At 44.8% G+C, this 55,687-nt stretch carries 71 protein-coding genes (1 of these 71 cut by a window edge); 21 read left to right on the top strand and 50 right to left on the bottom strand.

Going from position 1 to position 55,687, the window contains the following annotated elements; translation table 11 throughout:
• The 3 genes from OCV36_RS01635 to cysD form a co-directional block, all read right to left on the bottom strand.
• A protein-coding gene (locus tag OCV36_RS01635) for an SLC13 family permease (protein WP_135458566.1) crosses the window boundary here: on the bottom strand, positions 1-1,283 show its 5' portion. It extends 442 nt beyond the left edge of the window; only the first 1,283 of its 1,725 coding nucleotides appear in the window; its start codon is at positions 1,281-1,283; its stop codon lies off the left edge, out of view.
• A 65-nt stretch (positions 1,284-1,348) separates the two neighbouring features.
• Positions 1,349-2,779 (bottom strand): sulfate adenylyltransferase subunit CysN, encoded by a 1,431-nt coding sequence (gene cysN / locus OCV36_RS01630; protein WP_054548268.1) that lies wholly within the window; start codon positions 2,777-2,779, stop codon positions 1,349-1,351.
• Between the two features lie 18 nt (positions 2,780-2,797).
• Positions 2,798-3,706, bottom strand: coding sequence for a sulfate adenylyltransferase subunit CysD (gene cysD, locus OCV36_RS01625; RefSeq protein ID WP_017076318.1), 909 nt, complete (start codon positions 3,704-3,706; stop codon positions 2,798-2,800).
• A gap of 450 nt (positions 3,707-4,156) precedes the next feature.
• On the opposite strand from cysD, the gene OCV36_RS01620 reads away from it, so the two are divergent.
• From OCV36_RS01620 to OCV36_RS01570, 11 genes are all read left to right on the top strand, one after another.
• Positions 4,157-6,133: a bifunctional 2',3'-cyclic-nucleotide 2'-phosphodiesterase/3'-nucleotidase gene (locus OCV36_RS01620; protein ID WP_135458565.1), complete on the top strand. Its 1,977-nt coding sequence runs from the start codon at positions 4,157-4,159 to the stop codon at positions 6,131-6,133.
• 319 nt (positions 6,134-6,452) lie between these two features.
• Positions 6,453-7,040 carry a DedA family protein gene (locus OCV36_RS01615; protein ID WP_135458563.1) on the top strand — a complete coding sequence of 196 codons (588 nt, stop codon included), beginning with the start codon at positions 6,453-6,455 and terminating at the stop codon, positions 7,038-7,040.
• Positions 7,037-8,170, top strand: coding sequence for an ATP-grasp domain-containing protein (locus tag OCV36_RS01610; RefSeq protein ID WP_135458561.1), 1,134 nt, complete (start codon positions 7,037-7,039; stop codon positions 8,168-8,170). Before OCV36_RS01615 ends, OCV36_RS01610 begins: the two co-directional genes overlap by 4 nt.
• Positions 8,171-8,189: 19 nt before the next feature.
• Positions 8,190-8,732, top strand: coding sequence for a DinB family protein (locus tag OCV36_RS01605; protein WP_135458559.1), 543 nt, complete (start codon positions 8,190-8,192; stop codon positions 8,730-8,732).
• 1 nt (position 8,733) lies between these two features.
• The gene (locus OCV36_RS01600; RefSeq protein ID WP_135458557.1) at positions 8,734-9,483 is read left to right on the top strand and encodes an NRDE family protein; all 750 of its coding nucleotides are present in this window, start codon (positions 8,734-8,736) and stop codon (positions 9,481-9,483) included.
• A gap of 12 nt (positions 9,484-9,495) precedes the next feature.
• Positions 9,496-9,933, top strand: a complete 438-nt coding sequence (locus tag OCV36_RS01595; RefSeq protein ID WP_135458555.1) for a YHS domain-containing (seleno)protein — start codon at positions 9,496-9,498, stop codon at positions 9,931-9,933.
• Between the two features lie 10 nt (positions 9,934-9,943).
• Positions 9,944-10,387, top strand: coding sequence for a hypothetical protein (locus OCV36_RS01590; protein ID WP_017076311.1), 444 nt, complete (start codon positions 9,944-9,946; stop codon positions 10,385-10,387).
• Positions 10,388-10,399: 12 nt separating this feature from the next.
• Positions 10,400-12,154, top strand: coding sequence for a lysophospholipid acyltransferase family protein (locus OCV36_RS01585; protein ID WP_135458553.1), 1,755 nt, complete (start codon positions 10,400-10,402; stop codon positions 12,152-12,154).
• A gap of 71 nt (positions 12,155-12,225) precedes the next feature.
• The gene (locus OCV36_RS01580) at positions 12,226-12,792 is read left to right on the top strand and encodes a Crp/Fnr family transcriptional regulator (RefSeq protein ID WP_135458551.1); all 567 of its coding nucleotides are present in this window, start codon (positions 12,226-12,228) and stop codon (positions 12,790-12,792) included.
• Positions 12,793-12,849: 57 nt separating this feature from the next.
• On the top strand, positions 12,850-13,302 hold the full coding sequence (locus OCV36_RS01575) for a GNAT family N-acetyltransferase (RefSeq protein ID WP_135458549.1): 453 nt from the start codon (positions 12,850-12,852) through the stop codon (positions 13,300-13,302).
• Positions 13,302-14,150, top strand: coding sequence for a DMT family transporter (locus OCV36_RS01570; protein WP_135458547.1), 849 nt, complete (start codon positions 13,302-13,304; stop codon positions 14,148-14,150). Before OCV36_RS01575 ends, OCV36_RS01570 begins: the two co-directional genes overlap by 1 nt.
• 55 nt (positions 14,151-14,205) lie before the next feature.
• Here the strand turns inward: OCV36_RS01570 and OCV36_RS01565 are convergent, their stop codons facing one another.
• The gene (locus tag OCV36_RS01565) at positions 14,206-14,790 is read right to left on the bottom strand and encodes a LysM-like peptidoglycan-binding domain-containing protein (protein ID WP_135458545.1); all 585 of its coding nucleotides are present in this window, start codon (positions 14,788-14,790) and stop codon (positions 14,206-14,208) included.
• Positions 14,791-15,003: 213 nt separating this feature from the next.
• Here OCV36_RS01565 and OCV36_RS01560 point away from each other — a divergent pair, with 213 nt between their 5' ends.
• Both OCV36_RS01560 and OCV36_RS01555 read left to right on the top strand, forming a co-directional pair.
• The gene (locus tag OCV36_RS01560; protein WP_135458543.1) at positions 15,004-15,624 is read left to right on the top strand and encodes an FKBP-type peptidyl-prolyl cis-trans isomerase; all 621 of its coding nucleotides are present in this window, start codon (positions 15,004-15,006) and stop codon (positions 15,622-15,624) included.
• Positions 15,625-15,758: 134 nt separating this feature from the next.
• Positions 15,759-16,253, top strand: a complete 495-nt coding sequence (locus OCV36_RS01555) for a DUF2780 domain-containing protein (protein WP_102438099.1) — start codon at positions 15,759-15,761, stop codon at positions 16,251-16,253.
• A 312-nt stretch (positions 16,254-16,565) separates the two neighbouring features.
• Here OCV36_RS01555 and rplQ read toward each other — a convergent pair whose 3' ends face one another.
• The 37 genes from rplQ to fkpA form a co-directional block, all read right to left on the bottom strand.
• The gene (rplQ, locus tag OCV36_RS01550; RefSeq protein WP_004729812.1) at positions 16,566-16,946 is read right to left on the bottom strand and encodes a 50S ribosomal protein L17; all 381 of its coding nucleotides are present in this window, start codon (positions 16,944-16,946) and stop codon (positions 16,566-16,568) included.
• 24 nt (positions 16,947-16,970) lie between these two features.
• Positions 16,971-17,963, bottom strand: coding sequence for a DNA-directed RNA polymerase subunit alpha (locus tag OCV36_RS01545; protein ID WP_004729813.1), 993 nt, complete (start codon positions 17,961-17,963; stop codon positions 16,971-16,973).
• 22 nt (positions 17,964-17,985) lie between these two features.
• Entirely contained in the window at positions 17,986-18,606 is a 621-nt protein-coding gene (gene rpsD, locus OCV36_RS01540; protein WP_017076303.1) for a 30S ribosomal protein S4, read from the bottom strand.
• Between the two features lie 31 nt (positions 18,607-18,637).
• Complete coding sequence (gene rpsK / locus OCV36_RS01535; protein ID WP_004738778.1) at positions 18,638-19,027, bottom strand: 30S ribosomal protein S11; 390 nt, start codon at positions 19,025-19,027, stop codon at positions 18,638-18,640.
• A 19-nt stretch (positions 19,028-19,046) separates the two neighbouring features.
• A complete protein-coding gene (gene rpsM, locus OCV36_RS01530; protein WP_004738779.1) occupies positions 19,047-19,403 on the bottom strand; it encodes a 30S ribosomal protein S13 in 357 nt (118 codons plus the stop codon).
• Between the two features lie 148 nt (positions 19,404-19,551).
• Positions 19,552-19,665, bottom strand: coding sequence for a 50S ribosomal protein L36 (rpmJ, locus tag OCV36_RS01525; protein ID WP_000868186.1), 114 nt, complete (start codon positions 19,663-19,665; stop codon positions 19,552-19,554).
• Positions 19,666-19,706: 41 nt separating this feature from the next.
• Positions 19,707-21,041: a preprotein translocase subunit SecY gene (gene secY / locus OCV36_RS01520; RefSeq protein WP_017076302.1), complete on the bottom strand. Its 1,335-nt coding sequence runs from the start codon at positions 21,039-21,041 to the stop codon at positions 19,707-19,709.
• A 20-nt stretch (positions 21,042-21,061) separates the two neighbouring features.
• Complete coding sequence (gene rplO / locus OCV36_RS01515; protein ID WP_004736758.1) at positions 21,062-21,496, bottom strand: 50S ribosomal protein L15; 435 nt, start codon at positions 21,494-21,496, stop codon at positions 21,062-21,064.
• Between the two features lie 5 nt (positions 21,497-21,501).
• Positions 21,502-21,678 (bottom strand): 50S ribosomal protein L30, encoded by a 177-nt coding sequence (gene rpmD, locus OCV36_RS01510; protein WP_017076301.1) that lies wholly within the window; start codon positions 21,676-21,678, stop codon positions 21,502-21,504.
• A gap of 7 nt (positions 21,679-21,685) precedes the next feature.
• Entirely contained in the window at positions 21,686-22,186 is a 501-nt protein-coding gene (gene rpsE, locus OCV36_RS01505; RefSeq protein ID WP_004736754.1) for a 30S ribosomal protein S5, read from the bottom strand.
• 14 nt (positions 22,187-22,200) lie between these two features.
• A complete protein-coding gene (gene rplR, locus OCV36_RS01500; RefSeq protein WP_017076300.1) occupies positions 22,201-22,554 on the bottom strand; it encodes a 50S ribosomal protein L18 in 354 nt (117 codons plus the stop codon).
• Between the two features lie 9 nt (positions 22,555-22,563).
• Positions 22,564-23,097: a 50S ribosomal protein L6 gene (gene rplF / locus OCV36_RS01495; RefSeq protein ID WP_004736750.1), complete on the bottom strand. Its 534-nt coding sequence runs from the start codon at positions 23,095-23,097 to the stop codon at positions 22,564-22,566.
• Between the two features lie 10 nt (positions 23,098-23,107).
• Positions 23,108-23,500, bottom strand: coding sequence for a 30S ribosomal protein S8 (gene rpsH / locus OCV36_RS01490; RefSeq protein ID WP_009847785.1), 393 nt, complete (start codon positions 23,498-23,500; stop codon positions 23,108-23,110).
• 29 nt (positions 23,501-23,529) lie between these two features.
• Entirely contained in the window at positions 23,530-23,835 is a 306-nt protein-coding gene (gene rpsN, locus OCV36_RS01485; protein ID WP_017076298.1) for a 30S ribosomal protein S14, read from the bottom strand.
• A gap of 16 nt (positions 23,836-23,851) precedes the next feature.
• Positions 23,852-24,391, bottom strand: a complete 540-nt coding sequence (gene rplE / locus OCV36_RS01480; protein ID WP_004738790.1) for a 50S ribosomal protein L5 — start codon at positions 24,389-24,391, stop codon at positions 23,852-23,854.
• Positions 24,392-24,415: 24 nt separating this feature from the next.
• On the bottom strand, positions 24,416-24,733 hold the full coding sequence (gene rplX / locus OCV36_RS01475; RefSeq protein ID WP_004736742.1) for a 50S ribosomal protein L24: 318 nt from the start codon (positions 24,731-24,733) through the stop codon (positions 24,416-24,418).
• A gap of 11 nt (positions 24,734-24,744) precedes the next feature.
• Entirely contained in the window at positions 24,745-25,116 is a 372-nt protein-coding gene (gene rplN / locus OCV36_RS01470) for a 50S ribosomal protein L14 (protein WP_004736740.1), read from the bottom strand.
• Between the two features lie 162 nt (positions 25,117-25,278).
• A complete protein-coding gene (gene rpsQ, locus OCV36_RS01465; protein ID WP_004736739.1) occupies positions 25,279-25,533 on the bottom strand; it encodes a 30S ribosomal protein S17 in 255 nt (84 codons plus the stop codon).
• Positions 25,533-25,724, bottom strand: coding sequence for a 50S ribosomal protein L29 (rpmC, locus tag OCV36_RS01460; protein WP_004736737.1), 192 nt, complete (start codon positions 25,722-25,724; stop codon positions 25,533-25,535). Before rpmC ends, rpsQ begins: the two co-directional genes overlap by 1 nt.
• Positions 25,724-26,134, bottom strand: a complete 411-nt coding sequence (rplP, locus tag OCV36_RS01455; protein ID WP_004736736.1) for a 50S ribosomal protein L16 — start codon at positions 26,132-26,134, stop codon at positions 25,724-25,726. The genes rpmC and rplP overlap by 1 nt, the downstream gene beginning before the upstream one ends.
• Before the next feature lie 11 nt (positions 26,135-26,145).
• Complete coding sequence (gene rpsC, locus OCV36_RS01450) at positions 26,146-26,844, bottom strand: 30S ribosomal protein S3 (protein WP_004736734.1); 699 nt, start codon at positions 26,842-26,844, stop codon at positions 26,146-26,148.
• 18 nt (positions 26,845-26,862) lie between these two features.
• Positions 26,863-27,195 carry a 50S ribosomal protein L22 gene (rplV, locus tag OCV36_RS01445; RefSeq protein WP_004736732.1) on the bottom strand — a complete coding sequence of 111 codons (333 nt, stop codon included), beginning with the start codon at positions 27,193-27,195 and terminating at the stop codon, positions 26,863-26,865.
• Between the two features lie 10 nt (positions 27,196-27,205).
• Positions 27,206-27,484, bottom strand: coding sequence for a 30S ribosomal protein S19 (gene rpsS, locus OCV36_RS01440; RefSeq protein WP_004736729.1), 279 nt, complete (start codon positions 27,482-27,484; stop codon positions 27,206-27,208).
• A gap of 19 nt (positions 27,485-27,503) precedes the next feature.
• On the bottom strand, positions 27,504-28,328 hold the full coding sequence (gene rplB / locus OCV36_RS01435; protein ID WP_017076297.1) for a 50S ribosomal protein L2: 825 nt from the start codon (positions 28,326-28,328) through the stop codon (positions 27,504-27,506).
• A gap of 14 nt (positions 28,329-28,342) precedes the next feature.
• Positions 28,343-28,645: a 50S ribosomal protein L23 gene (rplW, locus tag OCV36_RS01430; RefSeq protein ID WP_017076296.1), complete on the bottom strand. Its 303-nt coding sequence runs from the start codon at positions 28,643-28,645 to the stop codon at positions 28,343-28,345.
• Positions 28,642-29,244 (bottom strand): 50S ribosomal protein L4, encoded by a 603-nt coding sequence (gene rplD / locus OCV36_RS01425; RefSeq protein ID WP_017076295.1) that lies wholly within the window; start codon positions 29,242-29,244, stop codon positions 28,642-28,644. The genes rplW and rplD overlap by 4 nt, the downstream gene beginning before the upstream one ends.
• Before the next feature lie 16 nt (positions 29,245-29,260).
• Positions 29,261-29,890, bottom strand: coding sequence for a 50S ribosomal protein L3 (gene rplC / locus OCV36_RS01420; protein WP_004736763.1), 630 nt, complete (start codon positions 29,888-29,890; stop codon positions 29,261-29,263).
• 14 nt (positions 29,891-29,904) lie between these two features.
• Positions 29,905-30,216 carry a 30S ribosomal protein S10 gene (rpsJ, locus tag OCV36_RS01415; RefSeq protein ID WP_004736761.1) on the bottom strand — a complete coding sequence of 104 codons (312 nt, stop codon included), beginning with the start codon at positions 30,214-30,216 and terminating at the stop codon, positions 29,905-29,907.
• A gap of 445 nt (positions 30,217-30,661) precedes the next feature.
• Positions 30,662-31,846, bottom strand: a complete 1,185-nt coding sequence (gene tuf, locus OCV36_RS01410) for an elongation factor Tu (protein WP_135457668.1) — start codon at positions 31,844-31,846, stop codon at positions 30,662-30,664.
• A 147-nt stretch (positions 31,847-31,993) separates the two neighbouring features.
• Positions 31,994-34,090, bottom strand: a complete 2,097-nt coding sequence (gene fusA, locus OCV36_RS01405; RefSeq protein ID WP_017073677.1) for an elongation factor G — start codon at positions 34,088-34,090, stop codon at positions 31,994-31,996.
• 166 nt (positions 34,091-34,256) lie between these two features.
• A complete protein-coding gene (rpsG, locus tag OCV36_RS01400) occupies positions 34,257-34,727 on the bottom strand; it encodes a 30S ribosomal protein S7 (protein WP_017073678.1) in 471 nt (156 codons plus the stop codon).
• A gap of 103 nt (positions 34,728-34,830) precedes the next feature.
• Positions 34,831-35,205, bottom strand: coding sequence for a 30S ribosomal protein S12 (gene rpsL / locus OCV36_RS01395; protein WP_012604917.1), 375 nt, complete (start codon positions 35,203-35,205; stop codon positions 34,831-34,833).
• A gap of 180 nt (positions 35,206-35,385) precedes the next feature.
• Positions 35,386-35,661, bottom strand: coding sequence for a sulfurtransferase complex subunit TusB (tusB, locus tag OCV36_RS01390; protein WP_135457751.1), 276 nt, complete (start codon positions 35,659-35,661; stop codon positions 35,386-35,388).
• A gap of 8 nt (positions 35,662-35,669) precedes the next feature.
• A complete protein-coding gene (gene tusC, locus OCV36_RS01385; RefSeq protein WP_135457749.1) occupies positions 35,670-36,026 on the bottom strand; it encodes a sulfurtransferase complex subunit TusC in 357 nt (118 codons plus the stop codon).
• Positions 36,023-36,412 (bottom strand): sulfurtransferase complex subunit TusD, encoded by a 390-nt coding sequence (gene tusD, locus OCV36_RS01380; RefSeq protein WP_135457746.1) that lies wholly within the window; start codon positions 36,410-36,412, stop codon positions 36,023-36,025. The genes tusC and tusD overlap by 4 nt, the downstream gene beginning before the upstream one ends.
• Entirely contained in the window at positions 36,406-37,131 is a 726-nt protein-coding gene (locus OCV36_RS01375; protein WP_012604921.1) for a helix-turn-helix transcriptional regulator, read from the bottom strand. Before OCV36_RS01375 ends, tusD begins: the two co-directional genes overlap by 7 nt.
• Before the next feature lie 205 nt (positions 37,132-37,336).
• Positions 37,337-38,113 carry an FKBP-type peptidyl-prolyl cis-trans isomerase gene (fkpA, locus tag OCV36_RS01370; protein WP_029224868.1) on the bottom strand — a complete coding sequence of 259 codons (777 nt, stop codon included), beginning with the start codon at positions 38,111-38,113 and terminating at the stop codon, positions 37,337-37,339.
• 131 nt (positions 38,114-38,244) lie between these two features.
• Here fkpA and OCV36_RS01365 point away from each other — a divergent pair, with 131 nt between their 5' ends.
• Both OCV36_RS01365 and OCV36_RS01360 read left to right on the top strand, forming a co-directional pair.
• Positions 38,245-39,222, top strand: a complete 978-nt coding sequence (locus OCV36_RS01365; protein WP_135457757.1) for a WD40 repeat domain-containing protein — start codon at positions 38,245-38,247, stop codon at positions 39,220-39,222.
• Between the two features lie 5 nt (positions 39,223-39,227).
• Positions 39,228-39,455 (top strand): SlyX family protein, encoded by a 228-nt coding sequence (locus tag OCV36_RS01360; protein ID WP_017073684.1) that lies wholly within the window; start codon positions 39,228-39,230, stop codon positions 39,453-39,455.
• 129 nt (positions 39,456-39,584) lie between these two features.
• On the opposite strand, the gene OCV36_RS01355 is transcribed toward OCV36_RS01360, so the two are convergent.
• From OCV36_RS01355 to kefG, 5 genes are all read right to left on the bottom strand, one after another.
• Positions 39,585-40,550 carry an isoaspartyl peptidase/L-asparaginase family protein gene (locus tag OCV36_RS01355; RefSeq protein WP_135457745.1) on the bottom strand — a complete coding sequence of 322 codons (966 nt, stop codon included), beginning with the start codon at positions 40,548-40,550 and terminating at the stop codon, positions 39,585-39,587.
• 203 nt (positions 40,551-40,753) lie between these two features.
• The gene (gene slyD, locus OCV36_RS01350; protein WP_135457743.1) at positions 40,754-41,386 is read right to left on the bottom strand and encodes a peptidylprolyl isomerase; all 633 of its coding nucleotides are present in this window, start codon (positions 41,384-41,386) and stop codon (positions 40,754-40,756) included.
• Between the two features lie 96 nt (positions 41,387-41,482).
• Positions 41,483-41,683 (bottom strand): YheV family putative zinc ribbon protein, encoded by a 201-nt coding sequence (locus OCV36_RS01345; RefSeq protein WP_017632113.1) that lies wholly within the window; start codon positions 41,681-41,683, stop codon positions 41,483-41,485.
• 157 nt (positions 41,684-41,840) lie between these two features.
• The gene (kefB, locus tag OCV36_RS01340) at positions 41,841-43,637 is read right to left on the bottom strand and encodes a glutathione-regulated potassium-efflux system protein KefB (protein ID WP_135457755.1); all 1,797 of its coding nucleotides are present in this window, start codon (positions 43,635-43,637) and stop codon (positions 41,841-41,843) included.
• Positions 43,624-44,208, bottom strand: a complete 585-nt coding sequence (gene kefG / locus OCV36_RS01335; protein WP_135457741.1) for a glutathione-regulated potassium-efflux system ancillary protein KefG — start codon at positions 44,206-44,208, stop codon at positions 43,624-43,626. The genes kefB and kefG overlap by 14 nt, the downstream gene beginning before the upstream one ends.
• 171 nt (positions 44,209-44,379) lie before the next feature.
• Here kefG and OCV36_RS01330 point away from each other — a divergent pair, with 171 nt between their 5' ends.
• The 6 genes from OCV36_RS01330 to crp all read left to right on the top strand — a co-directional run bounded on the left by OCV36_RS01330 (position 44,380) and on the right by crp (position 50,204).
• On the top strand, positions 44,380-46,302 hold the full coding sequence (locus OCV36_RS01330; protein ID WP_135457739.1) for an ABC transporter ATP-binding protein: 1,923 nt from the start codon (positions 44,380-44,382) through the stop codon (positions 46,300-46,302).
• Positions 46,299-46,769 carry a TIGR02444 family protein gene (locus tag OCV36_RS01325; RefSeq protein WP_017073690.1) on the top strand — a complete coding sequence of 157 codons (471 nt, stop codon included), beginning with the start codon at positions 46,299-46,301 and terminating at the stop codon, positions 46,767-46,769. The genes OCV36_RS01330 and OCV36_RS01325 overlap by 4 nt, the downstream gene beginning before the upstream one ends.
• A gap of 280 nt (positions 46,770-47,049) precedes the next feature.
• The gene (locus tag OCV36_RS01320; RefSeq protein ID WP_135457737.1) at positions 47,050-48,057 is read left to right on the top strand and encodes a hydrolase; all 1,008 of its coding nucleotides are present in this window, start codon (positions 47,050-47,052) and stop codon (positions 48,055-48,057) included.
• A 115-nt stretch (positions 48,058-48,172) separates the two neighbouring features.
• On the top strand, positions 48,173-48,385 hold the full coding sequence (locus OCV36_RS01315) for a YheU family protein (RefSeq protein WP_004729649.1): 213 nt from the start codon (positions 48,173-48,175) through the stop codon (positions 48,383-48,385).
• A gap of 77 nt (positions 48,386-48,462) precedes the next feature.
• Positions 48,463-49,332 carry a phosphoribulokinase gene (locus tag OCV36_RS01310; RefSeq protein WP_004729650.1) on the top strand — a complete coding sequence of 290 codons (870 nt, stop codon included), beginning with the start codon at positions 48,463-48,465 and terminating at the stop codon, positions 49,330-49,332.
• A 239-nt stretch (positions 49,333-49,571) separates the two neighbouring features.
• Positions 49,572-50,204 carry a cAMP-activated global transcriptional regulator CRP gene (crp, locus tag OCV36_RS01305; protein WP_004729651.1) on the top strand — a complete coding sequence of 211 codons (633 nt, stop codon included), beginning with the start codon at positions 49,572-49,574 and terminating at the stop codon, positions 50,202-50,204.
• 176 nt (positions 50,205-50,380) lie between these two features.
• Here crp and OCV36_RS01300 read toward each other — a convergent pair whose 3' ends face one another.
• The 4 genes from OCV36_RS01300 to OCV36_RS01285 all read right to left on the bottom strand — a co-directional run bounded on the left by OCV36_RS01300 (position 50,381) and on the right by OCV36_RS01285 (position 55,266).
• Entirely contained in the window at positions 50,381-51,172 is a 792-nt protein-coding gene (locus OCV36_RS01300; RefSeq protein ID WP_135457735.1) for a DUF1338 domain-containing protein, read from the bottom strand.
• Positions 51,173-51,429: 257 nt separating this feature from the next.
• Complete coding sequence (astD, locus tag OCV36_RS01295) at positions 51,430-52,887, bottom strand: succinylglutamate-semialdehyde dehydrogenase (RefSeq protein ID WP_135457733.1); 1,458 nt, start codon at positions 52,885-52,887, stop codon at positions 51,430-51,432.
• Positions 52,888-52,926: 39 nt separating this feature from the next.
• On the bottom strand, positions 52,927-53,946 hold the full coding sequence (gene astA / locus OCV36_RS01290) for an arginine N-succinyltransferase (protein ID WP_029224872.1): 1,020 nt from the start codon (positions 53,944-53,946) through the stop codon (positions 52,927-52,929).
• Positions 53,947-54,054: 108 nt separating this feature from the next.
• Complete coding sequence (locus OCV36_RS01285) at positions 54,055-55,266, bottom strand: aspartate aminotransferase family protein (RefSeq protein ID WP_017073695.1); 1,212 nt, start codon at positions 55,264-55,266, stop codon at positions 54,055-54,057.
• Between the last annotated feature and the right edge of the window lie 421 nt (positions 55,267-55,687).

The following is a 55,687-nucleotide window of genomic DNA, read 5'->3' as shown; positions in this document are numbered from 1 at the left end:
CGGCGACGAAGCTCACCGAGTTGTACCACACCAAATGCTACCAGCAGTAATAAAAAACCCGCTAACCCTTTAATGATAGGTACTGCATCGACAAGCGATAAGCCAATGACACTAGCGAAGCCAAGCAAAACAAACGTCGATTTATCAGCATCAAGCTTGGCACTTGAGTCTAGGTCATTCATCAACACAAACTCTTTATTGTGTTGCTGACGTTGCTCTTCAAAGCGTTTACTAGGAACCAAAATTAGAGTATCACCAGCGGTCAATGTGATATTCCCTAGCCCACCTTCAAGGCGTTCGTGGCCACGGCGGATAGCAACGACAACCGCATCAAAGCGATCTCTAAATTGGCTAGTTTTTAAGGTCTTATTACAGAAGCTTGCCGATGAGCTCACCACGACCTCAACAAAACTTTGTCCGTTTAGGTGATGTTGACCAAACAGGGTTAACCCTTGGATTTCCTGCAGTGTCGCAACACTCTCAACGTCACCACAAAACAACAGTCGGTCACGAGCTTGAAGAATGAAATCAGGATCAATAGACGCCGTTGTTTTACCGTCTCGAATCACTTCAGCTAAAAACAGTTTTCTCAGCGCTCGGAGGTTATTTTCGCTTACGCTTCTGCCTACTAAAGGCGAGCCTGGTTCAACTCTTGCTTCTAAAAAGTAAGGCAGATCGTCCTGCGATCCATCATCGTAGCTTGGTAAGAAATAACTCAAGGGAATAAGGATCAACACACCACCAACCAGCACAGCCAAGCCGATCAAGGTTGGCGCAAAGAAGCTTAGGCTCGGCAGCCCAGCATCCTCAACAAAGCTATTGATGATCAAATTGGTTGAGGTGCCGATCAATGTCAGGGTTCCACCTAGGATGGCAGCGTATGACAAAGGAATTAACAGTTTAGAAGGTGCATGTTGTTGGTTGCGTTTGATCGCCCCGATCAAAGAAACAACCACTGCGGTATTATTAGTAAAAGATGAAAGTAACGCTGTGGAAATACCCAACTTCGCAACCACGGTACCTAGCCTACCTTCAGAGATATTACGGCTAACCCAACTGATTAAGCGAGTTTTCTCCAACGCACTTGATGCGAGGATAAGAAGAATTAAAGTCAGTAACGAGGAGTTAGTGAAGTTATTGGCTAAGCTCGACAAATCGATCATGCCAGCCATAAAAGCAATAAACGCCGCGCCAGCAAAGATAAAGCTTGGCTTAATACGGGTAACGAGCAGGCAAGTAATGATGCCGAGCAAAATCGCTAATACAAATCCTTGTTGCCACATATACCCGTCCTTTATGGCGGAAACGATGGGTTTCCGCCTGATTCAATAAGCTGTTACTTAGTCGTTTATGACTTCAGTAATTGGCTTAGATCTTTGGCATCCCAATGTGGGAAGTGCTTGCGTACCAATGCGTTGAACTCAAGTTCAAATGCAGAGAAGTTACCTACTTGCTGTTCAACAGAGTCCAAACGGTCTCGAATCAAGCCAGCGCCAACCGTTACATTGGTAAGACGATCAATAACGATAAAGCCACCGGTATCGGCACTTTCACGATATTTATCCAGCGCGACAGTCTCGTTCAATGACCATTCACACAAACCAATACCATTGAGTGGTAATTCATCCACGTCGTAAGTCGACAAGTTATTGATGTCATACTGGTGACGAACCGTTTCAACCTGGCCGACGGTTTTCTTGCCTGCGATTTTGATATCGTAAGCTTTACCCGGTTGCAGTGGTTGCTCAGTCATCCACACGATATCTGCCAATACATGGTTCGTTGATTCAATCTGAGCGTTTTCCAACACAATCAAATCACCACGGCTGATATCGATCTCATCTTCAAGAGTCAGCGTTACCGCCAAACCCGCTTGCGCCGATTCAAGTTCGCCATCAAAGGTCACAATGCTTGCCACCTTAGAGGTTTTGCCTGATGGCAACGCCTTGATTTCATCACCTACGCTAACGCGACCAGAGGCAACGGTGCCTGCAAAACCACGGAAGTCTAAATTAGGACGATTCACGTATTGAACCGGGAAACGGAATTCACCCGCAGAGCGCTTTTGATCAATATCTACGTTTTCTAGAACTTCTAGTAGAGATGGACCTTCAAACCATGCTAACTCTTTGCTTGGCGCTGCAACGTTGATGCCCTCAAGCGCCGAAACCGGTAAGATCTGAATATTAGTTTCACCCTCGAGGTTTTCAGCAAATTCTAAATACTGATCACGAATCTCTTCAAAACGATCTTGTGAGTATTCCACCAGATCCATCTTGTTTACTGCCACAATAAAATGCTTCAAACCAAGCAGGTTCGAAATAAACGAGTGACGACGAGTTTGATCCAGAACGCCCTTACGAGCATCAATCAAGATCACAGCCAGATCACACGTTGAAGCGCCTGTTGCCATGTTGCGCGTGTACTGCTCATGTCCTGGGGTATCAGCAATAATGAACTTACGTTTTTGAGTCGAGAAGTAGCGATAGGCCACATCAATCGTAATACCTTGCTCACGCTCAGCCTGCAAACCATCAACAAGCAATGCCAAATCAGGCTTCTCACCTGTAGTACCCACTCGTTGGCTATCAGAGTGAACCGCCGCTAGCTGATCTTCATAAATCTGTTTTGTATCATGGAGTAAACGACCGATTAACGTACTTTTGCCATCATCGACTGAGCCACAAGTTAAAAATCTAAGCATAGATTTATGCTGATGCTGACTTAGATAACCTTCAATCCCTAGTTCAGCCAATTCGGCTTCTACTGCACTATTCATTTTTCTTTCCTTAGATTCTTAGAAATAACCTTGGCGCTTTTTCAGCTCCATAGAGCCCGACTGATCATGGTCAATCGCTCGACCTTGACGCTCACTAGAAGTGGCTACCAGCATCTCTTCAATAATGCCTGTTAGCGTATTCGCCTCAGATTCAACCGCTCCGGTTAATGGGTAGCAACCTAAAGTACGGAAACGAACACTTTTCTCTTCAATCACTTCACCTTCTTGCAGCTCCATACGGTCATCATCCACCATGATCAGCATGCCATCACGCTCAACCACAGGGCGTTTATCTGAAAGGTAAAGTGGAACAATATCGATGCTCTCTAGGTAGATATATTGCCAAATATCGAGCTCAGTCCAGTTAGATAACGGGAATACACGAATGCTTTCACCCTTATTAACCTGACCGTTGTAGGTGTGCCAAAGCTCTGGACGCTGGTTTTTTGGATCCCACGTATGGTTCTTATCGCGGAAAGAATAAACACGTTCTTTCGCACGAGATTTTTCTTCATCACGACGCGCACCACCAAAAGCCGCATCGAACCCATACTTGTTTAACGCCTGCTTAAGGCCCTGTGTTTTCATGATGTCAGTGTGCTTCGAAGAACCATGCACAAATGGGCTACACCCCATTTCGATACCTTCAGGGTTCTTGTGCACTAATAACTCAAAACCATACTTTTTGGCTGTGCGGTCACGAAACTCAATCATCTCGCGAAATTTCCAATCCGTATCAACGTGCAATAGTGGGAATGGAATCTTGCCTGGATAAAACGCTTTGCGAGCTAAATGAAGCATCACAGAAGAATCTTTACCGATTGAGTACATCATCACTGGGTTATCAAACTCAGCCGCCACTTCGCGAATAATATGGATACTTTCCGCTTCGAGCTGTTTTAGGTGGGTTAAACGTTCTTGGTCCATTTCAGTGCTTCCTTTAAGGCTCGCGTTACGAGCAATTCATTACTTGGTCTTGCCAAGCATGGGATTTAACTCATTCACTTGGGTGAATGGGAGTATTGGCACTAGAAGAAAACAGAAGCTACGTTTGAGCTATCCTTGCTATTCATCTGCCTGATACGTCCTTGATATAGACATTATGACGAGCCTCTCATATTACTGGAAATTCTAAAATTTCATTTTTTATTCGAAAAGCTGATAAGGGATGGGATTTATCGATAAACAGGTGAAATGAATGGACTATTATTATCGATATCATTTGTACATTGATTGAGCAGCTTTGGGAGGCGTCTTGCAGAACACCATAAAGTAATCGATCTAAGTCACGAATTAACATTCGTTGTAATCATTGTTTCATTCGGTTTTGTTACATTACGCAACGAATTTTCTACTAATCCACTTTGGAGCTCCAAAATGAAAGTTGCAATGAAACCTTTATCATTGGCTGTACTTGCAGGTCTTGGTTTGACTTTAGCAGGCTGCACAACAACACCAGATACCGATGAAGTGATTAAACTACGTGTCGTAGAAACGACGGACATCCATACCAACCTAATGGATTACGACTACTACAAAGACAAGCCATCGAAAAAAATCGGCTTAGCACGTACTGCAACTCTAGTAAAAGAAGCTCAAAACGAAGTAACCAATAGCGTATTAGTTGATAACGGTGATTTGCTGCAAGGTAGCCCAATGGGTGACTACATGGCAGACAAAGGCATCGAAGCTGGTGAAGTTCACCCTGCGTACAAAGCAATGAATCAACTAAGCTACGACGCTGCAAACCTAGGTAACCACGAATTCAACTACGGTCTTGAGTTCCTAGAAGAGTCTATCAACGATGCTGATTTCCCATACATCAGTGCCAACGTTTACGACGCAGAAACCAAAGAACACTACTTCACGCCTTACATCATCAAGACGCATACGTTCGAAGATACTGCTGGCGTAGAGCATGAAGTAAAAGTCGGCTACATCGGTTTCGTTCCACCACAAATCATGACGTGGGATAAGAAGAACCTTGAAGGCAAAGTGATCGCTCGTGACATCATTGAGACAGCTAACGAGCTAGTGCCTCAAATGAAAGCAGAAGGCGCTGAAGTTATCGTTGCTATCCCTCACTCAGGCGTATCAACTGACCCTTACAAAAATGGCGAAGAGAACTCAACGTTCTACCTCTCTGAAGTAGATGGTATCGATGCAATCGCATTCGGCCACTCTCATGCAGTATTCCCAGGTAAAGGTTTTGATGACATTCAAGGCATCGACAACGAAACGGGCACAATGAATGGCGTTGCGGCAGTAATGCCTGGTCGTTGGGGTAGCCACGTTGGTGTTATGGACCTAACACTTGCACAAAAAGACGGTAAGTGGGAAGTCGTTAAAGGCCAATCAGAAGCACGCCCTATCTACGACAAGATCGAGAAGAAATCGCTTGCTGCTGCAGATGAAGGTATCGTAACGGCACTAGAAAAAGACCATGCAGGTACTCGTGAGTTTGTTAACCAACCTATTGGTAAAGCAGACGACGTGATGTACAGCTTCCTATCTCTAGTACAAGACGATCCAACAGTACAAATTGTTAACCTTGCACAGAAAGATTACGTAGAACAGTTCATCCAAGGTGACCCAGACCTAGACGGTATTCCAGTATTGTCAGCGGCAGCGCCTTTTAAAGCCGGCGGTCGTAAAAATGACCCAGCTAACTTCACTGAAGTGGAATCAGGTCAACTAACGTTCCGTAACGCAGCCGATTTATACCTTTACCCGAACACGTTAGTCGCAATGAAGGTAACGGGTCACGAAGTACAAGAGTGGCTTGAGTGTTCAGCTGGTCAGTTCAACCAAGTTGATGTTAACTCGACAGCACCACAACAGTTGATCGAGTGGGATAACTTCCGTACTTACAACTTTGATGTTATCGACGGTGTTGATTACCAAATCGACGTAACACAACCTGCGAAATACGATGCAAACTGTAAAGTGGTTAACCCTGAGTCTCAACGTATTGTTGGCCTAACTTACCAAGGTAAGCCAATCGACATGAAGCAAGACTTCTTGATCGCAACCAACAACTACCGTGCATACAGTGCTAAGTTCCCAGGTACAGGCGAAGATTTCATCGCATTTGATGCACCAGATGAAAACCGCACTGTTCTTGCTAACTACATCTCTCGCGTAAGCAAAGAGCAAGGTCAAGTTAGCCCAAGCGCAGATAACAATTGGTCATTTGCTCCAATCAAAACGGATAACAAGCTAGATATTCGCTTTGAAACATCTCCAAGTGACAAAGCGGCTGAATTCATCAAAGAAAAAGGTCAATACCCGATGAAACGTGTTGCGACTGACGATGTTGGTTTTGCTGTTTACCAAATTGACTTAACTAAATAGATAGCTTTATTAATCAATAGTTAATGTTATTAAAGGCTGAGTTTAACGACTCAGCCTTTTTCTTTTCTTATGTAAGATCCCCCACTCCAAGCCCGGGTTTTTTAACTACAAACTCTCGTTAAATCCACTTTTAAAATATCAAACATTTCGCTTCAATCTTGACTTAAACAACGCATTCCACAGTACTGGTCGAACAAAGCAAGTACAAAAAATCCTCCATCACCTGTAAGTTTTTCCCCGCTCCTCCTGTCTATTTAATTTACTACACTCAATGAATGATCATTAAGCCATTCATTTATAGGATAGATAAGGATATTTAATGAGCAGCGTCGAGAGCATTCAAGCATGGTTACATTCAGGGGAGGAGTCGTTGCTATGGCTGATGTTTGGCATCATCGCGCTTTCTTACCTGCTTGAAGATCTTGCGATTGTTACGGCAGCTGGTTTAGCAACTCAAGGGCTCATTCTTCCTCAATATGCGTTGCTTGCCATTTTCATCGGTATTGCCACTGGTGACTTGGGACTCTATTACCTAGGAAAATCAGGACGTTACTTCAGAGGCGTTCGTTACAAAGCCCTCACTAATAAGTACTTTCGTTCGCTTCGTACTAAATTACGTCAGAACGCGTTCAGCAGCCTTTTTGTCATCCGCTTTATCCCGGGGCTTCGCACTGTTGGCTTTACCTTAAGTGGCTTTTTCGCAATTCCACTTCCTACTTTTTTGTTTGCTGTCATTAGTGCTACTGCGATCTGGACTGGCATTGTCTTCTCTACCATCTACTATTTAGGGACATCAGCGTGGCTGCAAGCCTCTGAATATCAATGGATCGTCATCCCGTGTGCCATCGCTTTACTGTTTATCGGTAATCGATTAATGAATAAAACCTACTCTAGAGGATTATCATGAGTTCACCGAAAGATATTCGCATCATCCCTGCGCATCAAATCAATGCAGGTATGCCTCTGCTTGAAAAAGATACCGTGCGTAGTGTCTCTCCTTATGAATTCCTTCCGACTTGGTTTTTTTACACTCCAGTAGTGGTTCAAAGCTTGATGCAAGGGTTACGGCACTTTGACTGGGCACTGCCGCTCATCGCCAACCCAAGCATTAAGTTGAGTGGCATGGTAGGTGAATCAAAACACGAAATATTAAGCCTTGCCGGATCATCAAGTCAGCGTTGGATCTCTCCGTTTATTACCCTAACCAAAACGGATCTTAATAGTAAAAAACAAACCGAAGATGCACTCAGTGCGCTAACACAATCGGATCTTGACTTCCCCATAGTGGCGAAACCGGATCTTGGCTGTCGAGGCGTTGGCGTTAAGCTGATCAACACACAAGATCAACTTGAGCAATATGTTGAATCTTTTCCAAATAATGCTCGCTTTCTACTGCAAGAAAAGGCGCCTTATCAAGCCGAAGCTGGCGTTTTCTATGTGCGCTACCCAAATAAAAAGCAAGGCGAGATCATCTCGATCACACTCAAATACTCGCCAATGGTAACGGGTGATGGTTCCTCGACACTCAAACAGTTAATTGAAAATAGCCCGCGTGCTGGGCAACTTAGTCACCTATATCTGCCAAGGCATGAAGATAAATTAGATCAAGTGCTCGCAGAGGGTGAAGAATTCCAACTCGCGTTTGCAGGTAGTCATAGCCGTGGCTGTATCTTCCGAGACGGCAATCAATACATCACCCAAGCTTTGACCGAACGCTTAGATGAGATATTCGACGACTTCGATGGCTTCCACTTTGGCCGACTCGACGTCAAGTTTAAGGACATGCACAGCCTAATGAACGGCGAGGATTTCACGATCCTTGAGGTCAATGGCGCAAGCAGTGAGGCTGGGCATATCTGGGATCGCAACACACCACTGCGAGAGATATTTTCTACGCTACTTTTGCAATACCGCATTCTTTTTGATATTGGCGCTCAGCAAAAACAACGAGGCCATAAGACTCCTTCTTTCAAGAGCTTATTCGCTGCGTGGCAAGAAGAGCGACGTCTTGTTCAACAATATCCGACCACTGACTAACTTTGTACGAGGACCATGAATGAACCCCATAGCCCAACCGAGCGCCCTCACTTCTTTCTCTCCTAGTATCACAGGAGCGGTAGAAATATTAAATCAGGGTCTAGAATTTTTGTTAGCGATATCTGACAGCGACTATCTGACACGAGCAAAGCCGCACGTCACAAGCTCTATTGGTGAGCATACTCGTCATACGCTCGATCTTTTTCACGCTTTAATTTTAAAAGAGAATGCGACCGTTGATTACAACACTCGTCGTCGTGGTCATCCCGTCGAATACGACAGATCGATTGCGTTGAAAGAGATCCACTATGTGATCAACTGGCTTGAACGATTAGACCGCAGAGATCTCGAAACGCCTATCATGATCCAAACCGAAGTTTCAATGGATACCCAGGTATTCGCCAGCCTGCCTTCAACGTTAGAAAGAGAGGTCACCTTTGCAGCCCTGCATGCCAATCATCACTATGCGATGATCAAGGTGATCACCACCTTTTTAGATATCGAAACCTGCAACACCTTTGGTTATGCCCCTACCACTAGCAGCTACCTGAGGGAGCAATAAAATGTGTTCAGTATCTTGGCTGCTTGAAGAAAATGGCTATCAAGTTTTCTTTAATCGTGATGAACAAAAGACGCGAGCACTGGCGATGCCACCTAAACAATATCGAGTCAACGGCGTCGATATCATCATGCCACTCGACCCAACCGGTGGTGGTAGCTGGATCAGTATTAATGAGTTCGGACTTTCGCTATGTCTGCTCAACAACTATCAAGGCACCGTTCCTGCTGGCCCTTTGATCAGCCGCGGTTTGTTGCTCAAGAACTTATCATCGAGTCACAGCATTACTCAGATTTCTGAGGCATTTCATAAGCTCGACTTACACTCTTTTGCTCCATTTACCTTGTTGGCTTTCGCGCCGAATTTAACTCAGAACAATGGTTTAGTTATCGCCTTCATGTGGGATGGTATTCAACAAAAAATAGTCGACACCGATTCACCGTTATTCTCATCCGGTGTTGAACTATTGCGAGTGCAAGCCTACCGACAAGCTAAGTATGACCAGCTTATGGAGACAGGTAAGAATCAGCAGAACTTGCTTAGGTTTCACTCTCACCATCACAGCGAAGAGCCTCATTTAGCGACCTGTATGCATCGTGAAGACGCGCACACCGTGAGCTTTACACACTTACGCAATCTACACGGCCAAGCCTCTATGTTTTACGCACCCGGCTCGCCTTGTGAACCCATTAAACCATGCCAGATAAATCAACAGCGTTTTACCTTCGATTTATCACCAGCAATCAATCTATAGATGGAGTCCATCATGAGAAAACTATTAACCATGGTCATGCTACTTGTTAGCCCTTACGTATTTGCTGCAGACGAAATCTACACCGGATTCTTTAGCAGCAAGGCGCTCGATGGCTACGATACCGTCGCTTATTTCACTTCAGGTAAGCCTATTGAAGGCAGTAAAGACTTCAGCACAGAGTACAAAGGTGCGAACTGGTATTTCTCTTCTGAAAAGAATCTGACTTTATTTGTTAATAATCCTGAAAAATATGCCCCTCAATATGGTGGCTATTGCGCTTGGGCTGTTTCAGCAAAAAGTGACTTTGCACCCGGTGACCCTAATCAATGGACAATTGTTGATAACAAGCTGTACCTCAACTACGACCAAGAGATTAAGCAACGTTGGGAACAAGACCGAGCACAGCATATTCAAAAAGCCGACACCGTTTGGCCGCAACTGATCAAGTAAAGGAATAATCATGACATTGACTCCAGCTAAGCATATCCCTGCGGCATTTATCGCTTTCGTATTTATTCAGTCGCTATTTTTTAAGTTCACCGGCTCATACGAAACTGAGCATATCTTTGGCACCCTAGCTACATGGTCAGGCCTAAGCTGGTTTGGCTCATTTGGCGGCTACTTAATTGGTGGCGCTGAGCTGATTGCAGCCATTCTGTTGTTCACACGGTGGCATGGCCTTGGTGCCATCATGAGTGTAGGGATTATGAGTGGCGCGATTTTCTTCCACTTATTTACGCCATTAGGTATCCAAATGCCTGAGTTTAATGCGGCAGGTGAAATTGTCGGTTATGACGGCGGATTATTGTTTGGCATGGCATGCCTAGTCTGGCTATGCGGTGCATTTTTAAGTGTTAAAGATTTCAAGAATCAAGACGGTTTCCTACACAACTTTAGTCAATAAGGTAGCTATATTATGATTGATAGTCCTTTTCGTTTACCACGTTACACACCTTTTGGCTTAGGTGAGTCTGTTGTCGAGTGGGCAACTGGGCTATCTAAGCTAGACAAACTCTATCAAGATAGACCGAATGAGTTATCTAGCTTTGAATTCATGCACCACACCCTGTCGGCATTGAACATCGACTATTCTGTTTCAGCAGGCTCCACTGATAATATCCTTGAAGAAGGACCTGTAGTCATTGTGGCTAACCACCCGCTTGGCGCGATTGAAGGTGTGATCCTTGCTGATCTCGTAGGATCGGTAAGGAAAGATGTGAAGGTGTTGGCGAATGAGTTGCTCAAGCGATTGCCTGAACTGGATGATCTTTTCATCGGTGTCGATGTATTTAACAGTAAAGAATCGAAACGCACCAATGCAAAAGCCATTCGAGATGCCAATCGTCACTTGTCCGATGGCGGACTTTTGATTGTGTTCCCTGCGGGCGAAGTATCGAGTTACCGTAAAGGGGCAAAAACACTGACAGACATCGAATGGAGCAAATCCGTTGCCAAGTTCGTCAAGCGTCATCAAGCCACTACGGTTCCTATCTTCATCAATGGTAAAAACAGTGAGCTTTTCTATCAAGCTGGCCGTGTTCATCCTTTGTTGAGAACCGCTCTACTCGGGCGCGAACTTCTTAATAAGCAAGCGACTACTATCTCTATCTCTATTGGCTCATCGATTCCGTATTCAGAGATAAAATCGTTTGAAAAAGAGATGGATATCGTCAACTATCTGCGACTCAATACCTATCTGATGAGTCAACAAGATAGCCTTAGCACAGCAGTCCATACCCCATCTTTTGACACTCAAGTGATAACGCCAATCTCACCAGAAGTATTGTCAATCGAGATTAATTCGCTCCCTGAAGAGATGAAACTGCTCGAGCAAGGTGACTTCGAAGTCTACTGCACACCAAGCCAATCAATCCCCAACTTGATGCGAGAAATTGGTCGAGTGAGAGAAGAGAGTTTCCGAGAAGTCGGAGAAGGCAGCGGACTTGCCTGTGACTTAGATGAGTATGACCTTTACTACCATCAACTGTTTGTGTGGAACAAAACCAAGGCTGAGTTAGTGGGCGCTTACCGACTTGGTATGGTCGACAAGCTAATCGCAGAACACGGGCTTGATAAGCTCTACTCTCGTAGCCTGTTTAACTACAATCAAGAGTTCATTGACACCTTAGATAACAGTATTGAACTTGGACGCTCAGTAGTGAGTAAGCCTTATCAGAAGAGTCTTAATTCACTGTTGCTCTTATGGAAAGGCATCGCGGCCTTTGTATATCGCCACCCTCAATATACCCATTTGTTTGGTCCGGTCAGTATCAGTAATGATTACAGCCACAATGCGCGTTTATTAATAGCGACCACCTTATCCATACATCATTACGATGAACAAAAAGCGAATCTGGTATCTCCTTCATCACCACTCAATACCAGTAATAATGTGTTCTGGCAAAACCACCTGCTCTCTTCACTAGCAAGTGTACCTCTGCTGTCAAAAGTATTGGCCCGTATGGAGCAAGGAAAAGGCCTACCTGTCTTATTGCGCCAATACCTTGGAATGAACGGTAAGCTGGTGTGTTTTAACGTCGACCCTTCATTTAATGATGCTCTGGATGGCTTGATTGTGGTTAATCTCAAGAAAGTACCATTGAAAACCCTAGGTAAATACATGGGAAGAGACCTCGCTCAAGATTATCTAGAACAGCACGCTCGACGTTGATTTCGCCTGCTCTGTACCTACACTCAAATAAGTGCGATGATTTCGGCACTTATTTGGGTTAGGTTATTTTCATGCACACCTCTTTTATCGAACAACTACAAAGCTTCGACTTCTCTCAAAGTCAGATTGAATCTCTATTAGCCGTCGCGAAACCGCTTGAACTGCCAACAAGACATATCCTCATCAATCAAGGAGAAATGGCGAGCTCAATCTACTTTGTACTTGAAGGCTTGTGCCATGCTTGCTACCTCACAGACGACGGTAAGCAATACAGCAAAGAGTTCTATTGGGAGCAAGACTGGATCATCGGCTTTGAGAGTTTGATAAAGAACCAAGCGTCCCCTTACCTACTAGAAACACTCACACCAATAACACTGTTAGAGCTACCAATGAACGCCGTTATCGAATGGCGCGCATCAAACAACCTTTTGTATTTAAAGTTGTTAGAAACTCAGCTAATGCATAAAGAAAACAAAGAACGCTTTATGCTGCTCTATACCCCAGAGCAACGTTACCAACTGTTCTGTGAACACTACCCCGATCTTGAGCAGCGCTTGAACGACAACCAAATTGCGGCTTACCTAGGTATAACCGCGATCAGTCTGAGCAGAATTAAAGGTCGAATTAACAATAGTTAATGCCAATAATCATCGCACATAGTACATTCAGAGCATCGATAATCTCTGGATGTAAACATGATCACTTGGCACTCAATTCCTTTCTCTGAACTTTCAACACAACAGCTTTATCAACTACTTAGATTACGAGTTGATGTATTTGTGGTTGAGCAAACTTGCCCCTATCCAGAGCTCGACGGTAAAGATACACTCGCAGGTGTCCATCACTTACTTGGCTACGCCAATGAAGAGTTAGTGGCATGTGCACGTTTATTACCACCAGGCGCCAGTTACGACAATACAAGCATTGGCCGAGTTGCGACTAAACAATCTGCAAGAGGTAATGGTTTAGGGCATCAGCTAATAACAGAAGCATTGATGCGCTGTGAGACTCTTTGGCCTAAGACGACCATCGATATAGGAGCACAACAGCATCTTGAACACTTCTATGCGAACCACGGGTTCAAAACTATCTCAGAGATGTATCTGGAAGATGATATTCCCCATGTAGATATGAGATTAGAAAAGTAATGTCAAACATCACTGTCGGTATTTTATTGCTGATCGCGGGGAATCTGTTTGCCTCTTTTTCGGACGTAGCGGTAAAGCTACTGAATGGCGAAGTGCCACCTCTTCAGTATATTTTTTTTCGACAGTTGATATCTCTGCTCATCATCACCCCTTTGTGGCTACAGCAGAAAAAAGAACAACGGCGCTTACAACAAGCTAAAGTGACCTTTATTCGAGGACAACTGATCCTAATCGGCAGCGGATGTATGGTCGTTGCGATCACTCACTTGTCTTTGGCGACCGCCAATGCGGTGTTTTATATCGCCCCTCTACTGATGCTACCGCTCTCAATGTTTCTACTGAAGGAGCAACCGGCACTCGGTAAGGTTGTCGCGACAACCATAGGCTTCATTGGTGCGCTGATTGTATTAAGGCCTTCGCAATTTCACTGGGCAGCACTGTTTGCATTAGGCACAGCACTTACCCTAGCGCTATTTAATGTCTTAGTAAGAAAGCTTCCCAGTGAACAAACTGTCGTCACTACGCTGTGGTGGACAACGTTTTGTTCAATACCTGCTTCATTGGTACTTTGCCTCGTATACTGGCAACCCGTGTCTATGGACAATTTGGGATACATCGCACTGAGTGCAACACTCATATTAAGCTATAACGGCCTTGCGGTTGCGGCCTATCAGAAAGCACACTCAAGCCAAATAGCATTGGCAGAATATTCGGGGCTAGTTTTTGTCGCGATTATTGGTGCGGTATGGTTCGATGAGATTCCAGATACGTTAACCTTTATCGGAATTATGTTGATTATTTTGCCGCTCGCCCCTTTCAAGCGACCAAAAAAAAGAGCTAATCATTAGCTCTTTTCTGTCTGATATTTATTCTAACTACACGCTTATAACGAGTAGTTCGATTTTATTTACTGCGACCAAAGCCACCATCAGATAAACGGAAAAACATCACCGAAGTATCGCCTTTTTCTAGCTGAAGAATATCCAATTGACCGGTTTCGGCAAGTTTAAAGCGAACTAGCTGACCTTTTCGGATCTGACTTAACGGCTTATCAGAACCTTCAATACGCACTAAGGCATTCAGGTCAGACAACGGTAAATCGTTGTTTCGAAAAACCTGCGCCAACGTATCACCCTGTTTAACCAGGTACTCCTGCCAATTGTTTTTGCTCGGTTCTGATGAACTGCTCTTGGCATTTTGCTGTTCGCTTAAGCCAACGGTGTTTATCTCAAGCTCGACGCGCGATGTTGTTGGAGCTGCGTCTACTTTAGGTTCTGGTAGCGGCACAAAAAGTAAGATTAATACGATCGGCGAAATCACCATCAATAGTCGTTGGTGTAATTTCGGTAATGATCCCCAAGTTTGTGTTGTTGAGGTTTTCATTTTCTTTATATCGATCGAACCTAATTTCTCTTTGACCTGATTCAGTCGATCCTTGAACTCTGCTAAGTGGTCTACTTTCTGTTTTTTCTTTTGACGACGATTCATGCCACTGCGTCCTATACATTGAATAACTACAGTATAAAAACCAAAGTACCAACAGTATAGATCTTTCCGCTACAACAGAGACCAAAGCAAGAAAATTGACATAGCTGTGATTTGGACACGGTAAAGCGTAAGTGATCAGGGGCTAGCCGTTTATTCAGGCTGCTAATACTGGTATTCTTACCCTTTTCGTACTGACAAAAAGAGTGACTTTTCATGTCTGAAGTAAAATTTGAAACTGTAGGGCAAAAAGCTAGCTACGGTATCGGTCTACAAATGGGCCAACAACTTGCTGGTTCTGGTCTTGAAGGCCTAAACGTTGACGCAATCGCTGCTGGTATCGCAACAGCTCTAGTTGGTGACATGCCAGCTATCGAAGTTGACGAAATCAACAACGCACTACAAGAGCTACACACTCGTGGTGAAGCTGCACGTCAAGAACTAGCTAAAGCTGCAGCTGCTGACGGCGAAGCTTTCCTATCTGACAACGCTCTTCGTTCAGAAGTAACAGTTCTTGAGTCTGGTCTTCAGTACGAAGTACTAACTGAAGGTACTGGCGAAATCCCTACTGCAGACAAGCAAGTACGTGTTCACTACCACGGCGAACTAACTGACGGTACTGTTTTCGACAGCTCTGTATCTCGCGGTCAACCTGCTGAATTCCCAGTAACTGGCGTAATTCAAGGTTGGGTACAAGCTCTACAAATGATGCCTGTTGGCTCTAAGTGGAAGCTATACATCCCTCAAGATCTAGCATACGGTGAGCGTGGCGCAGGTGCTGCAATCCCACCATTTGCTGCTCTAGTATTTGAAGTAGAACTTCTAGCTATTCTTTAATTTTTATAAAAACCTTTAGTAAAACAAAATACTATAGGCAAATAAAATTGAAATAATCCAACGGCGATGTGACTACATCGCCGTTTTTCGTTTATAGTGAATAGGTCGATTACTTTATTACTTAAGGAAGAATAATGAAGAAAATACTCATCACTATGCTCAGCAGCCTTGCTGTAGTCTCTTGCGCTAGCACGAGCGATTCTGAACAAACCAGTTCATCATCAGATACCAACTATTCCCAATTATCACAAACTGCACTAATGGCAGCGGTGAATATGTGGTCTCAACAAAATGAAACAACACCTCTTGCTGATACCGTTGCTGACCAAGCGTCTGTAACAAGCGATCAAGCTATCGGCGGAATTGGTTCCATGTTGGCGCTTGCACAAAACTCACTTGGCTCTGCTGACAATAAAGAACTTGCGTCGCTTATCCCTGGAATGTCTTCACTTGAATCTACTGGCTTATCATCAGTTCTAAGCTCACAAGGTGCTGTAGAAAGCGCTTTTTCAGGTTTAGGAATGGATTCGTCAATGATTACAACATTCGCACCAATCATTCTTCAAACACTTCAATCTCAAGGTGCAACCAGCGGATTGATGGATTCACTTGCAGCTATTTGGCAGTAGGCCTTCGCGATTAGCGATTAGTAGAATATTGTAAGGGCACTTCGGTGCTCTTTTTTGTGCGTGGAAGAAAAGGGATTTGAGATACGAGATACGAGATACGAGATACGAGATACGAGATACGAGATACGAGATACGAGATACGAGATACGAGATACGAGATACGAGATACGAGATATTTTTGAATAGTGAGGCAGGGAAGACAAGAACAAATGCCAAACATCGTGGTGCAAGTTTCATTCTTTAAAAACGCAAAGTCCAGATACAAAAAAGCCGAGCTAATGCTCGGCTTTTGTATTAAGAATCTAGTATAGATTACTCAGCAGCTTCTTCAGCAGCTGGGCGGTCTACAAGCTCAATGTAAGCCATTGGAGCTTTATCACCAGTACGGAAACCACATTTAAGAATGCGAGTGTAACCACCTTGGCGAGCCGCGAAACGCGGGCCTAGTTCATTAAATAGTTTTGCTACCACTTCGTTATCACGAGTGCGAGCAAATGCAAGACGACGGTTAGCAACACTGTCTGTCTTAGCTAGGGTAATCAACGGCTCAATTACGCGACGTAGTTCTTTTGCTTTAGGCACGGTAGTTTTAATAACTTCGTGACGAACAAGAGAGCTAGCCATGTTGCTGAACATCGCTTTGCGATGACTGCTGTTGCGGTTGAGTTGACGACCACTTTTACGATGGCGCATGACCTAATCCTTCTAACTTTTCGATTAATCTTCAGCGATTGACGCTGGTGGCCAGTTTTCTAGGCGCATGCCTAGAGAAAGACCACGTGAAGCAAGCACATCTTTAATCTCTGTAAGAGATTTCTTACCAAGGTTTGGCGTTTTAAGTAGCTCAACCTCAGTGCGCTGTACAAGATCACCGATGTAGTGAATCGCTTCTGCTTTCAAACAGTTAGCAGAGCGAACTGTTAGTTCAAGATCGTCTACAGGACGCAGTAGGATAGGATCGAATTCTGGCTTCTCTTCCTTCTCCTCAGGTACACGTACATCACGAAGATCTACGAACGCATCCAGTTGTTCAGCTAAAATAGTAGCTGCACGACGGATTGCTTCCTCAGGTTCAAGAGTACCGTTCGTTTCCATATCGATAACAAGCTTGTCTAAGTCAGTACGTTGTTCTACACGTGCCGCTTCTACAGCGTAGGCGATTTTATCGACCGGGCTGTAAGTAGCGTCAACAAGTAGACGACCGATTGGACGCTCATCTTCTTCAGTATGGATACGAGCTGAAGCTGGAACGTAACCACGACCACGTTCAACTTTGATACGCATAGCGATCTCAGCGTTGTCATCCGTTAGGTGACAAATAACGTGCTCAGGGTTAGCGATCTCTACATCACCATCGTGGGTGATGTCACCTGCAACAACAGGGCCTGAGCCTGATTTGTTCAGTGTTATAAACACTTCATCTTTGCCTTCAGCAACGCGTACAGCCAAACCTTTAAGGTTTAGAAGGATTTCTAGGATATCTTCCTGAACGCCTTCTTTAGTACTGTATTCGTGTAGCACACCTTCGATTTCAACTTCTGTTACGGCACAACCCGGCATAGAAGATAGAAGAATGCGGCGAAGAGCATTACCTAGAGTGTGGCCGAAACCGCGCTCTAATGGCTCAAGAGTTACTTTCGCGTGTGTCGTATTGATCTGTTCAATGTCAACAAGACGCGGCTTAAGAAATTCTGTTACAGAACCCTGCATTGTGTCCTCTCTTTTTTTAACCTTACTTAGAGTAAAGTTCGACGATCAAGTGTTCATTGATGTCAGCTGATAGGTCAGAACGCTCAGGCATACGCTTGAATGTACCTTCCATCTTGCTAGCATCTACTTCAATCCAAGTTGGCTTTTCACGTTGTTCAGCAACTTCTAGAGCCGCTTTAATACGAGATTGCTGTTTAGCTTTCTCGCGGATAGAAACAACGTCGTTTGCCGCTACTTTGAAAGAAGGAACGTTTACAACTTTACCGTTAACTAGAATAGACTTGTGGCTAACTAGTTGACGAGATTCAGCACGAGTAGCGCCAAAGCCCATACGGTAAACTACGTTATCAAGACGACCTTCAAGAAGCTGAAGCAGGTTTGCACCTGTGTTGCCTTTAAGACGTGCAGCTTCTTTGTAGTAGTTGCGGAATTGTTTTTCTAGAACGCCGTAGATACGACGAACTTTTTGCTTCTCGCGAAGCTGAACGCCATACTCAGATAGACGACCGCGACGAGCGCCGTGTACACCTGGTGCGTTATCAATTTTACACTTGGTATCGATCGCACGGACACCAGACTTAAGAAATAAGTCAGTACCTTCGCGACGGCTAAGCTTCAGCTTAGGACCCAAATATCTTGCCATGATCTTTCTCCAATATTCCTAGAAACGAAACTTAAACGCGACGTTTCTTAGGTGGACGACAACCGTTATGAGGGATTGGTGTCGCATCAACAATGTTAGTGATACGGAAACCAGCAGCGTTCAGTGCACGAACTGTAGATTCGCGACCTGGACCTGGACCCTTAACCATAACTTCCAAGTTCTTTAGGCCATATTCTTTAGCCATTTCACCACAACGCTCAGCTGCAACTTGTGCTGCGAACGGAGTAGATTTACGAGAACCACGGAAACCTGAACCACCTGCTGTAGCCCATGCAAGAGCGTTGCCTTGACGGTCAGTGATAGTTACGATTGTGTTGTTGAAAGAAGCATGAATGTGCGCTACGCCATCAGCTACTTGCTTGCGTACGCGCTTACGCGCGCGAGTTGGTTGTTTTGCCATTGTACTCTACCTTATCCGACTATTTCTTGATCGGCTTGCGCGGACCCTTACGGGTGCGAGCGTTGGTTTTAGTACGCTGTCCACGTAGTGGTAGACTGCGACGATGACGAAGACCGCGGTAACAGCCAAGGTCCATAAGACGCTTGATGTTCATCGATACTTCACGACGTAGATCACCTTCTACAGTGTATTTAGCTACACCATCACGCAGTTGATCGATCTGCTCTTCAGTTAGTTCACTGATCTTAGCATCTTCAGCAATACCCACTTCAGCTAGAATAGCTTGAGAGCGAGTTTTACCAATACCGTAGATTGCAGTAAGTGCAATTACAGAATGCTTATGATCAGGAATGTTAATGCCGGCTATACGGGCCATTATTCACTCCTAAGGGGTTCATAAAAGAATTATCCGCAGCAAAGCCCGTGATGGATACGCTGCGGCATACTACTTCTTTTGCACGCAAAAGGTAGGCCGAGGAATATACTCGACTCTACCTAGTATTTCAAGTAAAAATTTCTGCTGATTAGCCTTGGCGTTGCTTATGCTTTGGCTCACTGCAAATCACGCGAACGACACCGTTACGCTTGATAACTTTACAGTTACGGCAGATTTTTTTAACGGAAGCACGAACTTTCATTGCTAAACTCCGTAAATGGAATCGAAATAATCACAACCGAATTAACGGCCGTAACCTTTCAGATTCGCTTTCTTTAACACAGAATCATACTGTTGTGACATCAGATGAGTCTGTACCTGTGCCATAAAATCCATGATAACAACCACTACGATTAGTAGTGATGTGCCGCCAAAGTAGAAACGAACGTTCCACGCGACCATCATGAATTCAGGAATCAGACATATAAAAGTAATGTATAGAGCGCCCGCAAGGGTTAGTCTAGTCATCACTTTATCGATATATTTCGCTGTCTGCTCACCTGGGCGGATACCGGGTACGAATGCACCAGACTTCTTCAAGTTATCAGCTGTTTCACGTGGGTTAAACACCAACGCTGTATAGAAGAAACAGAAGAAGATTATAGCTGCTGCATAAAGCATTACATACAGAGGCTGACCTGGGCTAAGAGCTAATGACACGTCAGTTAACCAACCGAACGCGCTGCTTTCACCATTTTGACCAAACCACTGCGCTAATGTTCCTGGGAACAAAATAATACTTGATGCAAAAATCGCTGGAATAACACCTGCCATATTAATCTTAAGTGGCAAATGAGAGCTTTGTGCTGCAAAAACTTTACGACCTTGTTGACGCTTCGCATAGTTAACGACGATACGACGTTGACCACGCTCCATGAAAACTACGAAGTAAATTACAGCAAAAGACAATACCGCGATAAACAACAGAAGAAGCACATGCAATTCACCTTGACGCGCTTGCTCGATTGTTTGACCGATTGCAGAAGGCAATCCAGCAACAATACCTGCAAATATCAGAATGGAAATACCATTACCGATTCCTCGCTCAGTGATCTGTTCACCTAACCACATCAAAAACATGGTACCAGTTACTAAACTCACGGTAGCAATAAGCGTAAACATGGTTTGGTTGATAACAACCAGATTGTCGACCATGTTTGGTAAGCCTGTTGCGATACCAATAGCTTGGAATGTTGCAAGTACAAGCGTGCCGTAGCGTGTATATTGGCTTATCTTACGACGGCCTGCTTCACCCTCTTTCTTGAGTTCTGCTAACGCTGGATGAACTACAGTTAACAATTGGACTACGATCGATGCCGAAATGTACGGCATGATACCCAATGCTAATATAGATGCACGCTCAAGAGCACCACCGGAGAACATGTTAAACATTTCTACGATGGTACCTTTTTGCTGATCGAACAAATCGGCAAGTACAGCTGCGTCAATACCAGGGATCGGCACAAAAGAGCCGGCTCGGAATACTAAAAGTGCACCAATTACGAATAATAAGCGCGACTTTAGTTCACTTAAGCCGCTCTGAGCACTACGAAAATCTTGTCCTGGTTTCTTAGCCATCTGTACCTCGTTCCTCGAGATTATTCCTCGATTTTACCGCCTGCAGCTTCGATTGCAGCTTTAGCGCCTTTAGTCACGCGTAGACCTTTAACAGTCACAGCTTTGCTTAGGTCACCAGAAAGAACGATCTTAACAAACTCGATGTTCTTAGTGATAACGTTAGCAGCTTTAAGGCTGTTAAGATCAACTACGTCACCTGTTACTTTCGCTAGCTCAGCTAGACGAACTTCAGCAGACACTAGGCTCTTACGAGAAGTGAAACCGAATTTAGGTAGACGTTGTTTTAGAGGCATTTGACCGCCTTCAAAACCTGGACGAACAGAGCCGCCAGAACGTGACTTTTGACCTTTGTGACCGCGGCCACCTGTTTTACCAAGGCCAGAACCGATACCACGACCTACACGCTTCTTAGAAGGTTTAGAGCCAGCAGCCGGTGATAGAGTATTCAAACGCATTCTGATTACTCCTCAATCTTAACCATGTAGTAAACCTTGTTGATCATACCGCGTATACACGGTGTATCTTCAAGTTCTACTGTATGGTTGATGCGACGAAGACCTAGACCTTTAAGGCACGCTTTGTGCTTAGGTAGGCGACCAATTGAGCTTTTAGTTTGAGTTACTTTAATAGTTGCCATCGTGTTCTTACTCCGAAATAGATTCAACAGTTAGACCACGTTTAGCAGCAACCATTTCTGGTGACTTAACGTCCACTAGAGCACCAATCGTTGCGCGAACAACGTTGATAGGGTTCGTAGAACCGTATGCTTTAGAAAGAACGTTATGTACGCCTGCAACTTCAAGTACGGCACGCATTGCACCACCGGCAATAACACCTGTACCTTCAGCAGCTGGCTGCATGTAAACTTTAGAGCCCGAATGACGACCTTTCACCGGGTGGTGAAGAGTGCCTTCGTTAAGCGCAACAGTAACCATGTTACGACGCGCTTTTTCCATTGCTTTTTGAATCGCTGCAGGTACTTCACGAGCTTTGCCGTAACCGAAACCTACGCGACCATTACCGTCACCAACTACTGTTAGTGCAGTGAAGCTCATGATTCGACCACCTTTAACCGTCTTAGATACACGGTTAACAGCGATCAGCTTTTCTTGCAAATCATTAGCTTGTTGTTGTTCTTTAGCCATCTTCCAACCCTACCTTAGAATTTCAGACCAGCTTCGCGAGCAGAATCTGCTAGCGCCGCTACTCGACCGTGGTATTGGAAACCAGAACGATCAAATGCAACTGAAGCTACGCCTTTTTCAAGAGCGCGCTCAGCAACAGCTTTACCAACTGCTTTAGCTGCATCAACGTTACTAGTGTTCTTAACTTGCTCACGGATCGCTTTTTCTACAGTAGAAGCAGCTGCGATAACCTCAGAGCCGTTTGCCGAGATAACTTGAGCGTAAACGTGGCGAGGAGTACGGTGTACTACCAAGCGAGTTACGCCAAGTTCTGCAATCTTACGACGTGCACGTGTAGCACGACGGATGCGAGATGCTTTCTTATCCATAGTGATACCTTACTTCTTCTTAGCTTCTTTAGTACGCACATTTTCATCTGCGTAACGAACACCTTTACCTTTATAAGGTTCAGGAGCACGGTAAGAACGAATGTCAGCCGCAACTTGACCTACTACTTGCTTATCGCAACCAGTAATAATGATCTCAGTTTGGCTAGGGCACTCAGCTTTAATACCTTCAGGTAGAGCGTGCTCTACTGGGTGAGAAAAGCCTAGTGTTAGACCTACAGAGTTGCCTTTGATAGCAGCACGGTAACCAACACCTTTAAGAGTTAACTTCTTAACGAAGCCCTGAGTAACACCCACAACCATGTTATTAACTAGAGCGCGAGCTGTACCAGCCTGTGCCCATGCGTTAGTAACACCTTCTTTCGGACCGAAAGTTAGGTTGTTTTCTTCCTGTGCAATAACTACGGCGCTGTTAAGAACGCGAGTAAGCTCACCTTTGCTACCTTTTACAGTAACTTCTTGGCCGTTTAGTTTCACCTCTACGCCAGCTGGAATAGCGACAGGTGCTTTAGCAACACGAGACATAATCTACTCCTTAAGCTACGTAACAGATGATTTCACCGCCAAGACCTGCTTTGCGAGCAGCACGGTCAGACATCAGACCCTTGGAAGTAGAAACAACTGCAATACCAAGACCACCCATCACTGTAGGTAAAGAGTCTTTATTTTTATAAACTCTTAGACCAGGACGTGATACGCGCTTGATTTGCTCGATTACAGGTTTAGCTTGGAAGTACTTAAGTGTAACTTCTAGCTCAGGTTTTGCTTCGCTGTCAACAGCGAAGTCAACGATGTAACCTTCAGCTTTAAGTAATGCAGCAATTGCAACTTTAAGCTTTGAAGAAGGCATTTTTACAGCAACTTTATTTGCTGCCTGACCGTTGCGAACGCGGGTCAGCATATCCGAAATCGGATCTTGCATGCTCATAAGATTTACTCCAAATGATTAAGTGGCAATTACCAGCTAGCCTTACGAAGACCCGGAATCTCGCCTTTCATGCAAGCCTCACGAACCTTAATACGGCTTAGACCGAATTTACGTAGGAAACCGTGTGGACGACCAGTTTGGTTGCAACGGTTGCGCTGACGTGATGCACTTGAATCACGTGGAAGAGATTGCAGTTTAAGAACCGCATTCCAACGATCTTCTTCAGATGCGTTTACATCGCTAATGATAACTTTTAGCGCAGAACGCTTTTCAGCGAACTTAACTACTAGTTTTGCACGTTTAGCTTCACGTGCTTTCATTGATTGTTTAGCCATAACAGTAACCCTACCCTTACTTACGGAATGGGAAGTTAAAGGCAGCCAGCAGAGCTCGGCCTTCCTCATCGGATCCCGCAGAAGTCGTGATAGTAATATCAAGACCGCGGACACGATCGACTTTATCGTAGTCGATTTCCGGAAAGATGATTTGCTCGCGAACGCCCATGCTGTAGTTACCGCGTCCGTCAAAAGACTTAGCGCTAACACCACGGAAATCACGTACACGTGGAAGTGCGATAGAGATTAAACGCTCTAAAAATTCCCACATGCGCTCACCACGCAAGGTTACTTTACAACCGATTGGGTAGCCTTCACGAATTTTGAAACCAGCTACAGATTTACGCGCTTTAGTGATAAGTGGCTTTTGACCAGAGATCGTTGCCATATCAGCTGCTGCGTTTTCTAGCAGTTTCTTATCGTTGATTGCTTCACCAACGCCCATATTTAGGGTGATTTTCTCAATCCTAGGGACTTGCATGACGCTTGTGTAGCTGAACTCTTTGGTAAGCTCAGCGACTACAGACGACTTGTAGTAATCATGCAGTTTCGCCATAGTAGAACTCCAAATTACTTCTAATTAGTTAGAAACAGTTTCGCCGTTAGATTTGAAGAAACGAACTTTCTTGCCATCTTCGATACGGAAACCGATACGGTCTGCTTTACCAGTAGCCGCGTTAAAGACTGCAACGTTAGAAGCATCAATAGCTGCTTCTTGTTCAACGATGCCACCTTGTTGACCTAGAGCCGGAACCGGCTTTTGGTGCTTTTTAACAAGATTGATGCCTTCAACAACAACTTTACCAGTTGTCAGAACCTTAGTTACTTTACCTTTCTTGCCTTTATCTTTACCAGCAAGAATGATTACTTCGTCATTACGACGGATTTTAGCTGCCATGTTGCCGCTCCTTACAGAACTTCAGGTGCAAGTGATACAATCTTCATGAATTTCGCGTTACGAAGTTCACGAGTCACAGGACCAAAGATACGTGTGCCGACTGGTTGCTCAGTAGTGTCATTTAACAATACACAAGCATTACTGTCGAAGCGAATGACAGAACCGTCTGGGCGACGAACGCCTTTACGGGTGCGAACTACTACCGCCTTCAGAACATCACCTTTCTTTACTTTACCGCGAGGAATCGCTTCCTTCACTGTAACCTTGATGACGTCACCGATATGTGCATAACGGCGGTGAGAGCCACCCAGAACCTTAATACACATTACCTTGCGCGCGCCAGAGTTATCTGCTGCGTCAAGTGTACTTTGCATCTGGATCATTGTTAGTGCTCCGCTAAATATTAAAACTAGACCCTCTCGGGTCGGGCTGCCTCTTTAAAAGGGACGCGAATTGTACCACCCTTTTTTTAAATTGGGTAGACAAAAAACAAGCGGCTCCAAAAAATTATTTGGAGCCGCTTATAAGTTATAGAATTACAAAGATTAAATCTTCGCTTTTTCTAGAACTTTAACCAATGTCCAAGACTTAGTCTTAGACAGAGGACGACACTCAGCGATTTCAACTTTGTCGCCTAGGCCACAAGTGTTGTCTTCGTCGTGTGCGTGTACTTTAGTCGTGCGTTTGATGAACTTACCGTAAATCGGGTGTTTTACAGTACGCTCAATAGCAACAACGATAGACTTGTCCATCTTGTCACTTACTACACGGCCTTGCTGGATGCGGTTAGTTTCGCTCATTATGCGCCTGCCTTTTCAGTCAAAACAGTTTTCACACGTGCGATGTCACGGCGTACAGCTTTTAGAGTATGAGTTTGCTGAAGTTGACCAGTTGCAGCTTGCATGCGCAAGTTAAACTGTTCACGTAGCAAATTCAATAGCTCAGCGTTAAGCTCTTCAACGTTCTTTTCGCGTAGATCTTGTGCTTTCATCACATCACCTGCTTAGTTACAAAAGTAGTTTTAACAGGCAGTTTGCGCGCCGCTAGGCGGAACGCTTCACGTGCCAACTCTTCAGGTACGCCATTCATCTCGTACATAACTTTGCCTGGTTGGATTTGAGCAACCCAATACGCAACTGAACCTTTACCTTTACCTTGACGAACTTCAAGAGGCTTTTCAGTAATAGGTTTGTCTGGGAAAACACGGATCCAGATTTGACCTTGACGCTTAATGTGACGTGTCATAGCACGACGTGCCGCTTCGATTTGACGTGCAGTCAGACGACCACGGCCAACAGCTTTAAGACCGAATTCGCCGAAGCTTACTTCAGTACCTTTAGCTAGACCACGGTTACGACCAGTCATAACCTTGCGGAACTTAGTACGTTTTGGTTGTAGCATCGTTCGACTCCTTACTTACGGCCTTTACGCTGCTTCTTAGGCTTATCGCCTTTTGGCTCTACTGCGTTAGCAGCTGGCATTCCGCCTAGAATCTCACCTTTGAAGATCCAAACTTTAATGCCGATCACACCGTATTGAGTGTGAGCCGAAGAAGTTGCGTAATCAATGTCTGCACGTAGAGTGTGTAGAGGCACACGGCCTTCACGGTACCACTCTGAACGTGCGATTTCAGCACCGCCAAGACGGCCGCCTACTTGTACTTTGATGCCTTTAGCGCCTAGACGCATAGCATTTTGTACCGCACGCTTCATTGCACGACGGAACATAACACGACGCTCTAGTTGAGACGCGATGCTATCAGCTACAAGCTGACCATCTAGCTCAGGTTTACGTACTTCAGCGATGTTAATTTGCGCTGGTACACCTGCGATTTTAGCTACAGCTGCGCGTAGCTTCTCTACGTCTTCACCTTTCTTACCGATAACAACGCCAGGGCGAGCAGTGTGAATAGTCACACGGATGCTCTTAGCTGGACGCTCGATAACGATACGAGATAATGATGCTTTTTGTAGTTCCTTGGTAAGGAACTGACGTACCTTGAAGTCGCCGTCTAGGTTGTCAGCGAATTCGTTGGTATTAGCAAACCATGTAGCATTCCAAGGCTTGACGATGCCAAGACGAATACCATTAGGATGTACTTTCTGACCCATTGCTTACTCTCCTAGTCTTTAGCGATCTGCTACAACAATAGTGATGTGGCTTGAACGCTTCAAGATACGATCCGCACGGCCTTTAGCACGAGGCATAATACGCTTCATGATAGGGCCCTCATCTACGAAGATTTTAGCGACATTTAGATCGTCGATATCTGCACCTTCGTTATGTTCCGCGTTAGCGATAGCTGACTCAAGAACTTTCTTAACTAAAACAGCAGCTTTTTTGTTGCTGAAAGTTAGAATTTCTAGAGCCTGGTCTACCGACTTACCGCGAATTTGGTCTGCAACTAAGCGAGCTTTCTGTGGAGAAATACGAGCAAAGTTATGTTTAGCTAAAGCTTCCATCATCTACTCCTTATTTCTTCTTAGCTTTCTTATCTGCAGCATGACCGCGATAAGTACGAGTTGGTGCAAATTCGCCTAGTTTGTGACCGATCATTTCTTCGGTAACGAAAACAGGGACGTGCTGACGACCATTATGGACAGCGATGGTCAAACCAATCATTGTTGGGATGATCATTGAGCGACGGGACCAAGTCTTAATAGGCTTTTTGTCTCCGCTTTCCACCGCTTTCTCTACCTTCTTCAGCAAGTGTAGGTCAATAAAAGGACCTTTCTTGAGAGAACGTGGCATGGCGATTCCTCTTTATAAATTATTTAGTGCGACGACGTACGATGTACTTGTCAGTGCGCTTATTCTTACGAGTCTTGAAGCCCTTAGTAGGAACGCCCCAAGGAGATACTGGGTGACGACCACCAGATGTGCGGCCTTCACCACCACCATGTGGGTGATCCACCGGGTTCATTACTACACCACGTACGGTTGGACGTACGCCGCGCCAGCGTGAAGCACCAGCTTTACCAAGTTCACGTAGCATATGCTCAGAGTTACCAACTTCACCGATCGTTGCACGACCTTCAGAAAGTACTTTGCGCATTTCACCAGAACGTAGACGGATAGTTACGTATGCACCATCGCGAGCGATGATTTGAGCATAAGCACCAGCCGAACGAGCTAGTTGTGCACCTTTACCAGGCTTAAGTTCAACACAGTGTACAGTAGAACCTACTGGGATGTTGCGCATCGGCAGAGTGTTACCTGCTTTGATTGCAGCATCTACGCCAGATTGAATCTGGTCGCCTGCGTTAACACCTTTAGGTGCAATGATGTAACGACGCTCACCGTCTGCGTACAGAACTAGAGCGATGTTAGCACTACGGTTTGGATCGTATTCTAGACGCTCAACTTTCGCTGGGATGCCATCTTTAGTACGTTTGAAGTCAATCAGACGGTAATGGTGCTTATGACCACCACCGATGTGACGTACTGTAATACGACCGTTGTTGTTACGACCACCGTTCTTAGAGTTTTTCTCTAAAAGTGGTGCGTATGGCTTACCCTTGTGCAGGTCAGCGTTAACAACTTTAACGACGTGACGACGACCAGGGGAAGTCGGCTTACATTTAACAATAGCCATTTTTACTACTCCTGTTATTCCGCGCCGCCAACGAAGTCAAGATCTTGACCTTCTTTCAAAGTAACGTAGGCTTTCTTAATGTCTGAACGACGGCCTTCACGCATACCTTGACGTTTGGTCTTACCCTTTAATACAAGAGTATTTACAGACTTAACTTCAACTTCAAATAGCTTTTCTACAGCTGCTTTGATCTCTTTCTTAGTTGCATCTTTAGCTACTTTGAAAACGATAGTGTTCGCTTTCTCAGCTGCCATAGTTGCTTTTTCAGAGATGTGCGGAGCACGTAGAACTTTTAAGATACGCTCTTCAGTGATCATGCTAGCATCTCCTCAACTTGCTTAACTGCATCAGCAGTCATCAGAACCTTGTCGAAAGCGATTAGTGATACTGGATCAACACCAGCAACATCACGTGCATCTACTTTGTAAAGGTTACGAGCAGCTAAGAATAGATTTTCATCTACTTCGCCAGTCACAATCAGAACGTCGCTTAGCTCAAGCTCTTTAAGCTTAGCTGCAAGTTCTTTTGTTTTTGGTGCTTCTACAGAGAAGTTATCAACAACGATTAAACGCTCTTGACGAACTAGCTCAGAAAGAATGCTTTTCATAGCACCGCGATACATTTTTTTGTTTACTTTTTGGCTGTGATCTTGTGGTTTCGCAGCAAAAGTAACACCACCTGTACGCCAGATTGGGCTACGAATTGTACCAGCACGTGCACGGCCAGTACCTTTTTGGCGCCATGGCTTAGCACCGCCGCCTGATACTTCAGAACGAGTCTTTTGAGCACGAGTACCTTGACGAGCACCTGCTGCATATGCAACAACTACTTGGTGTACTAGAGCTTCGTTAAAGTCACGTCCGAAAGTAGTCTCGGAAACAGTTAGTGCATCAGCACCTTTAACCATCAATTCCATTACTTACTCCTAGACGTTATGCTTTAACAGCAGGTTTTACGATCACGTTACCGCCTGTTGAGCCTGGTACTGCACCTTTAATAAGGAGTAGATTGCGCTCAGCGTCAACACGTACGATCTCTAGGTTTTGAGTCGTTACACGCTCAGCTCCCATGTGACCTGCCATTTTCTTGCCTTTAAACACGCGGCCTGGAGTTTGACATTGGCCAATTGAACCCGGTGCGCGGTGAGACAAAGAGTTACCGTGAGTCATATCTTGAGTAGAGAAATTCCAACGCTTGATAGCGCCTTGGAAGCCTTTACCTTTAGATGTACCAGTAACGTCTACTTTTTTAATTTCGTTGAAAAGTTCTACGTTTAGCTCAGCGCCAACTTCAAACTCTTCGCCGTTTTCTAAACGGAATTCCCAAAGACCGCGACCTGCTTCTACACCCGCTTTCGCGAAGTGACCAGCTTCAGGTTTAGTTACACGGTTAGCTTTCTTAGCACCAGTAGTTACTTGGATTGCTGCGTAGCCGTCTGTCTCAAGAGTTTTAACTTGAGAAATACGGTTCGCTTCAACCTCAACAACAGTTACTGGGATAGAAACGCCTTCTTCAGTAAATACGCGGGTCATACCCACTTTACGTCCGACTAGACCAATCATTATTCTTATCTCCCTTAACCTAGGCTGATTTGAACATCAACGCCAGCTGCAAGATCAAGACGCATTAGAGCATCAACAGTTTTATCTGTTGGCTCAACGATGTCGATCAAACGCTTGTGAGTACGAATTTCGTACTGGTCACGTGCATCTTTGTTGACGTGTGGAGAGGTAAGAACAGTGAAACGCTCTTTACGAGTAGGAAGTGGAATAGGACCACGAACCTGTGCGCCAGTACGTTTTGCTGTTTCAACGATTTCCGCAGTTGAAGCATCGATTAACTTGTAATCAAACGCTTTAAGGCGGATACGAATACGTTGGTTCTGCATGAGACAGAGCTCCAATTATTAAAAATTACACAAACAATATCGCCACTCAAGCTCGAAAGAACGAGAGAATGCCGATTGATTTATGTGAAACCGTAGCATCCAAAATCAGGACGCATTGTCAGTTAACTTTTGAAGCAAACACGAAGTTTACTATTTTTATTAACCGCGAACATAAGCTGAGTATACATTACTAGGTAAGACCTACTCCTCAGTGCTCATTGGTTCACAAACCGGCGTTAGCCAGTGCGATGTATTATACAGATCACGTTTTAGGATGCAAGTAGCGTTGGGGAAATAATCGAAATATATTGAAGGAGGGCGTTTTTTTTCTTGGGGTCGCGTGTAGTAAAGAGGTATTTCTTTATAAATAACAAAAGGGAAGCCGAAGCTTCCCTTTTCAGATGCGTGCTCTTCTAATGAAGAGTGTGCAAAAATCTAAATGCTATTAAGCGAAGATTTTAGCTACAACACCAGCACCAACTGTACGGCCACCTTCGCGGATTGCGAAACGTAGACCTTCGTCCATTGCGATTGGAGCGATTAGCTCAACAGTCATTTGAACGTTGTCACCTGGCATTACCATTTCTACGCCTTCAGGTAGAGTGATATCGCCTGTTACGTCAGTTGTACGGAAGTAGAACTGTGGACGGTAACCCTTGAAGAAAGGAGTGTGACGGCCGCCTTCGTCTTTAGAAAGTACGTATACTTCAGACTCGAACTTAGTATGTGGGTTGATTGAACCTTTAGCAGAAAGTACTTGGCCACGTTCAACGTCATCACGCTTAGTACCACGTAGAAGTGCGCCAACGTTCTCACCTGCACGACCTTCGTCAAGCAGTTTACGGAACATTTCAACACCAGTACAAGTAGTAAGAGTAGTTTCTTTGATACCAACGATTTCTACTTCGTCACCTACACGTAGGATACCGCGTTCGATACGACCAGTAACTACTGTACCACGACCTTGGATTGAGAATACATCTTCAATAGGAAGTAGGAACGGTAGATCAACAGCACGCTCTGGAAGTGGAATGTAAGAATCTAGTGCTTCTGCAAGCTCAACGATCTTGTCTTCCCACTGCTTTTCGCCGTTTAGAGCGCCAAGTGCAGAACCTTGAATTACTGGAAGGTCGTCTCCTGGGTATTCGTACTCAGAAAGAAGCTCACGAACTTCCATTTCTACTAGCTCAAGTAGCTCTTCGTCATCAACCATGTCACATTTGTTCATGAATACGATGATGTAAGGGATACCAACTTGACGACCAAGTAGGATGTGCTCACGAGTTTGTGGCATAGGGCCATCTGTAGCAGCAACAACTAGGATACCGCCGTCCATTTGAGCAGCACCAGTGATCATGTTTTTAACATAATCGGCGTGTCCAGGACAGTCTACGTGTGCGTAGTGACGTGCAGGAGTATCGTACTCAACGTGAGAAGTTGCGATTGTGATACCGCGCTCGCGCTCTTCTGGAGCGTTATCGATAGATGCGAAATCTTTAGCAACACCGCCGTACACTTTTGCAAGTGTAGTACAGATAGCAGCAGTTAGAGTTGTTTTACCGTGGTCAACGTGGCCGATAGTACCAACGTTTACGTGCGGTTTCGTACGTTCAAATTTTTCTTTAGACACAATCGTGTTCCTTCCTAGTTATGATTCGCCACGTTCATTATTGAGCGAGACGCGCCAGAAATTGCTATTTTATGCGCCAACTCTCGTTAGCGCAATATTTGGACGCATTGTTCTTTCAAAAAATGAAAAAAAATGCCTCCCTCTTGTTTAACCACGCTCTGCAATGATTGCATTTGCAACATTTTTTGGCACTTCAGCGTACTCACTAAACTCCATAGAGTAAGAAGCACGACCTTGTGTCGCAGAACGTAAATCAGTTGCGTAACCGAACATGACAGACAACGGAACTTGTGCACGAATTATCTTCAGGCCAGCTGTCCCCTCGTCCATACCTTCGATGAGGCCACGGCGACGATTAATATCACCAACAACATCACCCATCCAGTCTTCTGGAGTAGTTACTTCAACTTTCATCATAGGCTCAAGCAGAACCGGTTGCGCTTCAAGTGCACCCGATCTGAAAGCCATAGAGGCAGCGATTGTAAACGCCATCTCACTTGAATCTACTTCATGGTAAGAACCATCATATAGTGTAGCTTTGATATCCAAAACTGGATAGCCGGCAAGTACACCATTGTTCATCTGCTCTTCAACGCCTTTAGCAACTGAAGCGATAAACTCTTTTGGTACAATACCGTTGGCAATTTCGTTTACGAAAACAAAACCTTCGCCAACTTCTGATGGTTCTAATTTAAGCCATACGTGACCGTATTGACCTTTACCACCATGTTCGCGGATGAATTTACCTTCCGCTTTCGCGGTACCACGAATGGTCTCACGGTAAGCAACTTGAGGATTACCAACGTTGCAGTTAACGTTAAATTCACGTTTCATGCGGTCAACGATGATATCTAAGTGCAGTTCACCCATGCCAGAGATTAGTGTCTGGCCTGTTTCGTCATCCGTTTCAACACGGAACGATGGATCTTCTGCAGCTAGTTTACCTAACGCGATGGTCATTTTATCTTGATCAGCTTGAGAGCGAGGCTCTACAACGATCTGAATTACTGGGTCTGGGAATTCCATGCGCTCAAGAACGATTTTATGGTTCTGGTCACAAAGCGTCTCACCAGTGGTAACATCTTTAAGGCCAATAATGGCTGCGATGTCACCTGCTCGTACTTCTTTTACTTCTTCACGCTTGTTTGAGTGCATTTGAACAATGCGCCCTAAACGTTCACGTTGTTTCTTCACTGAGTTGTAAGCTGTTTTACCGCTTTCAACCACACCAGAGTAAACACGAATGAAAGTTAAAGTACCAACAAATGGGTCTGTTGCTATTTTAAATGCTAGCGCTGAGAACGGTTCTTTATCGTCTGCATGACGCTCTACTTCGTTCTCGTCTTCATCGGTACCTTTAATTGCAGGTACATCGACTGGAGAAGGAAGGAAATCAACCACTGCATCTAGAACAGCTTGTACACCTTTATTTTTGAAAGCACTACCGCAAGTTGCGAGTACGATTTCATTGTTAAGGGTACGAGTACGAAGACCTTGTTTGATTTCAGCTTCTGTCAATTCACCTTCTTCAAGGTACTTATCCATCAGCTCTTCATTTGCTTCTGCAGCAGCTTCAACAAGTTCTGTACGATATTCTTCAGCCATCTCTTGCATGTCAGCTGGAATATCTTCGTACGTAAAAGTCATGCCTTGGTCAGCTTCGTTCCAGTTAATTGCCTTCATCTTAATAAGATCGACAACACCCTGGAAATTTTCTTCAGCACCAATGTTAAGTTGAATTGGGATGGGAGTCGCGCCTAGGCGATCCTTGATCTGTTCAACTACACGCAAGAAATCTGCGCCTGTACGGTCCATTTTGTTAACGAAAACCATACGTGGAACTTGGTACTTATCAGCTTGACGCCATACTGTCTCTGACTGAGGTTCAACACCAGATGAGCCACAGAAAACAACTACTGCACCATCAAGTACACGCAAAGAACGTTCAACTTCGATAGTGAAGTCTACGTGTCCAGGGGTATCAATGATGTTGATACGGTGGTCTGAGTACTGAGCTTCCATACCACGCCAAAACGTAGTCGTTGCTGCTGAAGTGATCGTAATACCGCGCTCTTGCTCTTGCTCCATCCAATCCATGGTTGCTGCACCATCGTGAACTTCGCCGATTTTGTGAGAAAGACCGGTATAGAACAGAATACGTTCACTTGTGGTTGTTTTACCTGCATCTACGTGAGCAACGATACCGATATTACGGTATTGCTCTATAGGAGTTTTACGAGCCACGGTTGAATCCTCTTATTAGAGACTTAGGGACTATTGCTATGTCTAGATTATGCGTTAAAAGCGATGCTTCGCTAAAAAGTGCTTGCCCTAGAAATAGCAATAGTTCCTAGCATAAGCATAGGAACTAAAGAAGTGCCGCAAGGAATCTTGCAGCACTAAAAAGGTATTACCAGCGGTAATGTGCGAACGCTTTGTTTGCGTCAGCCATGCGGTGAACGTCTTCACGTTTCTTAACCGCAGTACCTTTGTTCTCAGACGCGTCTAGCATTTCAGCAGCTAGGCGTTGAGCCATAGATTTTTCACCACGCTTACGCGCAGCTTCAACTACCCAACGCATAGCAAGAGCGTTACGGCGAACCGGACGAACTTCTACAGGTACTTGGTAAGTTGAACCACCCACACGGCGAGATTTAACTTCTACCGCTGGACGAACATTTTCAAGAGCTTCTTCAAATACAGCTAAGTGATCTTTACCAGATTTCTCAGCCATAGTTTCTAGTGCAGTGTAGACAATCTTCTCTGCAGTAGATTTTTTTCCGTCAACCATAAGGATGTTAACGAATTTTGCCAGCAGTTCAGATTTGAACTTAGGATCTGGAAGGATCTTACGCTGGCCTATTACGCGACGACGTGGCATGGAATTTCTCCGTTGTCTTCTTCAGGTTTTTTCCAAAACTTTTCAGAATAATAAATAAATAGTGTTTGGCCTTACTTAACGCTTTCTTTTTAAAAAAGACGCATTAAGACTTAGGACGTTTCACACCATACTTAGAACGACCTTTCTTACGGTCGTTAACGCCTGCACAGTCAAGTGCACCGCGAACAGTGTGGTAACGCACACCTGGTAAATCTTTAACACGACCACCACGGATAAGAACAACACTGTGTTCTTGAAGGTTATGACCTTCGCCGCCGATGTATGAAGTAACTTCAAAGCCGTTAGTTAGACGAACACGACATACTTTACGTAGTGCTGAGTTCGGTTTTTTTGGAGTAGTAGTATATACGCGAGTACATACACCACGTTTTTGTGGGCACGCTTCTAGTGCAGGCACGTTGCTTTTAACAACCTGCTTTACACGAGGAGTACGTACCAACTGGTTAATAGTTGCCATTAACTAGCTCCTGATTTACTTGAAAGTAAGCTTGATGAAAAATCTAGCCCTATACACATAGTGTAAATAGGGACGCAAAATTCTATTCAGCAGTGGGATGTGTGTCAAGAAATATACAGATCTTTTTTAGCCATCCAGAGCTCAAGATGGTTTAATTTTAACCATCTTGATAAAGCGCGGCTACCAAGTCACTGATTTATCGTTTAAAACCGTCAGTTCAACGAATCCATCGAAGTCGACTTGAATAAACGAACCTAAGACTAATTGTTGTAAGCCTCGACTGTTTAGATCTGGTTTTAATACTGACACTCGTTCGATCATCGAGATTTGATTGAATAACTCATGATTAGGTAGGCAAACATACACAGCATCTTCGGTTAAAAGGAAGTGATCTTGCTGCTGTGAGTAAGTCAAAGCGAGCTTGAGTTTGTCTACTGATCTTACAATATGAAGCATAATGAACCTTAGAAAGTCAGTACTTGTTGGCACAGAGCTAGCTTCTGCGTTAACTCATCAGTTTCTAACGCGGTTACATCGATTAATAAATCGTCTGTTGAAAGGCCAAATTGATTCAGGCTACGTTGACACACGTACACCTGTTCGATGTCGTAAAGGTCCATTAGCTTAAACGCGGAGGTGTAGTCACGTGATAGTGTTTCGTTCGGCTGCTGAGCTTTGAGGAGCTGTGTAACGCCATTACCGACAAAGAATACGGTAATATCCTCACTATAAGCTGAAGCCGCTAGCAATGCATCTAGCCCTTCTCTACCCGCAGCGGTAGTGTGAGGAAAACTATTAAATATGAAGGCTAACTTTCTCAAAACTGTACAACCCTGTCTTGCGTTAATAGAGCTTCAGATAAGCTCCCTAACCCAGCTTGCGTAAAACTTGGAGCTAAATTGGAACCACTCAACTGATGCTGCTCGGCTTCTTCTGAGCTAATCACACCTCGTCTTAGCGCTGCTGCAACGCAGGTTTCGAGGCTAATATCATGTTCAATTGCAAGTGCTTGCCACGCTGAAGCCAAATCAAATTCATCATTAGCAGGGACAGTAAGAGCTGAGCCATTGCTAACGCCATCTTGATAGAAAAATACACTTTTAAGCTTGTGGCCCTGTATTAATAGAGCCACCGCAAACTGATAAGCACTTCTTGCAGATTGTGAACCGTAAACAGGCCCATTGACTAAGAGCGTATAGCTTAACAACCCTCTTCATCCTCTGTTTTACGTTGACGGATGTACAAGTACACAGTGTGCTTAGAAATATTAAGTCGCTCAGCGACACGGTTAATCGCATCTTTGATGTCGAAAATACCTTTGTCGTATAGCTCCATCACGATTTGACGGTTTTTGGTGTTGTTTGATACTGATTTGTCTGCATTGATTTCTTCAATCGTGCGCTCAACCGTTTGGTCGACAAGTTCTTCAACGTCACTAGCGAAGTTAACGGATGACGCCGCTTCATCTGCGTCTTGTGTTGGCATGAAAGATTGCAGCACTTGTGAGAAAGGCGCATCTAAGTTCACATTAATACACAGTAAGCCAATCACTCGGTCTTCACCATTGCGGATAGCAACTGTGATCGACTTCATTAATACTCCGCCTTTAGCGCGAGTAAAATATGAACGTGAGAAGTTACGCTTAGAACCTTCAATATCTTTCAGCATCTTCAAAGCAAGATCGGTGATGGGCGAGCCAACCTGACGACCTGTATTTTCGCCGTTGGCAATTTTAATCGCAGAAGTATTGAGGTCTTCTAAAGAGTGTAAAACGATTTCACAAAACGGACCGATCAGACTCGCAATACCATCCACTACGGCCTCATAAGATCTTAAGATAATTTTATCGTGTTCACTGAATGGCATGACATGGACTGATTCCATTTCGAGTAACATGTCCGCATTGACTGTTTCTGTAGTAGTCACTTATTCCTTACCTTCGTGTGAAAAATCAACAAATTTATGTAAGTTTATCAGAAAATTTTAATTGCACACCTAGCTAACATTGCAACTAGTGATTTAGAACAAGTTTAAAAATCAAATACTCATCTTTAAAGCATAAAAAAAGCCTAACTTAAAGTTAGGCTTTTTATTCAATCAACGTATGTTTAAACGAAGTTTCTAACTAACATTACTGGGCAGGAGCCGCTTCAGCGTTATCAACTTTTAGTAGTTCAACTTCGAATACTAGCGTTGAGTTAGCAGGGATAGTCGGTGTATCTTGCTCACCGTACGCTAGCTCTGGCGGGATAACGAATTTGTACTTAGAACCAACTTGCATCAGTTGTACGCCTTCAGTCCAGCCTGGGATTACGCGGTTTAGTGGGAATGTTGCAGGTTCGCCACGGTCGTAAGAGCTATCAAACTGAGTGCCGTCTGTTAGCGTACCTTTGTAGTGTACTTGAACGGTATCAGTGTCTTTTGGAGAAGCACCTTCACCCGCAGTCATTACTTGGTAAAGTAGGCCAGATTCAGTTTGCTTTACGCCTTCAGTTTTAGCGAACTCAGCGCGGAAGTCATCACCTGCTTTCTTCACTTCTGCTGATTTCTCTGCCGCTTGTGCTTGCATTGTTTCAGCAACACGCTTGTCTAAAGCTTCAAGTGCAGCACGAGTCTCTTCTTCGTTAAGCGCCGTTTTCTCTGCGAATACATCTTCGATACCTTGAAGAACCATGTCTTTGTCTAGGTTAATACCGAGCTCGCTTGGCTTATCAATGCTTGTGCTTAGGTAATTTGCGAAAGATACACCGATTGCGTAAGCCGCTTTGTCATCTTCTGTTTTAAAGTTTACTGCTTCTACTTGAACTTCTTCTACCTGTGGAGCTTCTGCCTTTGGTTCTTCTTTCTGACAACCAACTGCCAGCATAACCGTTGCGGCAAGCAGTGATACTTTTAAAACTGATTTCATTGAATTCTCCAATTAATGGCCAAGCCATTGGTTATTGTGCACAAATCTAATGATTAGATTGGTGTGAATACGTTAGTTATAACAATATACTAGTTATATGTCTTTCGACACAAACCGGATTATTAGATGTGATGCGAATATTTTTCCACTCATTGCTATGTACAATTGTCATCACCTTGTTAAATGGTTGTTTTTTCTTCCAAGATGATGAGCAACGTTGGGAAATTGAACCCAATGGCGCCACCAGCTTTGCACTAAGTAGAGATGGACGCTTTGCCTTACTCTACTCTCAGAAAAAACAACTTATCCTTTGGGATTTAAACCAAAACAAAGAGTTAGCTCAACTCGGCCCACAAGACCCATCCGAAAACCAGGTATCACGAATCCGTATCTCAGATAACGGTCGATTTGCCATTACCGCCAGCCAAATGAATTTCGCCGTTTGGGATTTATCTTGGACTCAAGCTGAAGGGCTTTGGTCTATTTCCGATGGCTTGATTCGCGATGTTGATATATCGAGCAATGGTGAAAAAGTGTTGCTTGGCCTATCTAACGGCAAAGCTATCTATGTGAACTTAGTCACCGGACGCCGTCTGGAGTTCCTCGCTCACCGAGAAAAAGTTAATTCCGTCTCCCTCTCTTCTAATGGGCGCTACGCATTATCGGGCGGCAACGACTACAAAGCTTACCTTTGGGATACCGAATCAGGCTTGGTGCTACGTACCTTCGAGCATGAACAAAGAGTAGTACGAGTTGCACTACAACGGGATGGAGAATTGGCTTTTACTTCCGATGGCGGCAACCAAGCGATGATCTGGGACCTTAAAACGGGCGAATCTCAAGCCCAACTTCAGAGTTGGTCAAGACAGCTGATATTCTCAAGCGCGCGCTTCTCTGATGATGGAACGATGCTCGTTACGGGTACCCCATCAAGTCAAGTCAGCGTGTGGAACACTCAAGACGGAAAACGAATTTCTCGTCACGACGCTGAGCCACTAAAAGATGCTCGCCCTCCTCGAGCGGTAGTGTATGATGCAGCCTTTGATGATAAGAACCGTGTGATATCGGGCACCTCAGCGGGCATCGCCCAAGCTTGGAATGTGGATTAAGAACGATGACAGAAAAGCGAGTTGAACAACTAGAAAGCCGCGTGAATGACTTAGAATGTCAGGTGGCTTTCCAAGAACAGACCATTGAGGAACTCAATGAAGCGCTTAGCCAACAACAGATGTTGATCACGCGAATGCAAGATCAAATGAAGTTTGTAGTGGGTAAAGTGAAAAATATGGATGGCTCAAATTTAGCTGACGCATCAGAAGAGACGCCACCTCCGCACTATTAAGCGCGTTTCAAATGAGCAAAAGCTCGTTAGCGATACACTCGTTGACTACGGATAACAACGAAGGGCGACAGATACTATCTGACGCCCTTCGTTTATGTATTTGATAACCAGAATCAAGCCACGATGGACTTACTCATCGGCATAAATTTTAACGTCGACACGACCTTCTATATCAACGCTAGCTCGATACATCCCTGAACTGTTCATACCGAAGTGAATATCACCTTGGCCATCAATAGCGATCAAGCCACCTTCTCCGCCCATGGTTTTTAGTTCACCTTGGATGATGTGTTCACAAGCCGTATGTACATCTTCTTTGAGATAGCGCATTCGCGCAGCCACATCGCTCGCAACCATCTTTCTAAGAAAGAACTCACCCATACCTGTTGTTGAAACAGCCACGTTGCCATTTTCAGCAACAGTGCCTGCACCGATGATTGGAGAGTCTCCTACACGGCCGTATTTTTTATTGGTTACACCACCAGTACTTGTGGCTGCTGCCAAGTTACCGGCTTGGTCTAACGCCACCGCGCCCACCGTGCCGTACTTCTTATCATCAGGGTATTTCTGAGCTTGTTGTTCATCGTATTTAGCTTCCGACAGAGCAAAGATGCCTTTCTCTTTCATCGACTGAAGCTGATTATAGCGCCGTTCAGTAAAGAAGTAGTCTTGTTCGGTAAACGTGTATTCGTGTTCGAATGCAAACTTCTCGGCGCCTTCGCCAATCAGCAACACATGATCGCTTTTCAGCATCACATCACGCGCAAGTTCAATAGGGTTTTTGATATGACGAACACCCGCAATCGCACCCGCATCCATTTCACGGCCATGCATCACAGAAGCATCCATCTCAACAAACTCATCGTGAGTCAACACCGAGCCTTTGCCTGCATTAAAGTGTGGGCTGTCTTCCATCACTTTCACCGATGCAACCACGGCATCCAGCGCATCGCCACCCGATTGCAAAACTTGATAGCCAGCCAAAACCGACTTCTCCAAAGCTTCAGTAATGCCTGTTTTTAATTCATCGCTCATTTGCTCTCGCAAAATGGTACCCGCACCACCATGAATGGCGATTGAAAAAGGCTGTGACATGTGAATTCTCCACTGACGTATTCTTATAATGTTGCTTTATCAATACCACATCCGAGGTTCGATGTCTGATAACGGAAAACAAACTTTTTCGAATAGCTGGCCCGTTAAAGAAACTGTCAGTTCAAAAAACTCTAGCCTAATACGAAAAAACCTCCGCAAGGGAGGCTTTTTTAGTGTTCTTAATCTAAACCGTTAATTCGGTATTAGTGAGAACCACAGCTACCGCCGCCGCAGCAGCCTTCTTTTTTCTCTTCACCGTGGTCGTGCTCTTCGCCACCACAACAACCACCTTCGTGATCATGGTCGTGATCGTGACCACCACAACAACCACCTTCGTGATCATGGTCGTGATCGTGACCACCACAGCCACCTTCTTGATGTACGTGACCGTGTTGAACTTCTTCTTCAGTCGCTTCACGAACAGCGACAACTTCAACGTCAAACGTTAGAGTTTGGCCAGCTAGCATGTGGTTACCGTCAACAACAACTTCGTCGCCATCTACTTCAGTCACTTCCACTGGGATTGGGCCTTGGTCTGTATCCGCTAGGAAACGCATGCCAACTTCGATTTGCTCAACACCTTGGAATACGTCAGCAGGAACACGTTGAACTAGGTCGTCGTTGTGCTCACCGTAAGCGTCTTCTGGAGTAACAGTTGCTGAGAACTTGTCGCCAGCTACTTTGCCTTCAAGCTCTTTTTCAAGACCTGTAATTAGATTGTTGTGACCGTGAAGGTAATCTAGTGGAGCTTCTGCAGTTGATTGGTCAACTACTACGCCATCTTCAAGTTTCACTTGATATGCAACACTAACTACTACGTTCTTTTCAATTTTCATGAGAGCTCCAAGGAGGTTTGGACTAGGTTCGAACAGTTGAACCTAGGAATAAATTTTCTACACCCGGTATTATGGGGATGAATTAGTGAAACTCAATCATTCTGGTTTAAAAATACCGATCATTTCTTGATTCGCGTGTTCAGATTTCTCTACAGTTTTAGGTTTACGCTGCTCGGTGAAATCACAATCGACACATTCCACCAGTTCGATATTGTTCTCGACCCACCAGCGAAGTGTGTCTTGAGTGTTGCAGCTTGGGCAGCTTGCCCCAGCGATAAAGCGTTTTTTCTGTTTCACGTTCATATCCTTTACTACTCTGGATTCGCAGTTCATCCTGCTCGCTCTATATAGAGGCTAAGCAGAGACCGCGTTTATTATTAAATTGGCTATTCAAACTGTTATTTCTAAGTTCATGCTATATGTCTAAGCTCAGGTGACTAACTCTTGACTCAGGCTACTGCCAATAGTTTCGAGATTGGTGATCGTTTTCCATCTCGTGTCCAAAAATCTCTTCAAGCTCTTTGCGAGCCTCTTTCGCTCTTTGGGCTAACTCGGCATCTTCGTTATGCTGAGGAAGCAACTCTTTCAGCATACCATTATCCAATTTCCTAAAGTGTGCTTCTGCTCGCTTCGCTTTGTATGGATGCATGCCAAGTTCAGTCAATGTTTGACGACCTAAATCTAATGCCCCAAGGAAGGTTTCACGCGAATAGTTGCTCACACCATGGTTAAGTAATTGATACGCTTCAACACGGCTTCGAGCTCGCGCTAAAATCTTTAACTGTGGGAAATGCTGCTTACACAAATCGACGGTCTTCATGATTTCATCGGGAGAATCGGTACACAACACAATGGCTTCGGCTTTATCTGCCCCCGCAGCTCTTAACAATTCAAGGTGAGTAGAGTCACCGTAAAATACTTTGTAGCCAAATTTTCTAAGGATGTGTATTTGGCTAGCATCACTTTCAAGAACGGTAATGCGAATCTTATTTGCGTACATCAGACGACCAATAATCTGACCGAAACGACCAAAGCCAGCAATGATAACTCTCGGGCTGCGGTCCACAACATCAGAAGACATCGCACTTTCGCTGATTTGATTGAGTTGACGAGCAAAGAATCGGTCTTGGATCTTGAGCATCAATGGCGTGGTCACCATAGAAAGGCTCACAACAACCAACAAGAACGAGACTTGGTCGCCACTTAAAATACCTTGTGCACTTGCCGCAGTAAAAATGACAAACGCAAACTCACCGCCTTGGCTGAGAATCATCGCCATGCGGCTACGAGCTTTAGCTTGAGTACCAAAGATACGAGCAAGCATATACAGAACTAGCCCTTTTAAGACGACCAATGAACAAACCGCAATCAGTATCGCGAACGGACTTTCGGCTAGTAAACCTAAGTTCACCGCCATGCCAACAGAGATGAAGAACAGACCTAGTAATAAGCCTTTGAATGGATCAATGGCAATTTCGAGCTCATGTCGATATTCACTTTCCGCTAGAAGGACGCCCGCAAGGAAAGTACCTAATGCCATCGACAAACCAATCTGTTGCATGAGTACCGCAATACCAATCACCAATAATAAGGCTGCGACTGTGAACAACTCACGCACACCACTCATTACTACGTATCGGAAAAGTGGTCTCAATAAGAAGTGTCCACCGACAAGCAAGCCAATCACACCCCCCAACATCCACAGCATATCTGCCCAACTGCCGCCAGTGTTACCAGCAAGCAAAGGCAACATCGCGAGCATTGGTATAACCGCAATATCTTGGAAAAGTAGTACTGCAAAACCTGACTGCCCGGCTTCTTTACCGCCGAGCTCCCGCTCTTCAATAACACGCAACGCGATAGCGGTCGAAGACAGCGCTAAACCCATACCTATTACGAGGCTGGTTTGCCAGGTTAATCCGAACAGACAGGCGATGGCGGTAATAATCAAGGTCGTGATCAGCACTTGCGCGCCACCTAAACCAAGAATGGGCGCTCTCATCTGCCACAATTTTTTAGGGTTGAGCTCTAAACCAATCAAAAAGAGCAGCAGTACCACCCCGAACTCGGAGAAGTGCAGAATCGCTTCTACATCACTGATTAAGCTAAGCCCCCATGGGCCAATCGCAACACCCGCCAATAGATAGCCTAATACTGAGCCCAAGCCCGCTCGCTGTGCGATAGGAACCGCAATAACAGCAGCCGCTAGAAATATAACGCTACTTTGCAAAAAATCATTAGTCAGAGCCATCATTCGCTCCTATACCTTTTAGCGGATCTCGTAACCAATTTCGATATTCTTCAGCGTGTTGGTAACGCGTCATATCCGAGATATTCCGCGCCCAGTGTAAAACCAAAGGTGACATCCAGTTCATTTGACACAAAGCGGCGGTTAGCTCAAACGGTTGCAAGATCTCTTGTAATGGATATTTATTATAGCCTGCAGCACCAAACGCCTCTTCTTTACCACCCGTAGTGATGACACTGCGCCAATACTTGCCCTTAAGCGCGCTTTGCTCACCAAACGCAAAACCCTTCCCTAACACACGATCAAACCATTCCTTCAATAACGAAGGGCATGAATACATAAATAGAGGGTGTTGGAACACAATTACATCGTACTGAAGGAGCAATTCATGCTCATAAGGCACATCGATAAAGAAGTCAGGATAGAGAGCATAGAGATCGTGGATTTTGACATTCCCAAGCGACTCTATCTTTTTAACCATAATTTGGTTAGCGATAGAGGTTTGTGGTTCTGGGTGCGCATAGATCACTAACACCTTTGGCACGGGTTTGTCTGTCGAGGGAGTAATACTCATTCCTTTGAAACATTCCTTTGAGGGCTAAACGGTGGCAAGGCCACTAGAATTTAAATAAAAGTTATTAATATGTTATTGGCATCATAACGCAAATTGCATTGTGATCGACTTTTATCTGGATTCAGCCTACTATGCAGGCGTCTGTCCACCTCTAATTTCTATGCTGCTTCTATGATTACTTTCTCTGATATTCAATTGTTACGTGGTGGTAAACCACTCCTCGACCAAGCATCTGCAACTCTTCACCCTGGCGACAAGATCGGTTTGGTTGGAAAAAACGGCTGTGGTAAATCTACGCTGTTTGCCTTAATCAAAGACGAACTGTCTATTGATGCGGGCTCATTCAGTAAACCCGCCCATTGGGAAATGGCTTGGGTTGCTCAAGAAACGCCGGCATTAGAAAGAACAGCCATTGAATATGTAATTGATGGCGACAGAGAATACCGTGGCCTTGAAGATCAATTAAAGAAAGCGGAACACGCTGACAACGGGACTCTGGTAGCAGAGATCCACGGTCAAATTGAAACCATTGGTGGTTACACCATTAATTCACGAGCCGCTGAATTACTCGATGGCCTTGGTTTTCGCCAAGAACAGATGACATGGAACCTCACCCAATTCTCGGGTGGTTGGCGTATGCGTTTGAACCTAGCGCAAGCCCTGCTGTGTCGTAGTGATTTACTGTTACTCGATGAGCCAACCAACCACTTGGATTTAGACGCCGTAATGTGGCTGGAACGTTGGTTACAAAATTATCCAGGCACACTGGTTCTTATCTCGCACGATAGAGACTTCTTAGATCCTATCGTCAACCGTATCGTGCATGTTGAAAACCAACAGCTCAATGAATACACCGGTAACTACTCATCGTTTGAAACTCAACGCGCTCAAAAGCTGATCCTGCAACAAGCAATGTTCCAAAAGCAGCAAAAGCAAATGTCTCACATGCAGAGCTACATTGACCGTTTCCGCTACAAGGCCTCAAAGGCTCGCCAAGCGCAAAGCCGTATTAAAGCGCTAGAGAAAATGGAACAAGTGTTGCCAGCTCAGTTTGATAACCCATTCAGCTTTGAGTTTAGAGAGCCAGACGCGCTACCAAACCCAATCATGATGATGGATGAGGTATCAGCGGGTTACGATGACAACTTGATTCTAGAAAAGATTCGCCTCAACCTAGTTCCCGGCAGCCGTATTGGTCTTCTTGGTCGAAATGGTGCGGGTAAGTCGACACTGATTAAACTGCTTTCTGGTGAGCTAAAGCAACAAGGCGGTGAGCTGAGCTATTCGCAGGGCGTTAAGATGGGCTACTTTGCTCAGCATCAATTAGAGACGCTGCATCCAGAAGAAACGCCACTGCAACACATGATGCAGATTGCTCCTAAGCATACCGAGCAACAACTGCGTGATTACCTAGGCAGTTTCGGCTTCCAAGGTGAAAAGGCACTCGATAAAGTGGCTCCGTTTTCGGGTGGTGAAAAAGCACGTTTAGTATTAGCTCTACTAGTATGGCAAAAACCGAACCTATTACTGCTCGATGAACCGACCAACCACTTGGATCTCGACATGCGTCAGGCGCTGACTTTTGCGTTGCAGACGTTTGAAGGTGCGATGGTCATCGTATCGCACGACCGTTACTTACTGCGTGCAACCACCGATGAGTTATACCTTGTACACGACCGCCAAGTCGCACCGTTTGATGGCGATCTTAGCGATTATTACAAATGGCTAACCGAACAACAAAAAGTTGAGCGTAAAGAAGCACAAGCATTGGCACCAGCAAAAGACGGCGCTAACAGTGCAGCTTCGAAGAAAGAGCAAAAACGAAAAGAAGCAGAGTTTCGTAAGCTAACAGCTCCAATCCGTAAAAAGCTGACTCAATTCGAAAAGCTGATGGATAAATTAACACTGGATCTCGAGGAGGCCGAGCAAGAATTATCCGACACTTCACTTTATGAAGCTGAAAATAAGGCTAAACTGAATAAAGTACTCGCTCTACAAGCGAGCAGTAAATCACAGCTAGAAGAAGTTGAAATGGATTGGATGTCTACTCAAGAAGAGCTTGAGCAGATGGAACAGGATATGGATAGCTTATGAGCCCTGAGCACGCCCCAATATCACTAACACTAGAACGACTATGGCAATTTAGCCTCCAGTATTACAGTGTGCGCGGTGTAAAGGATGCGTGCTTAGCTTTGCAAAACCAGTTTCATGGCAACGTCAATCTACTGCTGCTTCTCAAATGGCTTGATGAGCAGCAATTGTCTTTCGCTGAAGAAGAGTGGCACAAAGTACAACAATGCTTAAGCCGCTCAGAAACCCTGCTTCATAGTTATCGAGAGCTGCGCAAACATCTCAAAGCACACGTTGTCGATTCGCTATACCGTGAAGCCTTACAGTTCGAATTACAACTAGAGAAACAACAGCAGTCTGATCTTGTCGACTGTATTAATTCTCTTAAGCTTGTCGCCAATCAACAATCACCACTCGCTTATCAATACTGCCGTTTATTAGGGGCTGAAAATCTCTATGATGCTTTTTCTGAACCAGCACCTCAGCCCTAACTCATTTCCTTTCCTTTTTATTCAATCCAGATCCAAGCTTATCTTCGTATTAGCATTAGCATAAAGCATTTTTACGTGGTGGCTGATACACACCACAAGCAACCTATAAGAAACCTAAGCTCGATATTATTCAACCAGTTACCCATGGTGCCTTTTAACAATCCATATCGGTGAACCTCTTGCGCTTATGTTGAGAATCAACCAAGCTCAAATAAAACGTGGGCATTTTCCAAAAAGCTCGACACTTTCTCAAAGCCCACAAAAAGCATGGACTGTTTTTATGACAATATTTACCGCAGCAGCTGGTTTATCTAATCCTCACCTACAAACCTTAGTGCCACGATTTATTAGAAAGCAGGCGTTGTTTGACCCTCAATGGCAAACCTTAGAAACTCCTGACGGCGATTTCCTCGATCTTGCATGGAGCGAGGACCCGAAGGGAGAGAATCCTAATAGCGATAACATAAACAGCGAAAATCTTAGTAAGAAGCCCATTTTCGTTTTGTTCCACGGTTTAGAGGGCAGCTTTGAGAGCCCTTACGCCAATGGGTTAATGAATGCGTTTGCTAAAGATGGCTGGTTATCAGTGATGATGCACTTTAGAGGTTGCAGCGGGAAACCGAATCGCTTAGCTCGTGCGTACCATTCAGGTGAAGTCGAAGACGCCCGCTTTTTCCTAAGGCACTTACACGCGCAGTTTCCAAATAGCCCTAAGGTTGCGGTTGGTATATCTCTAGGTGGCAACATGCTGGCTAACTACTTGGCCGAATATGCAGATGACCCATTGCTGTCTGCGGCAACGATAGTCTCTGCTCCTTTTGACTTAGCGTGCTGTTCAAGCCGTATCGAGCGAGGCTTCTCCAAGCTCTATAAAAAGTACCTGCTCAACTCATTAAAATCCAATGCACTGAAAAAGGTTAAGCTGCTGCAAGAAAAGCTAGGTATTACCGCGGAAGCGATCAGAAAGATCGACAAGCTGTATGAGTTTGATGAACGAATTACTGCGCCTTTACACGGATTCAAAAACGCACAAGACTACTATGCCCAGTGTTCCGCCCTGCCTAAGTTGAATAAAATTAAGCTGCCGACTCAGATCATCCACGCCAAAGATGATCCGTTCATGACAGACGACGTGATTCCAAAGTTCGTTCTGCCCGATAACATCGATTATCGTCTGTTTCAAAAAGGTGGACATGTGGGGTTCATTACGGGTAGCACATTCAAACCGAGGTTTTGGTTAGAAGAAGCTTTACCTGCCTACTATGAAAGTATCCACGATTCGGCATAATAGCGAGCCTTGGTAAATAACTTAGCTTTGCTCAAAAACTGAGTGTCAACGTCACTAGGCACACTCATTAATACATCAATAAACCTATCCATGAACATAAAAGAGAGAAGTATTTATGATCATCCCATGGCAAGACATCGCACCAGAAACGCTGGAAAACCTCATTAAAGAATTCGTGCTCCGTGAAGGCACAGACTACGGTGACGTAGAGGTTTCACTGCAAAACAAGATTGACCAAGTGAAACATCAATTAGCCTCAAAGGAAGTCAGCATCGTGTTTTCTGAGTTACATGAAACCGTTGATATCCAAGTCACAAAACGCTTCTAAGCTGCGCTCATAAAGGAGCCGTGTTATAGTGGTAAACGATTGCTAACAAGTAAGTTACTCAAAAGACAAGGGTTGTCATGTCCGCTAAACATCCAATTATTGCGGTGACGGGTTCATCTGGAGCCGGCACCACCACTACCTCAGAAGCCTTCCGCAAAATGTTCAATATGATGGACGTGAAGGCCGCTTGGGTTGAAGGGGATAGTTTCCATCGCTTCACTCGACCAGAGATGGATGTCGAGATCCGTAAGGCGCGCGAGCAAGGTAAGCACATCAGCTACTTTGGCCCACAAGCTAACGATTTTGGCGCATTAGAAGAGTTCTTCCGTCAATACGGAAACGAAGGCACGGGAAAAGTCCGTAGCTACCTACATACCTTCGATGAAGCCGTTCCTTACAACCAAATGCCGGGCACCTTTACGCCATGGCAAGAAATCCCTGAAAATTCAGATGTGATGTTTTACGAAGGCCTTCACGGCGGTGTAGTTGATGGGGATATCAATGTGTCCCAACACGTCGATTTGCTGATCGGCATGGTGCCAATCGTAAACCTTGAGTGGATCCAAAAATTCGTTCGTGACACACGCGATCGTGGACACTCACGCGAAGCGGTAATGGACTCAATTGTTCGCTCAATGGATGATTATCTGAACTACATTACCCCACAATTTTCGCGCACTCATATCAACTTTCAGCGAGTTCCAACCGTAGATACATCAAACCCGCTCAACGCCAAAGGGATACCAAGTTTAGATGAAAGCTTCGTAGTTATACGTTTGCGCGGCATCAAAAACGTCGACTTCCCTTATCTTTTGGCTATGATTGATGGCTCATTTATGTCTCGCCATAACACGCTTGTGGTGCCAGGTGGCAAGATGAGTTTTGCTATGGAGCTCATTGTAAGGCCAATCCTACAACAACTCATCGAAACCGGAAAAATAGGTTAACAGACCGCCATTCTGGTTGATTACTTTTCATACCGTGATCATGTGCACAATTTTGCGTAAAAAATCGTAGCTTGGTCACGATTAAAATCAAGAAATAGTACCTGAAAAAGGATACTATTCTTAAACGAAACACAAGATAGCTTGCAGCACTCAACAAGTGCACTTACCCTACAAGTCAATCCAGGCTTAGCTACAATACGGAAAGCGGCAAGCATACCCTGCAGAGGAAGTAAGATATTATGGTTCTAGGTAAACCCCAAACCGATCCAACATTAGAGTGGTTCCTTTCACACTGTCATATTCATAAGTACCCATCAAAAAGTACTTTGATTCATGCTGGTGAAAAGGCAGAAACCTTGTACTACATCGTTAAAGGTTCTGTGGCAGTTCTTATCAAAGACGAAGAAGGTAAGGAAATGATTCTTTCTTACCTAAACCAAGGTGACTTCATTGGTGAACTTGGCCTCTTCGAAGAAGACCAAGAGCGTACTGCATGGGTTCGTGCAAAATCTCCTTGTGAAGTAGCTGAAATTTCTTTCAAGAAATTCCGTCAACTTATCCAGGTGAACCCAGATATCCTTATGCGTCTTTCAGCGCAAATGGCAAACCGTCTACAAGTGACTAGCCAAAAGGTTGGTGACTTAGCGTTCCTTGACGTAACAGGTCGTATCGCTCAAACGCTACTAAACCTAGCGAAACAGCCAGATGCAATGACTCACCCTGACGGCATGCAAATCAAGATCACTCGTCAAGAGATTGGCCAAATTGTTGGTTGTTCTCGTGAAACAGTAGGTCGTATCTTGAAGATGCTTGAAGAGCAGAACTTAATTTCTGCACACGGTAAAACTATCGTGGTATACGGCACTCGTTAATCTCGATTAACTGAGCCAAAAATTAGAAAGCCACCAAATGCAAATTTGGTGGCTTTTTTGTTTTCTAAAGATCAGATTCGGAAATCGATATTAGAGATAGGAGTTCGCTCTTCTAAACACTCTCGAAGCGAAGCGTACCCGCACCTCTAGGGCAAAGCCCGTGCTCGTATCTTTCTTTAACCGTTGGTACTTTCAAAGATTTTGTCAGCCGATGCCGCGACAAACCCTGTATAAAGCTCACCATTCGCCATCGCATAACGCTTAGCAAACTCATAGAAGCCTCCAGGAATCATCTCATTGCCTTCAACAAATGAAACTGGGACTTTGTCTGCCATTGTCGATGATTGCTCTAATAAGACCTCTGGAGAGCCCTTAACCTGGCCTCCAGATGCATTGATAGTGAAACCTGATTCGCTCAGGTAATCATTTACAGCCTGAACTTCATCAAAAGCATCGAGTTGATTAACGCTCACTGTAAAGTGGTTAGCACCGTATCCATGAGCCGCTAACCAAGAAGCGTATTCGCTCTCCTTTGCAAGCACTTGGAAATCTGCGAAGCTCAAGTCCCAAAGGCGACCACCAAACAAGAATTCATGACTTTGAAGCTTGCTTGCGTCGACTTGCTCAACCAATTTAGCCACGATCTGTTGTAAGTCACTTGAACATTCTTCGACCTTCAACTCACTAATGAACACTTTAGGTTGGTTTAGGTCTGGGTGCTCATAGTGCTTAGCCACTAGTTTCTTGCTTTCAAACAAGTAATCGCCACACGCTTTATAACCTAGCTCAAGAAAAGGCTTGGCCAGTGTTTCAATGCCCAGCGGTGCAACATTGAAAGTACGCAGTGCAATATGATCATTAATCAGGGCTTCGTCTTCTTTCAGCAGATGATGAACTTTTTCAGCCGATGGGCAAAGCCTGTGAATGTAATCGTCCCATAGTGATTTAAAGAGTAGATCGGGCGTCATGGTGACTCCTTGTCAGAGGTTCTAGCAAGCTAGTAATTTGGATTAGAGAGGGAGAGGCTGGACACAGAGTCAGCAGCCATCAGCCTGTGACATACTTGTTCTATTATTATCTACCGCCCAATCTAGGTGTCGGACGTGATGGAAAAAGGAAGCGATAACACCGCTTCCTCATTACACAATTAACGAATGAATCTGTTATTCATGAACCTAGAGCTCATAAGCTTATGATTCATGAACTTATAGCTTAAGAGCTTAAACTAAAGCTCAATACCTGGGCTAAATGTCGCTGGCAGTTGAGTTTCACCACCTTCCATTGAAGCCATAGGATAAGCACAGTAGTCAGCTGCATAGTACGCACTTGGGCGTAGGTTGCCTGAAGCCCCCGGACCACCAAATGGAGCATCACCACTTGCGCCTGTTAGCTGGCGGTTACGATTAACAATACCCGCACGGATATGGTCAACGAAGTATTCCCATTCAGAATCGTCTGTTGAAACTAGGCCTGCAGACAAACCAAAGCGCGTGTCATTAGCCAATTCAACCGCTTGCTCTAGCGATTGGTAACGAACTACTTGCAGCAATGGACCGAAGTACTCTTCATCTGGCAGTTCAGCAATGTTGGTTGCATCGATAATGCCCGGAGAAACAAACGCCGCTTCACCCGCCTTTGCTTCTACTAGGCTTACACCGCCTAACGATTGCAGATTAGCTTGTGCGTCCAGAATGAATTTAGCCGCAGCTTCAGAAATTTGTGGCCCCATGAAGGGTGCTGGCTCAGCGAATGGCTGATCGACGCGAACCTTCAAGGTCGCAGCAACGAGCTTATCCAGCAGTTGATCGCCCTTCTCTCCAACAGGCACATACAAGCGACGTGCACAGGTGCAACGTTGACCCGCACTGATGAAAGCCGATTGAATAATGGTATAAACCGTTGCGTCAGCATCACCAAATTGGTCACTGATCACCATTGGATTGTTACCGCCCATCTCTAGCGCCAGCATTTTGCCCGGTTGACCCGCGAATTGACGGTGAAGAATATGACCAGTATTAGCACTGCCTGTAAATAGCACACCATCAAGACCTTTAGCATCAGCCAATGCGATGCCGGTCTCTTTAGCGCCTTGCACTAGGTTAATCACGCCAGCAGGAAGGCCAGCGTCTTGCCATAGTTTCATCGCAAATTCACCTGTCCAAGGTGTTTGCTCTGACGGCTTAAATACCACGGTATTACCCGATAGCAATGCTGGAACAATATGACCGTTAGGTAGGTGACCTGGGAAGTTGTAAGGACCAAATACCGCCATTACGCCTAATGGACGATGACGCAGTACGATTTGGTTGCCTGCCGCTTCACGTGAAGCCTCACCAGTACGCTCATGATAAGCACGAATAGAGATAGCGATTTTACCTGCCATCGCACCCGCTTCAGTACGAGTTTCCCAAATCGGCTTACCCGTCTCTTTCGCGATGATTTGTGCGATTTCTTCGCTGTTCTCTTTTACTTTCTCAGCAAAATTCAACACGATCGCTTCACGCTCTGCAAAGCTCATCTTTTTCCAAACTAGAAAAGCTTCACGTGCCGCTGATACTGCAGATTCAACCTGTGCTGGAGTTGCACTATCACCTTGCCACACTACTTCATTATTGTATGGGCTTACCGATGTCATGGCGTCACCTTGACCTGCCACCCACTGTCCTGCTATCCACTGAGTCATACTTCTACCCTTAAAATCTTCGACAGATAATCGCCGCTCTTATTGAGCCAACATGCGAACAAATTCGCCTTCTTTTACTTCAAGAGCGCTTGCTACTTCAGATGATAAAATCACTGTGTCGCTTGCTTGGTCATACGCACCTTTCGCAGCTACTGCGCGGAAGTTCTCAAACGAGGTATTACCAATTAGGAAGTCTTTAGAGCTAGAGTGCTCTGCAATTTTCACTTGAGCACGAATCGCATTACGCACCGATTCGATATTTCTTAAATCACACTCAACCGTTGGGCCTGCATCAAAGATGTCGACATAACCGCGGTTAGTGAAACCCTCACGTTCAAGCAGCTTGAGTGCAGGGCGCGTATTGTCATGTACCTCTCCAATCACCGCCTGAGCTTCTTTGCTTAGTAGGTTCACGTAGATAGGTAACTTCGGCATCAGGTCAGCAATGAAGCCTTTCTTACCAATACCGGTTAGGTAATCGGCGAGCGTGAAATCAATCGAGAAAAAGTGCTCTTGCAACCATTGCCAGAAAGGAGAGTTACCTTCTGCATCTGATACGCCACGCATCTCAGCAAAAATGGTTTTTGAGAAACGCTCTGGGTGCTCTGCCATGATCAAAAATCGACACTTCGACATCAAACGACCATTCAAACCACCACGGAAATCAGGGCGTAAGAATAGAGTGCAGATCTCACTGCATCCTGTGTAGTTATTGCCGAAAGTTAGTAGCTTAACAACGTTGTTCACGCCTAGCTTTTGTGATGAATGGACAACTTTGCTGATGTGATAAGAATAAAACGGTACATCCCAACCAATCGAAGCTTCGATGCCGGTCGTACCTGCAACATCTCCAGTTTCGCTATCGCAGCCAACCATCAAGTAACCTTCGTCACCAGGTTCGGTCACGTCTTGTTTAGCGAAACTATATTCAGAGTGAGTAATTCGGTTGGTTAACAGTTCTTCGTTAACCGGAAGAGATGTAAATCCGTGTCCTGACTCAACGGCGCAGGTATGCAGCGCATCGTAATCAGATAGTTTAATTGGGCGAACAACTAGCATCAATATTCCCTCCAGATGCAAAATAGGCCCAAAACCAGAAGCTTGGGCCTTTAGCAGAACGTCATAGGAGTCGCTCTAATGGCGAACATTCCTATAACGCCGCTCAGGCTAAACTAGCGTAGCGATTGCTTTGTCTAGTTTTGATAAGCCTTCTTCAATTTCTTGTGTGGTGATAACCAGTGATGGCGTAAAGCGAACCACGTTTGCACCCGCAACCAATATCATCAGGCCTTGTTCGCCTGCAGCTACTAATACGTCACGTGCACGTCCTTGCCACTCATCATTCAGCGCAGCGCCTAACAATAGGCCTTTACCGCGAACTTCACTGAATATTTGGTATTTGTCGTTAATCTTAGCTAGCCCTTCACGGAACATTGCTTCACGCGCTTTCACGCCTGCCAAAGTTTCAGGTTGGCTAACAACATCAACAACCGCTTCAGCAACAGCACACGCCAGTGGGTTACCACCGTAAGTAGAGCCGTGCGTACCGACTTTAAGGTGCGTAGCGAGTTCTGTAGTCGTTAACATTGCGCCGATAGGGAAACCACCACCTAGTGATTTCGCAGTGCTTAGGATGTCTGGTGTAACACCTAAGCCTTGGTATGCGTAAAAGTTACCAGTACGGCCATTACCTGTTTGCACTTCATCAAAAATAAGCAGTGCATTATGTTTGTCACACAGCTCACGAACCGTGTTCACGAACTCAGATGTTGGAGAGATGATACCGCCCTCGCCTTGCAGAGGTTCCATCATGATTGCACAAGTGCGATCAGAGATGTGCGCTTCTAGCGCTGCAATATCGTTGTAAGGCAGGTGCGTAACATCGCCTGGTTTAGGACCGAAACCATCAGAGTAAGCTTCTTGACCACCAACGGTTACTGTAAAGAAAGTACGACCGTGGAAACCTTGTTTGAATGCAATGATTTCAGATTTCTCAGGACCGTGAACGTCAGCAGCCCAACGACGAGCTAACTTCAGCGCAGCTTCATTCGCTTCAGCGCCAGAGTTAGCGAAGAATACTTTCTCTGCAAAACATACGTCTGTTAGCTTTTTAGCTAAGCGTAATGCAGGTTCATTGGTCATTACGTTACTTAAGTGCCAAAGCTTATTTGCTTGCTCAGTAACGGCATTCACCATTGCTGGGTGACAGTGACCCAAACAGCTCACAGCGATACCACCAGCAAAGTCGATATATTCTCGGCCTTGTTGGTCCCAAACGCGTGCGCCCTCCCCTTTTACCGGGATCATTTCCATTGGGTTATAACAAGGCACCATCACCTCATTAAAAAGACTACGTTCTACATTATTTTCCACTGTCATCGTACATTCCTTCTCGATACCGCAAGCTTCGCAAATAAGCGTAATGGTTCATAAGTGAGACAAAGATATTTTGTCCCGCCATAATCCCGCTGCAGCATTATATTTACATTTAATTAACCTTTTCAATAGTGGATTATTCTTTAGCCATCACTCACTACCAGCTAAACATCACTACCTATGACTATTTATGCATCAATTAATCTGTTTTATGAAGCTTTTTTTACCTAAACGCATGACAGGCAACAGCAAAGCCTTACTGGCACTGCGGTATGTTGGGTTCGAGAGGAAATAAGGCGAATAATATTGCATAGACTAAAAACTTAGCCTGAAGAGGGAGAAATGTTATAAAAGGTGATCAGCGTCAGAGGGATAGAGAGGCGTAGTGCCCCGAATTTAAACGCTTAACAAGTAAGTTGATACG

This window comes from Vibrio echinoideorum (assembly GCF_024347455.1).
GTDB classification, from domain to species: Bacteria; Pseudomonadota; Gammaproteobacteria; order Enterobacterales; family Vibrionaceae; genus Vibrio; species Vibrio echinoideorum.
This window is presented reverse-complemented; position numbering and strand designations above follow the sequence as displayed.

Coding starts and splice junctions, on each gene's coding strand:
- cysN (WP_054548268.1), bottom strand. CDS start 2,779: ATGAATAGTGCAGTAGAAGCCGAATTGGCTGAACTAGGGATTGAAGGT.
- cysD (WP_017076318.1), bottom strand. CDS start 3,706: ATGGACCAAGAACGTTTAACCCACCTAAAACAGCTCGAAGCGGAAAGT.
- OCV36_RS01620 (WP_135458565.1), top strand. CDS start 4,157: ATGAAAGTTGCAATGAAACCTTTATCATTGGCTGTACTTGCAGGTCTT.
- OCV36_RS01615 (WP_135458563.1), top strand. CDS start 6,453: ATGAGCAGCGTCGAGAGCATTCAAGCATGGTTACATTCAGGGGAGGAG.
- OCV36_RS01610 (WP_135458561.1), top strand. CDS start 7,037: ATGAGTTCACCGAAAGATATTCGCATCATCCCTGCGCATCAAATCAAT.
- OCV36_RS01605 (WP_135458559.1), top strand. CDS start 8,190: ATGAACCCCATAGCCCAACCGAGCGCCCTCACTTCTTTCTCTCCTAGT.
- OCV36_RS01600 (WP_135458557.1), top strand. CDS start 8,734: ATGTGTTCAGTATCTTGGCTGCTTGAAGAAAATGGCTATCAAGTTTTC.
- OCV36_RS01595 (WP_135458555.1), top strand. CDS start 9,496: ATGAGAAAACTATTAACCATGGTCATGCTACTTGTTAGCCCTTACGTA.
- OCV36_RS01590 (WP_017076311.1), top strand. CDS start 9,944: ATGACATTGACTCCAGCTAAGCATATCCCTGCGGCATTTATCGCTTTC.
- OCV36_RS01585 (WP_135458553.1), top strand. CDS start 10,400: ATGATTGATAGTCCTTTTCGTTTACCACGTTACACACCTTTTGGCTTA.
- OCV36_RS01580 (WP_135458551.1), top strand. CDS start 12,226: ATGCACACCTCTTTTATCGAACAACTACAAAGCTTCGACTTCTCTCAA.
- OCV36_RS01575 (WP_135458549.1), top strand. CDS start 12,850: ATGATCACTTGGCACTCAATTCCTTTCTCTGAACTTTCAACACAACAG.
- OCV36_RS01570 (WP_135458547.1), top strand. CDS start 13,302: ATGTCAAACATCACTGTCGGTATTTTATTGCTGATCGCGGGGAATCTG.
- OCV36_RS01565 (WP_135458545.1), bottom strand. CDS start 14,790: ATGAATCGTCGTCAAAAGAAAAAACAGAAAGTAGACCACTTAGCAGAG.
- OCV36_RS01560 (WP_135458543.1), top strand. CDS start 15,004: ATGTCTGAAGTAAAATTTGAAACTGTAGGGCAAAAAGCTAGCTACGGT.
- OCV36_RS01555 (WP_102438099.1), top strand. CDS start 15,759: ATGAAGAAAATACTCATCACTATGCTCAGCAGCCTTGCTGTAGTCTCT.
- rplQ (WP_004729812.1), bottom strand. CDS start 16,946: ATGCGCCATCGTAAAAGTGGTCGTCAACTCAACCGCAACAGCAGTCAT.
- OCV36_RS01545 (WP_004729813.1), bottom strand. CDS start 17,963: ATGCAGGGTTCTGTAACAGAATTTCTTAAGCCGCGTCTTGTTGACATT.
- rpsD (WP_017076303.1), bottom strand. CDS start 18,606: ATGGCAAGATATTTGGGTCCTAAGCTGAAGCTTAGCCGTCGCGAAGGT.
- rpsK (WP_004738778.1), bottom strand. CDS start 19,027: ATGGCAAAACAACCAACTCGCGCGCGTAAGCGCGTACGCAAGCAAGTA.
- rpsM (WP_004738779.1), bottom strand. CDS start 19,403: ATGGCCCGTATAGCCGGCATTAACATTCCTGATCATAAGCATTCTGTA.
- rpmJ (WP_000868186.1), bottom strand. CDS start 19,665: ATGAAAGTTCGTGCTTCCGTTAAAAAAATCTGCCGTAACTGTAAAGTT.
- secY (WP_017076302.1), bottom strand. CDS start 21,041: ATGGCTAAGAAACCAGGACAAGATTTTCGTAGTGCTCAGAGCGGCTTA.
- rplO (WP_004736758.1), bottom strand. CDS start 21,496: ATGCGTTTGAATACTCTATCACCGGCTGCTGGCTCTAAACCTTCTAAG.
- rpmD (WP_017076301.1), bottom strand. CDS start 21,678: ATGGCAACTATTAAAGTAACTCAAACTAAAAGCTCAATTGGTCGCCTA.
- rpsE (WP_004736754.1), bottom strand. CDS start 22,186: ATGGCTAAAGAACAACAACAAGCTAATGATTTGCAAGAAAAGCTGATC.
- rplR (WP_017076300.1), bottom strand. CDS start 22,554: ATGGATAAGAAAGCATCTCGCATCCGTCGTGCTACACGTGCACGTCGT.
- rplF (WP_004736750.1), bottom strand. CDS start 23,097: ATGTCTCGTGTTGCTAAAGCACCTGTCGCTATTCCAGCTGGCGTAGAG.
- rpsH (WP_009847785.1), bottom strand. CDS start 23,500: ATGAGCATGCAAGATCCGATTTCGGATATGCTGACCCGCGTTCGCAAC.
- rpsN (WP_017076298.1), bottom strand. CDS start 23,835: ATGGCTAAACAATCAATGAAAGCACGTGAAGCTAAACGTGCAAAACTA.
- rplE (WP_004738790.1), bottom strand. CDS start 24,391: ATGGCGAAACTGCATGATTACTACAAGTCGTCTGTAGTCGCTGAGCTT.
- rplX (WP_004736742.1), bottom strand. CDS start 24,733: ATGGCAGCTAAAATCCGTCGTAATGACGAAGTAATCATTCTTGCTGGT.
- rplN (WP_004736740.1), bottom strand. CDS start 25,116: ATGATCCAGATGCAAAGTACACTTGACGCAGCAGATAACTCTGGCGCG.
- rpsQ (WP_004736739.1), bottom strand. CDS start 25,533: ATGAGCGAAACTAACCGCATCCAGCAAGGCCGTGTAGTAAGTGACAAG.
- rpmC (WP_004736737.1), bottom strand. CDS start 25,724: ATGAAAGCACAAGATCTACGCGAAAAGAACGTTGAAGAGCTTAACGCT.
- rplP (WP_004736736.1), bottom strand. CDS start 26,134: ATGCTACAACCAAAACGTACTAAGTTCCGCAAGGTTATGACTGGTCGT.
- rpsC (WP_004736734.1), bottom strand. CDS start 26,844: ATGGGTCAGAAAGTACATCCTAATGGTATTCGTCTTGGCATCGTCAAG.
- rplV (WP_004736732.1), bottom strand. CDS start 27,195: ATGGAAGCTTTAGCTAAACATAACTTTGCTCGTATTTCTCCACAGAAA.
- rpsS (WP_004736729.1), bottom strand. CDS start 27,484: ATGCCACGTTCTCTCAAGAAAGGTCCTTTTATTGACCTACACTTGCTG.
- rplB (WP_017076297.1), bottom strand. CDS start 28,328: ATGGCTATTGTTAAATGTAAGCCGACTTCCCCTGGTCGTCGTCACGTC.
- rplW (WP_017076296.1), bottom strand. CDS start 28,645: ATGATCACTGAAGAGCGTATCTTAAAAGTTCTACGTGCTCCGCACATC.
- rplD (WP_017076295.1), bottom strand. CDS start 29,244: ATGGAATTGATGGTTAAAGGTGCTGATGCACTAACTGTTTCCGAGACT.
- rplC (WP_004736763.1), bottom strand. CDS start 29,890: ATGATTGGTCTAGTCGGACGTAAAGTGGGTATGACCCGCGTATTTACT.
- rpsJ (WP_004736761.1), bottom strand. CDS start 30,216: ATGCAGAACCAACGTATTCGTATCCGCCTTAAAGCGTTTGATTACAAG.
- rpsG (WP_017073678.1), bottom strand. CDS start 34,727: ATGCCACGTCGTCGCGTAATAGGCCAGCGTAAGATCCTTCCAGATCCT.
- rpsL (WP_012604917.1), bottom strand. CDS start 35,205: ATGGCAACTATTAACCAGTTGGTACGTACTCCTCGTGTAAAGCAGGTT.
- tusB (WP_135457751.1), bottom strand. CDS start 35,661: ATGCTTCATATTGTAAGATCAGTAGACAAACTCAAGCTCGCTTTGACT.
- fkpA (WP_029224868.1), bottom strand. CDS start 38,113: ATGAAATCAGTTTTAAAAGTATCACTGCTTGCCGCAACGGTTATGCTG.
- OCV36_RS01365 (WP_135457757.1), top strand. CDS start 38,245: ATGCGAATATTTTTCCACTCATTGCTATGTACAATTGTCATCACCTTG.
- OCV36_RS01360 (WP_017073684.1), top strand. CDS start 39,228: ATGACAGAAAAGCGAGTTGAACAACTAGAAAGCCGCGTGAATGACTTA.
- OCV36_RS01355 (WP_135457745.1), bottom strand. CDS start 40,550: ATGTCACAGCCTTTTTCAATCGCCATTCATGGTGGTGCGGGTACCATT.
- slyD (WP_135457743.1), bottom strand. CDS start 41,386: ATGAAAATTGAAAAGAACGTAGTAGTTAGTGTTGCATATCAAGTGAAA.
- kefB (WP_135457755.1), bottom strand. CDS start 43,637: ATGGCTCTGACTAATGATTTTTTGCAAAGTAGCGTTATATTTCTAGCG.
- kefG (WP_135457741.1), bottom strand. CDS start 44,208: ATGAGTATTACTCCCTCGACAGACAAACCCGTGCCAAAGGTGTTAGTG.
- OCV36_RS01330 (WP_135457739.1), top strand. CDS start 44,380: ATGATTACTTTCTCTGATATTCAATTGTTACGTGGTGGTAAACCACTC.
- OCV36_RS01325 (WP_017073690.1), top strand. CDS start 46,299: ATGAGCCCTGAGCACGCCCCAATATCACTAACACTAGAACGACTATGG.
- OCV36_RS01320 (WP_135457737.1), top strand. CDS start 47,050: ATGACAATATTTACCGCAGCAGCTGGTTTATCTAATCCTCACCTACAA.
- OCV36_RS01315 (WP_004729649.1), top strand. CDS start 48,173: ATGATCATCCCATGGCAAGACATCGCACCAGAAACGCTGGAAAACCTC.
- OCV36_RS01310 (WP_004729650.1), top strand. CDS start 48,463: ATGTCCGCTAAACATCCAATTATTGCGGTGACGGGTTCATCTGGAGCC.
- crp (WP_004729651.1), top strand. CDS start 49,572: ATGGTTCTAGGTAAACCCCAAACCGATCCAACATTAGAGTGGTTCCTT.
- OCV36_RS01300 (WP_135457735.1), bottom strand. CDS start 51,172: ATGACGCCCGATCTACTCTTTAAATCACTATGGGACGATTACATTCAC.
- astD (WP_135457733.1), bottom strand. CDS start 52,887: ATGACTCAGTGGATAGCAGGACAGTGGGTGGCAGGTCAAGGTGACGCC.
- astA (WP_029224872.1), bottom strand. CDS start 53,946: ATGCTAGTTGTTCGCCCAATTAAACTATCTGATTACGATGCGCTGCAT.
- OCV36_RS01285 (WP_017073695.1), bottom strand. CDS start 55,266: ATGACAGTGGAAAATAATGTAGAACGTAGTCTTTTTAATGAGGTGATG.